General features: G+C 42.1%; 60 protein-coding genes (2 of these 60 only partly in view). 29 read left to right on the forward strand and 31 right to left on the reverse strand.

Annotated features, from left to right (window positions below):
- From M1L62_RS22825 to M1L62_RS22845, 5 genes are all read left to right on the forward strand, one after another.
- Positions 1-402: the 3' portion of a transketolase gene (locus M1L62_RS22825; RefSeq protein ID WP_254561943.1), read on the forward strand. It extends 456 nt beyond the left edge of the window; 402 of the gene's 858 nt are visible here — the last part of the coding sequence; its start codon lies off the left edge, out of view; its stop codon occupies positions 400-402.
- A gap of 67 nt (positions 403-469) precedes the next feature.
- Positions 470-1,426, forward strand: coding sequence for a transketolase family protein (locus tag M1L62_RS22830; protein WP_254561944.1), 957 nt, complete (start codon positions 470-472; stop codon positions 1,424-1,426).
- A gap of 238 nt (positions 1,427-1,664) precedes the next feature.
- Entirely contained in the window at positions 1,665-2,207 is a 543-nt protein-coding gene (locus M1L62_RS22835) for an RNA polymerase sigma factor (RefSeq protein ID WP_254561945.1), read from the forward strand.
- 55 nt (positions 2,208-2,262) lie between these two features.
- Positions 2,263-2,703 carry a hypothetical protein gene (locus M1L62_RS22840; RefSeq protein WP_254561946.1) on the forward strand — a complete coding sequence of 147 codons (441 nt, stop codon included), beginning with the start codon at positions 2,263-2,265 and terminating at the stop codon, positions 2,701-2,703.
- Between the two features lie 20 nt (positions 2,704-2,723).
- Complete coding sequence (locus M1L62_RS22845) at positions 2,724-3,203, forward strand: hypothetical protein (protein ID WP_254561947.1); 480 nt, start codon at positions 2,724-2,726, stop codon at positions 3,201-3,203.
- Between the two features lie 77 nt (positions 3,204-3,280).
- Here the strand turns inward: M1L62_RS22845 and M1L62_RS22850 are convergent, their stop codons facing one another.
- From M1L62_RS22850 to hisB, 4 genes are all read right to left on the reverse strand, one after another.
- Positions 3,281-4,858, reverse strand: coding sequence for a SulP family inorganic anion transporter (locus M1L62_RS22850; protein WP_254561948.1), 1,578 nt, complete (start codon positions 4,856-4,858; stop codon positions 3,281-3,283).
- Positions 4,859-4,904: 46 nt separating this feature from the next.
- Complete coding sequence (gene can, locus M1L62_RS22855) at positions 4,905-5,549, reverse strand: carbonate dehydratase (protein WP_254561949.1); 645 nt, start codon at positions 5,547-5,549, stop codon at positions 4,905-4,907.
- Positions 5,550-5,692: 143 nt separating this feature from the next.
- Entirely contained in the window at positions 5,693-5,968 is a 276-nt protein-coding gene (locus M1L62_RS22860; protein WP_254561950.1) for a hypothetical protein, read from the reverse strand.
- A gap of 377 nt (positions 5,969-6,345) precedes the next feature.
- Positions 6,346-7,470, reverse strand: coding sequence for a bifunctional histidinol-phosphatase/imidazoleglycerol-phosphate dehydratase HisB (gene hisB / locus M1L62_RS22865; protein WP_254561951.1), 1,125 nt, complete (start codon positions 7,468-7,470; stop codon positions 6,346-6,348).
- Positions 7,471-7,675: 205 nt separating this feature from the next.
- On the opposite strand from hisB, the gene M1L62_RS22870 reads away from it, so the two are divergent.
- The 4 genes from M1L62_RS22870 to M1L62_RS22885 all read left to right on the forward strand — a co-directional run bounded on the left by M1L62_RS22870 (position 7,676) and on the right by M1L62_RS22885 (position 11,333).
- Positions 7,676-8,269 carry a riboflavin synthase gene (locus M1L62_RS22870; protein ID WP_254561952.1) on the forward strand — a complete coding sequence of 198 codons (594 nt, stop codon included), beginning with the start codon at positions 7,676-7,678 and terminating at the stop codon, positions 8,267-8,269.
- Between the two features lie 70 nt (positions 8,270-8,339).
- Positions 8,340-9,137, forward strand: coding sequence for a PASTA domain-containing protein (locus M1L62_RS22875; RefSeq protein ID WP_254561953.1), 798 nt, complete (start codon positions 8,340-8,342; stop codon positions 9,135-9,137).
- Entirely contained in the window at positions 9,115-10,995 is a 1,881-nt protein-coding gene (locus M1L62_RS22880) for a T9SS type A sorting domain-containing protein (protein WP_254561954.1), read from the forward strand. The genes M1L62_RS22875 and M1L62_RS22880 overlap by 23 nt, the downstream gene beginning before the upstream one ends.
- Before the next feature lie 32 nt (positions 10,996-11,027).
- Positions 11,028-11,333 (forward strand): rhodanese-like domain-containing protein, encoded by a 306-nt coding sequence (locus M1L62_RS22885; protein ID WP_254561955.1) that lies wholly within the window; start codon positions 11,028-11,030, stop codon positions 11,331-11,333.
- Positions 11,334-11,377: 44 nt separating this feature from the next.
- On the opposite strand, the gene miaA is transcribed toward M1L62_RS22885, so the two are convergent.
- Positions 11,378-12,298, reverse strand: a complete 921-nt coding sequence (gene miaA / locus M1L62_RS22890; protein WP_254561956.1) for a tRNA (adenosine(37)-N6)-dimethylallyltransferase MiaA — start codon at positions 12,296-12,298, stop codon at positions 11,378-11,380.
- Between the two features lie 50 nt (positions 12,299-12,348).
- Here miaA and M1L62_RS22895 point away from each other — a divergent pair, with 50 nt between their 5' ends.
- Both M1L62_RS22895 and M1L62_RS22900 read left to right on the forward strand, forming a co-directional pair.
- Positions 12,349-13,014 (forward strand): DUF4230 domain-containing protein, encoded by a 666-nt coding sequence (locus tag M1L62_RS22895; protein WP_310589999.1) that lies wholly within the window; start codon positions 12,349-12,351, stop codon positions 13,012-13,014.
- A 123-nt stretch (positions 13,015-13,137) separates the two neighbouring features.
- Positions 13,138-13,740, forward strand: a complete 603-nt coding sequence (locus M1L62_RS22900) for a hypothetical protein (protein WP_254561958.1) — start codon at positions 13,138-13,140, stop codon at positions 13,738-13,740.
- A gap of 283 nt (positions 13,741-14,023) precedes the next feature.
- On the opposite strand, the gene porN is transcribed toward M1L62_RS22900, so the two are convergent.
- The 8 genes from porN to sucD all read right to left on the reverse strand — a co-directional run bounded on the left by porN (position 14,024) and on the right by sucD (position 23,230).
- Positions 14,024-15,064 carry a type IX secretion system ring subunit PorN/GldN gene (gene porN, locus M1L62_RS22905; protein WP_254562019.1) on the reverse strand — a complete coding sequence of 347 codons (1,041 nt, stop codon included), beginning with the start codon at positions 15,062-15,064 and terminating at the stop codon, positions 14,024-14,026.
- A gap of 54 nt (positions 15,065-15,118) precedes the next feature.
- Positions 15,119-16,711, reverse strand: coding sequence for a type IX secretion system motor protein PorM/GldM (gene porM, locus M1L62_RS22910; RefSeq protein ID WP_254561959.1), 1,593 nt, complete (start codon positions 16,709-16,711; stop codon positions 15,119-15,121).
- An 87-nt stretch (positions 16,712-16,798) separates the two neighbouring features.
- Complete coding sequence (porL, locus tag M1L62_RS22915; protein ID WP_254561960.1) at positions 16,799-17,614, reverse strand: type IX secretion system motor protein PorL/GldL; 816 nt, start codon at positions 17,612-17,614, stop codon at positions 16,799-16,801.
- Positions 17,615-17,730: 116 nt separating this feature from the next.
- A complete protein-coding gene (gene porK / locus M1L62_RS22920; protein WP_254561961.1) occupies positions 17,731-18,801 on the reverse strand; it encodes a T9SS ring complex lipoprotein PorK/GldK in 1,071 nt (356 codons plus the stop codon).
- A 375-nt stretch (positions 18,802-19,176) separates the two neighbouring features.
- Positions 19,177-20,151 carry a PorP/SprF family type IX secretion system membrane protein gene (locus M1L62_RS22925; RefSeq protein WP_254561962.1) on the reverse strand — a complete coding sequence of 325 codons (975 nt, stop codon included), beginning with the start codon at positions 20,149-20,151 and terminating at the stop codon, positions 19,177-19,179.
- Between the two features lie 135 nt (positions 20,152-20,286).
- Positions 20,287-21,069 (reverse strand): uroporphyrinogen-III synthase, encoded by a 783-nt coding sequence (locus M1L62_RS22930; protein WP_254561963.1) that lies wholly within the window; start codon positions 21,067-21,069, stop codon positions 20,287-20,289.
- Positions 21,070-21,111: 42 nt separating this feature from the next.
- Entirely contained in the window at positions 21,112-22,293 is a 1,182-nt protein-coding gene (locus tag M1L62_RS22935) for a DUF4271 domain-containing protein (protein WP_254561964.1), read from the reverse strand.
- Positions 22,294-22,351: 58 nt separating this feature from the next.
- Complete coding sequence (gene sucD / locus M1L62_RS22940) at positions 22,352-23,230, reverse strand: succinate--CoA ligase subunit alpha (protein WP_254561965.1); 879 nt, start codon at positions 23,228-23,230, stop codon at positions 22,352-22,354.
- Positions 23,231-23,334: 104 nt separating this feature from the next.
- Between sucD and M1L62_RS22945 the strand changes: the two genes are divergently transcribed.
- Together M1L62_RS22945 and azu are read left to right on the forward strand one after the other, a co-directional pair.
- On the forward strand, positions 23,335-23,937 hold the full coding sequence (locus M1L62_RS22945) for a hypothetical protein (protein ID WP_254561966.1): 603 nt from the start codon (positions 23,335-23,337) through the stop codon (positions 23,935-23,937).
- 24 nt (positions 23,938-23,961) lie between these two features.
- A complete protein-coding gene (gene azu, locus M1L62_RS22950; RefSeq protein WP_254561967.1) occupies positions 23,962-24,534 on the forward strand; it encodes an azurin in 573 nt (190 codons plus the stop codon).
- A gap of 73 nt (positions 24,535-24,607) precedes the next feature.
- Here the strand turns inward: azu and M1L62_RS22955 are convergent, their stop codons facing one another.
- The gene (locus M1L62_RS22955; protein WP_254561968.1) at positions 24,608-25,153 is read right to left on the reverse strand and encodes a TlpA family protein disulfide reductase; all 546 of its coding nucleotides are present in this window, start codon (positions 25,151-25,153) and stop codon (positions 24,608-24,610) included.
- A gap of 199 nt (positions 25,154-25,352) precedes the next feature.
- On the opposite strand from M1L62_RS22955, the gene M1L62_RS22960 reads away from it, so the two are divergent.
- Positions 25,353-26,699, forward strand: a complete 1,347-nt coding sequence (locus M1L62_RS22960; RefSeq protein ID WP_254561969.1) for a tetratricopeptide repeat protein — start codon at positions 25,353-25,355, stop codon at positions 26,697-26,699.
- Positions 26,700-26,780: 81 nt separating this feature from the next.
- Here M1L62_RS22960 and M1L62_RS22965 read toward each other — a convergent pair whose 3' ends face one another.
- The 3 genes from M1L62_RS22965 to M1L62_RS22975 are packed head-to-tail and all read right to left on the reverse strand — an operon-like array spanning position 26,781 to position 28,443.
- The gene (locus tag M1L62_RS22965) at positions 26,781-27,491 is read right to left on the reverse strand and encodes a superoxide dismutase (RefSeq protein WP_254561970.1); all 711 of its coding nucleotides are present in this window, start codon (positions 27,489-27,491) and stop codon (positions 26,781-26,783) included.
- A gap of 26 nt (positions 27,492-27,517) precedes the next feature.
- The gene (gene recR / locus M1L62_RS22970) at positions 27,518-28,132 is read right to left on the reverse strand and encodes a recombination mediator RecR (protein WP_254561971.1); all 615 of its coding nucleotides are present in this window, start codon (positions 28,130-28,132) and stop codon (positions 27,518-27,520) included.
- 35 nt (positions 28,133-28,167) lie between these two features.
- Positions 28,168-28,443, reverse strand: a complete 276-nt coding sequence (locus tag M1L62_RS22975) for an ATP-dependent Clp protease adaptor ClpS (protein ID WP_254561972.1) — start codon at positions 28,441-28,443, stop codon at positions 28,168-28,170.
- A gap of 107 nt (positions 28,444-28,550) precedes the next feature.
- On the opposite strand from M1L62_RS22975, the gene M1L62_RS22980 reads away from it, so the two are divergent.
- From M1L62_RS22980 to M1L62_RS22995, 4 genes are all read left to right on the forward strand, one after another.
- Positions 28,551-30,008: a sodium:solute symporter gene (locus M1L62_RS22980; protein WP_254561973.1), complete on the forward strand. Its 1,458-nt coding sequence runs from the start codon at positions 28,551-28,553 to the stop codon at positions 30,006-30,008.
- A 111-nt stretch (positions 30,009-30,119) separates the two neighbouring features.
- Entirely contained in the window at positions 30,120-30,608 is a 489-nt protein-coding gene (locus tag M1L62_RS22985; RefSeq protein WP_254561974.1) for a GtrA family protein, read from the forward strand.
- A 304-nt stretch (positions 30,609-30,912) separates the two neighbouring features.
- Positions 30,913-31,491, forward strand: coding sequence for a hypothetical protein (locus tag M1L62_RS22990; RefSeq protein WP_254561975.1), 579 nt, complete (start codon positions 30,913-30,915; stop codon positions 31,489-31,491).
- Positions 31,492-31,722: 231 nt separating this feature from the next.
- The gene (locus M1L62_RS22995) at positions 31,723-32,121 is read left to right on the forward strand and encodes a T9SS type A sorting domain-containing protein (RefSeq protein WP_254561976.1); all 399 of its coding nucleotides are present in this window, start codon (positions 31,723-31,725) and stop codon (positions 32,119-32,121) included.
- 69 nt (positions 32,122-32,190) lie between these two features.
- On the opposite strand, the gene M1L62_RS23000 is transcribed toward M1L62_RS22995, so the two are convergent.
- From M1L62_RS23000 to galE, 7 genes are all read right to left on the reverse strand, one after another.
- Positions 32,191-32,556 carry an MGMT family protein gene (locus M1L62_RS23000; protein WP_254561977.1) on the reverse strand — a complete coding sequence of 122 codons (366 nt, stop codon included), beginning with the start codon at positions 32,554-32,556 and terminating at the stop codon, positions 32,191-32,193.
- Positions 32,507-33,109 carry a DUF3109 family protein gene (locus tag M1L62_RS23005; RefSeq protein ID WP_254561978.1) on the reverse strand — a complete coding sequence of 201 codons (603 nt, stop codon included), beginning with the start codon at positions 33,107-33,109 and terminating at the stop codon, positions 32,507-32,509. Before M1L62_RS23005 ends, M1L62_RS23000 begins: the two co-directional genes overlap by 50 nt.
- A 12-nt stretch (positions 33,110-33,121) precedes the next feature.
- Complete coding sequence (locus M1L62_RS23010; protein WP_254561979.1) at positions 33,122-35,332, reverse strand: LysM peptidoglycan-binding domain-containing protein; 2,211 nt, start codon at positions 35,330-35,332, stop codon at positions 33,122-33,124.
- A gap of 35 nt (positions 35,333-35,367) precedes the next feature.
- Positions 35,368-36,012, reverse strand: coding sequence for an O-methyltransferase (locus tag M1L62_RS23015; RefSeq protein WP_254561980.1), 645 nt, complete (start codon positions 36,010-36,012; stop codon positions 35,368-35,370).
- Between the two features lie 106 nt (positions 36,013-36,118).
- Positions 36,119-36,985 (reverse strand): glucose-1-phosphate thymidylyltransferase RfbA, encoded by an 867-nt coding sequence (gene rfbA / locus M1L62_RS23020; RefSeq protein ID WP_254561981.1) that lies wholly within the window; start codon positions 36,983-36,985, stop codon positions 36,119-36,121.
- A gap of 121 nt (positions 36,986-37,106) precedes the next feature.
- Positions 37,107-38,162, reverse strand: a complete 1,056-nt coding sequence (gene rfbB, locus M1L62_RS23025; protein WP_254561982.1) for a dTDP-glucose 4,6-dehydratase — start codon at positions 38,160-38,162, stop codon at positions 37,107-37,109.
- Complete coding sequence (galE, locus tag M1L62_RS23030) at positions 38,159-39,178, reverse strand: UDP-glucose 4-epimerase GalE (protein ID WP_254561983.1); 1,020 nt, start codon at positions 39,176-39,178, stop codon at positions 38,159-38,161. Before galE ends, rfbB begins: the two co-directional genes overlap by 4 nt.
- Positions 39,179-39,392: 214 nt before the next feature.
- On the opposite strand from galE, the gene M1L62_RS23035 reads away from it, so the two are divergent.
- Entirely contained in the window at positions 39,393-40,247 is an 855-nt protein-coding gene (locus M1L62_RS23035) for a transglutaminase-like domain-containing protein (RefSeq protein WP_254561984.1), read from the forward strand.
- Here the strand turns inward: M1L62_RS23035 and M1L62_RS23040 are convergent.
- Positions 40,244-40,879 carry a 4'-phosphopantetheinyl transferase family protein gene (locus tag M1L62_RS23040; protein WP_254561985.1) on the reverse strand — a complete coding sequence of 212 codons (636 nt, stop codon included), beginning with the start codon at positions 40,877-40,879 and terminating at the stop codon, positions 40,244-40,246. The two genes, M1L62_RS23035 and M1L62_RS23040, sit on opposite strands and share 4 nt — an antisense overlap.
- A gap of 235 nt (positions 40,880-41,114) precedes the next feature.
- Here M1L62_RS23040 and M1L62_RS23045 point away from each other — a divergent pair, with 235 nt between their 5' ends.
- The 3 genes from M1L62_RS23045 (at position 41,115) to folB (ending at position 43,460) form a co-directional block, all read left to right on the forward strand.
- Positions 41,115-42,017: a WD40 repeat domain-containing protein gene (locus tag M1L62_RS23045; RefSeq protein WP_254561986.1), complete on the forward strand. Its 903-nt coding sequence runs from the start codon at positions 41,115-41,117 to the stop codon at positions 42,015-42,017.
- Positions 42,018-42,119: 102 nt separating this feature from the next.
- Positions 42,120-43,103, forward strand: coding sequence for a DivIVA domain-containing protein (locus tag M1L62_RS23050; protein ID WP_254561987.1), 984 nt, complete (start codon positions 42,120-42,122; stop codon positions 43,101-43,103).
- A gap of 6 nt (positions 43,104-43,109) precedes the next feature.
- The gene (gene folB, locus M1L62_RS23055; protein WP_194118788.1) at positions 43,110-43,460 is read left to right on the forward strand and encodes a dihydroneopterin aldolase; all 351 of its coding nucleotides are present in this window, start codon (positions 43,110-43,112) and stop codon (positions 43,458-43,460) included.
- Between the two features lie 162 nt (positions 43,461-43,622).
- Here folB and M1L62_RS23060 read toward each other — a convergent pair whose 3' ends face one another.
- Positions 43,623-44,840 carry a saccharopine dehydrogenase family protein gene (locus M1L62_RS23060; protein ID WP_254561988.1) on the reverse strand — a complete coding sequence of 406 codons (1,218 nt, stop codon included), beginning with the start codon at positions 44,838-44,840 and terminating at the stop codon, positions 43,623-43,625.
- 231 nt (positions 44,841-45,071) lie between these two features.
- Here M1L62_RS23060 and M1L62_RS23065 point away from each other — a divergent pair, with 231 nt between their 5' ends.
- Entirely contained in the window at positions 45,072-45,554 is a 483-nt protein-coding gene (locus M1L62_RS23065) for a DUF456 domain-containing protein (protein ID WP_254561989.1), read from the forward strand.
- A gap of 164 nt (positions 45,555-45,718) precedes the next feature.
- On the opposite strand, the gene M1L62_RS23070 is transcribed toward M1L62_RS23065, so the two are convergent.
- The 3 genes from M1L62_RS23070 to M1L62_RS23080 form a co-directional block, all read right to left on the reverse strand.
- Entirely contained in the window at positions 45,719-47,119 is a 1,401-nt protein-coding gene (locus M1L62_RS23070) for an efflux RND transporter periplasmic adaptor subunit (protein WP_254561990.1), read from the reverse strand.
- Positions 47,120-47,184: 65 nt separating this feature from the next.
- Positions 47,185-48,681, reverse strand: coding sequence for a TolC family protein (locus M1L62_RS23075; protein WP_254561991.1), 1,497 nt, complete (start codon positions 48,679-48,681; stop codon positions 47,185-47,187).
- A 112-nt stretch (positions 48,682-48,793) separates the two neighbouring features.
- Positions 48,794-50,029 (reverse strand): spore maturation protein, encoded by a 1,236-nt coding sequence (locus M1L62_RS23080; protein WP_254561992.1) that lies wholly within the window; start codon positions 50,027-50,029, stop codon positions 48,794-48,796.
- A 253-nt stretch (positions 50,030-50,282) separates the two neighbouring features.
- Here M1L62_RS23080 and M1L62_RS23085 point away from each other — a divergent pair, with 253 nt between their 5' ends.
- A complete protein-coding gene (locus M1L62_RS23085; RefSeq protein ID WP_254561993.1) occupies positions 50,283-50,756 on the forward strand; it encodes a hypothetical protein in 474 nt (157 codons plus the stop codon).
- Positions 50,757-50,762: 6 nt separating this feature from the next.
- Here the strand turns inward: M1L62_RS23085 and M1L62_RS23090 are convergent, their stop codons facing one another.
- Positions 50,763-51,116 carry a DsrE family protein gene (locus M1L62_RS23090; RefSeq protein ID WP_254561994.1) on the reverse strand — a complete coding sequence of 118 codons (354 nt, stop codon included), beginning with the start codon at positions 51,114-51,116 and terminating at the stop codon, positions 50,763-50,765.
- 210 nt (positions 51,117-51,326) lie between these two features.
- Between M1L62_RS23090 and M1L62_RS23095 the strand changes: the two genes are divergently transcribed.
- The 5 genes from M1L62_RS23095 to M1L62_RS23115 all read left to right on the forward strand — a co-directional run bounded on the left by M1L62_RS23095 (position 51,327) and on the right by M1L62_RS23115 (position 55,868).
- Complete coding sequence (locus M1L62_RS23095; RefSeq protein WP_254561995.1) at positions 51,327-52,136, forward strand: helix-turn-helix domain-containing protein; 810 nt, start codon at positions 51,327-51,329, stop codon at positions 52,134-52,136.
- Between the two features lie 85 nt (positions 52,137-52,221).
- Positions 52,222-52,677 (forward strand): DUF1569 domain-containing protein, encoded by a 456-nt coding sequence (locus M1L62_RS23100; RefSeq protein WP_254561996.1) that lies wholly within the window; start codon positions 52,222-52,224, stop codon positions 52,675-52,677.
- A gap of 114 nt (positions 52,678-52,791) precedes the next feature.
- The gene (locus tag M1L62_RS23105) at positions 52,792-53,229 is read left to right on the forward strand and encodes an RrF2 family transcriptional regulator (RefSeq protein WP_254561997.1); all 438 of its coding nucleotides are present in this window, start codon (positions 52,792-52,794) and stop codon (positions 53,227-53,229) included.
- Between the two features lie 573 nt (positions 53,230-53,802).
- A complete protein-coding gene (locus M1L62_RS23110; protein ID WP_254561998.1) occupies positions 53,803-54,045 on the forward strand; it encodes a hypothetical protein in 243 nt (80 codons plus the stop codon).
- A 362-nt stretch (positions 54,046-54,407) separates the two neighbouring features.
- Positions 54,408-55,868 (forward strand): TlpA family protein disulfide reductase, encoded by a 1,461-nt coding sequence (locus M1L62_RS23115; protein ID WP_254561999.1) that lies wholly within the window; start codon positions 54,408-54,410, stop codon positions 55,866-55,868.
- A gap of 104 nt (positions 55,869-55,972) precedes the next feature.
- Here the strand turns inward: M1L62_RS23115 and M1L62_RS23120 are convergent, their stop codons facing one another.
- Positions 55,973-56,577, reverse strand: the 3' portion of a protein-coding gene (locus tag M1L62_RS23120) for a BclA C-terminal domain-containing protein (RefSeq protein ID WP_254562000.1). 76 nt of this gene lie beyond the right edge of the window; only the last 605 of its 681 coding nucleotides appear in the window; the start codon falls outside the window, past its right edge; it ends in the stop codon at positions 55,973-55,975.

Genomic DNA, 56,577 nt, shown 5'->3' on the forward strand with positions numbered 1-56,577 from the left:
GATGGCGAGCAGCAGGAAGGTCAGGTTTGGGAAGCAGCAATGTTTGCACCTCACCACAAAGTGGATAACCTGATTGCGATCGTTGACTTAAACGGTCAGCAAATTGACGGGCCTACTGCGAAAGTAATGGACAACCGTGATCTTGCTGCGAAATATGAAGCGTTTGGATGGGAAGTAATGACTGTTGAAGAAGGTAACGATATGGCTTCGGTTGTAAAAGGACTTTACGAAGCGAAAAGCAAAGCAGGACATGCAAAGCCAGTGATGATCATCCTTCACACAGGCATGGGTTATGGCGTAGATTTCATGATGGGAAGCCACAAATGGCACGGTGTTGCGCCAAATGATGAGCAATTGGCAGCAGCATTGGCTCAGTTGGAAGAGTCGATGGGGGATTATTGATCCGATAATCACTGCATATTAACTTTTGACGCCCATAAATTAAGATAAATACTAGAAATTATTCATAATGAAAAAATACACCTTCACCGAAAAAAAAGATACCCGTTCAGGCTTTGGTGCCGGAATGCATGAACTTGGTCAGAAGAACCCTAACGTTGTTGCACTTTGTGCTGACCTTGTTGGTTCTTTGAAACTTGAACCTTTCATTAAAGAAAATCCTGAAAGATTTGTTCAGTGTGGTATCTCTGAGGCAAACATGATCAGCGTTTCAGCTGGTTTGACCATCGGTGGTAAAATTCCTTTTGCAACTACTTTTGCCAACTTCGCTACCGGCCGTGTTTATGACCAGATCCGTCAAAGCGTTGCATATTCAGGCAAAAACGTAAAAATATGTGCTTCTCACGCGGGTCTTACTTTGGGAGAAGATGGTGCAACACACCAAATCCTTGAAGATATCGGGATGATGAAAATGCTTCCGGGTATGACTGTAATCAACCCTTGCGATTACAACCAGACCAAAGCTGCGACGATCGCTATCGCTGATTACGAAGGACCGGTTTATCTTCGTTTTGGACGCCCTGTTATTCCAATTTTCACTGACGCTGATCAGAAATTCGAAATCGGAAAAGCATGGATGGTGAACGAAGGAACTGACGTAAGTATCTTCGCAACAGGCCACATGGTTTGGGAAGCAATCCAGGCTGGTGAGCAATTGGAAGCAGAAGGTATCAATGCTGAAATTATCAATATCCACACCATCAAACCACTTGATGAAGAAGCGATTCTTAAATCCATCGCAAAAACACGTTGTGCAGTTACGGCTGAGGAACACAACCGTCTGGGCGGATTGGGCGACAGCGTTGCGCAGGTAATTGTTAAAAATGACCTGGTTCCTCAGGAATATGTTGCTGTAAACGACAGCTTCGGTGAAAGTGGAACGCCGGCACAATTGATGGAAAAATACGGCCTGACTGCCGCTGACATCGTTGCTGCTGCAAAACGTGCAATTGCCCGTAAAAAATAATATGGACGGAATGGTAAATTAAAGTAACCATTGGAACCGGAATGCCTTTGAGTCTTGTATATAAGTAAGATAACCTCCTGCTTATGTACAAGACTCGAATTTTATTTGCCCTGAATGAAAAAATAAACTATTATTGATTCTTTAGAGTAGAATCAATAACCACCATTGTATTTTGAAAGGGAAAAATCTATTTCGATTTGGCCTTTTATGAATCAATCAGACTAGGACTGAGTATTAAATGTCTGACGAAGAATTATTAGCTTTATTTGAAAACCCCGAAACGCGGAGAAACGCTTTCAACCAACTGGTGCGCAAGTATCAGCAAAAAGTGTATTGGCTGGTGCGTAAGATGGTGGTGGACCATGACGACGCTAATGATATCACACAGGATGTGTTTATAAAGGCGTGGACGGCACTTGAAAATTTCAGAGGCGATTCCAAATTATATACCTGGTTATATCGCATTGCAAGTAACGAAGCGATTAACTTTTTGAATAAAAAACGCAGACGGTTTTTCGTACCGATTTATGATATTGAAAATGAATTAAGCGAAAAACTTGAAGCAGATCCTTTGGTAAGCGGTGATGCAATTCAATTGAAACTGCAAAAGGCATTATTGAAATTACCGGAAAAACAGCGGCTCGTGTTTAACCTTAAATACTATGAAGAGCTGCCTTATGAAGAGATATCAGAGATTACAGGCACATCGGTAGGAGCGTTGAAAGCGTCGTATCACTGGGCCGTAAAAAAAATAGAAGACTTTTTAAACGAAACAGATTAAACCATTTGTAAGTCATTAAGTCAAAGATTAGTAAGACAAAGAAACACGTATAGTCATGGACAAAAAGCACATACGGTTAGACGATCTAAAAAAGGAAACGCCTTTTGTAGTACCTGATGGCTATTTTGAAAATTTACCCCAACTCATTCAGTCAAGAATTCCTAATGAAGTTGTTCGCAGACCGCTGATCCGGTGGACCTGGCAAAGGTCGGTAGGATTGGTTGCCGCGATGAGTTTTTTACTTGTTATGGTTTGGGTAACATTTCCGGAACGTCAGGGATCTTTGGGGCAGGAGCCGCTTAGCAAAATCAGCGATGCCTCGATCATCAATTATCTGGAAGATCAGAACATCAGTTATTACGATTTAAGCGAGCATCAGGTGGTGCAAAAAGCTTTTGATACGGATTCAACTGTGTTGTATTATCTGGATGGCCTGGACGAAGATTTTATCCGTCAGCAAGTCCTTGAATCGGGTTCCGGCTCTGAGAAAATTTGACATTTAATGACCTAACAAAAATGAACCCATTACAGAATAAATCCAACGTTAAGAGAGTAAGTTTGATGTTGTTGTTCACGCTTATTACAACGGCAGCGGCATGGGCACAACGTCCGTCCGGTGAAGAAATGCAGCGTATTCAGGATGCGAAAATAGCCATTATTACAAACAGGCTTAACCTGACACCTGAACAGTCGACTGGTTTCTGGCCGGTTTACAACGAATATTCCCAGAAGAGGAGAGAAATTCATCGTGCCCAGCGCAAGATTATCAATGATAAAAAAGCCGAGGGCAAAACAGATGACCAGGTATTGAACAACCTTAAGGAGGTTCAGGAACTGAAACAAAAAGAACTGGATCTTGAAAAGGAATATCAAACCCGTTTTCTAAAAGTCATTTCAGCCAGCCAGGTTATCGAATTGTATAAAGCAGAACGGACATTCAACGACATGCTTATTCAACGCCTGAAACAACGGAAGGAGCAAAAACCTAACGAATAACAGGTTTTAACGGAAAAAAGAATCCCCGCAAAGAATAACTTCTTGCGGGGATTTTTGATTTGTAGGGAATGCTGGTTTTAATGTCCGCCGACAGATGAAACGGATCTGATACCTTTTGTCTCCACTGTGATATTCTTCATCGGAGCAGAATGCTCTTTAAATTCCTGGATAATTTCCAGCACATCGTAGTCGATATTCAAAGATTTGGAACCATCGATAATCACTTTTGAATTTTCCGGTAAGTGATCCAGCGTAAGCCCGATACTTCCTTTGTTCAAAAACGTTACCTCTTCTGATAGGACCAGCGTAATAACTTCGCCGTCTTTGTGTTCTTCCTTTTTATAATGATAAGAATGTTTGTAGTTCTTTCTCAGGATAAAATAAATCGCCACAACCATACCAATCGCAATTCCTTTTAGCAAGTCGGTACTTAAAATGGCTACTACTGTAACGAAAAACGGAATAAACTGCTCTCTTCCCAACTGGTACATGCCGCGGTAAAGCGAGAATTTGGAAAGCTTGTAACCAACCATTAAAAGAATGGCGGCAAGCGAAGCCAACGGGATAAAGTTCAGAAACCGCGGAATCAGCATCGCAGACAGCAGTAGGATAGATCCATGAACCATTGTGGCCATCTTCGTCCTTCCGCCAGATGCAATATTTGCCGAACTCCGTACAATAACCTGGGTAATCGGGAGTCCGCCGATCAGTCCTGAAAGCATATTACCAACACCCTGTGCTTTTAACTCACGGCTGGTTGGTGTGCTTCTTTTGTAAGGATCAAGCTTATCAGTTGCTTCTACTGATAACAGCGTCTCCAAACTCGCCACAATGGCCAGTGTGAAAGCCACCGTATATACTTCTACTTTGCCAATGGCGCTAAAATCCGGAGTTTTAAAGAAACTCAGAAACTCGGATGGATTGGAAGCCACCGGCAGCTGAACAAGATGTTCGCCGCTCATGGCAATTTCCGGATAAAATGCACCGAAAAACAGATTCAGTGCGATGCCTATCAACACCACAAACAACGCGCCCGGCAAGAATTTAAACAATTCGATTCTTTTCATGAACGGCTTGTCAAATAGAATGATCAGGCCGAGTGAAATTGTCGAAATGATGATAGCGCCGGTGCTGCTGTACCTTACCGAGTTATATATTTCTGTTAAAGTATTCTGGCCGTCCTTTTGTGTGAATGCTTCATCGCCCATAAAATCTGCATCATAACCGAATGCATGAGGAATTTCCTTTAAAATTAAAGTGATACCAATGGCGGCCAGCATTCCCTTAATCACCGAGGAGGGAAAGTAATAACCGATAATTCCCGCATTCAAGAACCCTGCAATGACTTGTATCAATCCGGCAATAACGACGGCAAGCAAAAATGCTTCAAAACTGCCAAGCGTTTCAATTGCGGTAAGTACAATAACCACCAATCCGGCGGCAGGGCCCGCTACGCCAAGGGCCGATCCGCTGAGAAAACCAACCACGATTCCGCCGATCACACCGGCGATGATACCGGAGAAAAGAAGGTCGGGCCGACCGGTCGAGGCCAGTGCAACGCCAAGGCATAACGGCAAGGCAACAAGATATACGACAAGCCCGGCAGGAAAGTCGTACTTAAGATTTGAAAATAGATTGTTCTTATTGTCTGACATAGGAATTATTCAAAAGAATAAATTACGGTTACTTAATATTTTAGAATTATACGTCCACCGTTTCCAACTTGTATACGCCTTCGATTTCGTGCGTATCTTCAACTGTAATGTCGAGATCTTTAAGAATACCGTTTGCGATGTCATATACAAGTCCGTGAACCTGAAGAGGCTTTCCATTTGCCCAGGCATTCTGAACAATTGAGGTTTTGGTTAAATCATGAACCTGCTCCTGCACGTTCAATTCTACCAGCCTGTTGCTTCTTTTTGCAGGATCTTCAATTGCGTTCAACTCAGTCTGATGCAGGCGGTATACGTCTTTGATATGGCGCAGCCAGTTATCGATAAGACCAACCTGCTTATTTCCCATCGCTGTATTAACACCGCCACAGCCATAATGACCACAAACAATGATATGTTTCACTTGCAGCACATTAACCGCATAATCGAGTACGCTAAGCATACTGATGTCGGTATGGATCACCATGTTGGCAATGTTGCGGTGCACAAATATGTCTCCGGGCATAGTCCCCGTAATTTCATTGGCAGGAACACGACTGTCGGAGCAGCCGATCCATAGAAACTGAGGTGATTGCCCCGCAGCAAGATTCTTGAAGAAATCAGGATTTTGGTTTGTTGTTTCCTCTACCCATTTTTTGTTGTTGCTGAAAAGCTCTCTATATGAATTAATCATGATGGTCTAAATTATATTTATCGGTTGAAAAAATTTAACAGCATGTACGCTGAAATCAAAAGGAATAGTGCCAGTTCGTGACGAAATGGGACATAATCCTGCCTGGCATAAAAAATGTCAGTTCAAAAAATCGATAAGATAACTTAGGCTAGTTCGGGTGGGGGTGATACGAGATTTCTGTATATCTCGTTTTCATAAACTACGGTGTAGGAAAACGCAGTTTTTAGAATGACTGAAACCGTTATTTTACTGAAAGAAAGATGTGGTACGATCATGAGCTGATCATCGATCATCTTTTCGGTTTCTTCGGTATTTTCATTATCGCAAGTGCCGGAGTCGCAAACAACCTTTGCTTTATCCTTAGCCAACAGAAGACTTGCAACATCTGTGGCTTTACAGATGAGGAAGGTCGTTAGCAATATCAGGCAAAGAGTTTTAAACAAAACGCAAAAGATAATGGTTAGTGTTAGGATAAACAGAGAACACAGCCAAAACGTTCGGCACTTCTCTATTGGTATATCAAAATTATAGAATTGATATTTTTTTACAAAACCTTACTTGATGAACGGTTCAAAAAAAAGAGGAGTGTAAAACTCCTCTTTTTATATTCAAGGTTTGTAACTTTTCTCGTGGTTCTCTAACCAACGTCCTACCAAAAAAGCAGAAGTTAAAAGAACAACGTAAAAAGCTATCATAACGATTGTCATAAACATGATGATATCTGATTAGGTCCTGATTGAATGTGGGCAAAAATAAAGAAAAAAAGCTAACGCCTTACCCGCTCACTATAAAAAAATTATAAAACCCCTTTCGTAGAAGGCATAAAATCAAGTGCTTTAAGGTCACGGCGAACCGCCATTTTTATCGCTTTTGCAAAACCTTTGAAGATCGATTCAATTTTATGGTGTTCGTTTTGTCCTTCAACTTTGATGTTCAGGTTTGATAACGATGTGTCAGAAAAAGATTTGAAGAAATGGTAGAACATTTCTGTCGGCATTTCGCCAATTTTCTCTCTTTTAAATTCTGCATCCCATACCAGCCACGGACGGCCCGAGAAATCGATCGCAACCTGTGCGAGCGCTTCATCCATCGGAAGCAGGAATCCATAACGGCTGATACCGCGTTTGTCGCCGATAGCAATCCGGTAGGCTTCGCCCAGTGCCAGAGCCGTGTCTTCAATGGTATGGTGTTCGTCGATATGCAAATCTCCTTCGACATGAATCGTAAGGTCGGCTCCTGAATGGCGCGCAAGCTGGTCAAGCATATGATCATAAAATCCAAGTCCGGTGTGAATGTCAGATCTTCCGCTTCCGTCCAGGTTTAGTTCAATTTTGATCTGCGTTTCCTTGGTATTTCTTTCGACAGAGGCTTTTCGTGCCGGTAATTTCAGATGTTCATAAATAGCATCCCAGTCTTGTGAAACAAAAGAAACGGCTGCGCTCATAGCATCGGAAACACCGTCTTTGGCAAGTTCTGAACCAATGAAAATGGCTTTTGAACCCAGGTTGACGGCCAGCTGGACATCCGTAAGGCGGTCTCCGATTACATAACTGTTTGCCAGGTCATATTCATCCGAAAAGTAGGACTGCAATAATCCGGTTCCAGGTTTTCTGGTAGGAAGGTTATCTTCCGGAAAACTTCTGTCTACGTGAATTGCTGCAAATTCAATGTTTTCTCCTTTTAATGTCTGAAGCATTTTATTTTGCGCCGGCCAGAAAGTATCCTCAGGGAAAGAACTTGTTCCAAGTCCGTCCTGGTTGGTTACCATTACCAATTCGTAATCCGTTTCTTCCGCTATTTTGCGAAGATTGGAAATGGCTTTTGGTAAAAACTCTAATTTTTCAAGAGAATCAACCTGAAAATCTGTTGGTGGCTCGACGATAATCGTTCCGTCGCGATCAATAAATAATACTTTTTTCATTAAAATAGGATACTAAGGCTCAAACTGTTTAAACAAACTTGGGTACAGGGAAAGGCGAATGCCCGTTAACCGGCACAAAGTTCGTAAACTATATGGGATTGAAAAGCTATAAGGGAAGTAAATAATAGGAATAGGGCTTGCCGCAACAAAAAGGTGTGCAAAGAAGTTGTACATTTACGGGAGAAATCAATTCATTTTTTGCAGGATGTTTACAGGTATTGTAGAAACAATAGGAGAGGTTATTAAAGTTGAAACAGAAGGTACGAACAAAACTTTCACATTACGTTCGACGCTGACCCCGGAACTGAAAATTGATCAGAGTCTGAACCACAATGGTGTTTGCCTTACCGTTGTATCAATCAGGGAAGATACTTATCAGGTTACGGCTGTGGAGGAAACTTTGAAAAAGACCAATCTTGGCAAGCTGGCAGAAGGCAGTAAAGTAAATCTGGAACGTTGTATGCCGGCAAACGGTCGCTTCGACGGGCATATTGTACAAGGGCATGTAGACCAGGTAGGTACGTGTACGCGCGTGGAGGAAAGAGACGGAAGCTGGTTATATGATTTCGAATATGACGCTTCACTGGGTAATGTGACGGTCGAAAAAGGCTCGATCTGTATCAATGGGGTAAGTCTTACCGTTTTTAATTCAGAAAAAAATGCCTTCCGGGTTACCATTATACCGTACACGCATTCGTTTACAAATTTTCACCAGTTACAGGAAGGCGATACCATAAACCTCGAATTCGATATTCTGGGGAAATATATACAGAGGATTCTTGGCGCACATACCGCATAGGTTATTTGCATCTTGAAATATTCCTTCTATTTTTACCGTTTTTAAGAAATTACCCGCATCATGTATTTCCATGGCAAAAATTAGCACACAATCCCGTAAGGATCTTTTCATACATATAGGCATTGTAGTATCACTCATACTGGTATTTTTTCTAGGCTTTTTCTTTATCTATTTACCGTTTACGACCAATCACGGGGAGGCGATCACCGTGCCTGATTTGCGTAAGAAAAATCTGAGTGAACTGGAAGATTTCCTGGACGCGAGAGATTTGCGTTACGAGGTCGATTCGGCATATGTAGCCAATATGCCTCCTTTGACGGTGATTCAGCAATATCCAAAACCTGGTGCAAAGGTTAAAGAAGGTAGAAAAATATACGTGACCGTTGTTTCTCTAACAGCGCCGCTTATCAAAATGCCGAAGCTGACCGACATGACGTATAGAAGTGCGCAGATGCAGCTTAAGAGCCTTGGACTTGAAGAAGGGACCATTTCTTATGTTCCGGATATGGCACAAAATGCTGTTTTGCGACAAATGTATAAAGGTGCTGAAATATTGCCCGGACAACCGATTGCCAAAGGATCAAAAATTGATCTTGAATTGGGTGAGGGATTGGGAACGGCACAGTTTGAGTTACCTTCTGTTATTGGAATGCCCCTGGATGAAGCCAAAATCCAGATTGTCGGTGCAGGGTTAAAGGTTGGTCAGGTGATGGAAGTTGCGGCTGAGGAAGGCCAGGCTCCCGGCAGCGTGGTGCGACAAAATCCTGAATCAGGCAATAAAGTTCGTATCGGCGATGTAATTGACCTGTGGGTTGTACCCGCGGGCGCGGAACCAAATGCCTCAAATGAAGACAGCACACAACCTTAAATCAGACATTGAAAAGAATTTTAAATTTTGGACGACAACCTTATTACTGCTGACCGTTTTTCAGTTTGGTAAGGCTTATGGGCAAATTAAACTTGTTCCCATAGGTACTAATTCGTATGCCGAAAGCCCGGATCTGCAATCAGCCAGAATCCAGGCATCACGAAGTCTGCCGTTTTTTGACGATTTTTCTACAACCACGACCCGATATCCCGATGCAACTTTGTGGATGCCGGGTGGCGGTGTTTATGTTAACAATACGATGGCAACCACGCAGCCATCTGTGAACATGGTAACGTTCGACGGCTTAAATGCCAGTGGAACACCCTATGAATATTTAAATCAGCTGTCCTCAGGCTTGGCGGATACACTAACGTCGGTACCTATCAATCTGGCGGGATTATCGCCCGCTGATTCGGTTTATCTGAGCTTTCACTGGCTTGCCAAAGGGTTGGGAGAATTACCGGATAGTGACGACAGTTTAACGCTTGAATTTCTGGATAAAAACAACCAGTGGACCTTCATGTGGGCGCAGAAAGGCTTGGTGTACGATACATTGTTTACGCAGAAACTGATCGCGGTAAAGAAGCCTGATTTTTTTTACGATGGTTTTCAATTTCGTTTCAGAGCCTATGGCAAACGTTCAGGGGGTTACGATACCTGGCATCTGGACTATATTTATCTGAACAAAGGGCGATCTGCCAATGACCGGTATGTGGTGGATCTTGCTGTAAGAACGCCGCTCACTTCCTTTTTGAAAAAATATACGTCCATGCCATTGAAACAGTATTGGGTTAATCCAGCACTGGCAACGGCTGCGCAGGTAGAGACGAATATTTACAATTTCTCAAATAAGCTAAACCTGACAACGTATAGCCTTAGAATTGAAGATGATTTGACCAGGGAAGTGTACCAAACGTTCAAATCAGACAGTACGGAAGTTATTGGCGGGAATGTGGTGCAGACGAAAAGGGTAGCGCTTTCTCCGAAAATCCCACAAAATACTGCCCTTAAGGAATTAAAGCTTAAACTTACATTTTGGCTGAACACATCAGATCAGAACACGACAACAATTCCGTCTGTTGATTTAAGAAGAAATGACACAGTGCGCGCCCGGACTGTTTTGAGTGATTATTATGCTTATGATGACGGTACTGCCGAGTATGGTGTGCAGATCAGTCAGAGACTGGCGCGCGTCGTACAGCGTTTTGTACTTGCAAAACCCGATACACTGGCCGGTCTGAATATGTCGATTGTACCTTTCAACAAGGATATTTCAGGACAGGCTTTTACCATTCAGGTGTGGAATAACAAAAACGGGAAACCTGATCAGGTACTCGTTCAAAAGTCGGTTGCGGCCCGGTATCCGGAGCAAAGAGATGGTTTTATTCAGTATGCGTTCGATAGCCCGGTTGCCGTTACCGATACCTTTTACGTAGGATGGATCCAGATTAATGAGCAGCCATTGAGTATAGGATTTGACAGGAATTCTTTACTTGGAAAGGAAAACGTATTTTTCAATCTGAGTAATGAATGGGTGAAGGAAACAAGTTTAAAAGGCAGCATCATGATCCGTCCGTACATGGGAGGGAAAGCGACCGGTGTGGTTACCGGCAATGAGCCGGCGATTGATAACAACGCTTATTTCTTCCCAAATCCTAACAAGGGCGTAATTAACTGGAAAAGCAGTTACGTTAAAAAAATAGAAATTTATGCTTTGCAGGGGAATCTGGTAAAAACAATAACGCCTGAAACCGGGAGTCAGTCAGCCTCTGTAAGTGATCTTGTCGATGGCATGTATATATTTAAAGCATCGGATGGGAAACGTTCTTTCGCGCAAAAAATGTTGATAGTAAAATAGACCTTAAAACCGAATTATATAACTTAATAATCATGGATATTACAGTAGAAGAATTGAAAGAACGTCTGGACAACGGTGAAGAATTGAATTTCTATGACGTACGTGAAGAACATGAATTTGAAGAAGATAATCTGGGTGCAATCCTGATTCCACTTGCAGAGTTACCGGATCACGTAGCGGAGCTTGAACCGTTGAAAGATTCTGAAATAATCATCCATTGCCGTTCAGGTGCAAGAAGCGGAAAGGCTCAAAAATATCTTGAATCATTGGGCTTTACCAATGTTCGTAATGTTTTGGGTGGAATTCTTGCTTACAGAGAACTGGAAGAAGAAGCTTAGGCTGCCGATATTGAAACCGGATCTCATTAGTTATCACACCGATACTAGTGAGATCCGGTTTCTTCTTTTATATAGGAAAGGATTTGGTCAAATTCATTTGCCTGAAACCACTTGAAATCTCCCTGATGCCGGAACCAGGTTAACTGACGTTTGGCATACCTTCTGGAATTTTGCTTTAAGAGCCGCACCATTTCCTGCTCGTGATAGAGTCCGTCAAGGAATCCATACACCTCTTTATAACCCACCGTTTGCAGCGCGTGACAATCGCGGTATGCAATCACACTTTTGGCTTCGTCAACCAAGCCCTGGTTAAGCATGCTGTCCATACGGGAATCGATCCGGTGGTACAAAGAAGCACGATCCCGGTCCAGTGCAATCAGTATTTGCCTGAAAGGCCTTTTCTGGATATTTTTTTGCTGATATTGGGAAATCGGGATACCTGTTGTCTGAAAGACTTCCAGCGCACGTACAACCCGTTGCGGATTGTGAATTTCTTTTGTTGCCGAAAAATCCAGATCAATTTTCCTGATCTCATCCTGCAAGGTTAATAATCCTTCATTTAAAAGGCGATCGGTTAATAGTTGCCGAAGACCTTCCTTTGGAGCAGGAAGAGCATCCAGTCCCTCACAAACAGCCTTAATGTACAAGCCAGACCCACCAGTCATGATTACTTGGTCGTGCTCTTTAAAAAGAACTTCGAGCAGAGAAAGGGCGTCACGCTCAAAATCTCCTGCACTGTAAGATTCAGTTATGGAATGCGAATTGATAAAGTGATGTTTGGCCTGTTGCAATTCATTTTCATCCGGTTTCGCGGTGCCGATTGATAATTCACGGAAGATCTGCCGGGAATCGGCCGAGATAATTTCTGTATTAAAAGCCTGGGCAAGCCGTATAGCAAGTTCAGTTTTTCCGACGGCCGTTGGGCCGGCGATGGTAATCAGGTATTTTGCCTGGCTGTTTGGCATTCTGGACTTTTTATGTGATTTTAGTAAACACAAAAATACACATCATGGACATGAGCACACTACTTTTTTTTATTTTATCATTGCTGCTGGGAGGAAGCCTGGGCGCAGGCGCATATTATTTTTTAGCGGGCCGGCATTTGACACGCTCTGAACCGGAAAGGGAAGCGACTGTTTTACTGGAAAGAATCGAAAAGGTTTTCAAGGTCGTGATGGCGGAAGGTTACTTCACCGAAATTTATAATTATCAGCACGACAAAAACATCTGGAATTTAATCAAGGATAAAAAGAAAGCACTGGTCATCGCGAAGGCGAAAGTTTTGGTAGGATATGATTTCGGGAAACTGCGCTATCACATGGAGGGCGCTGAGCGGAAGATGGTGATTGATTTTTTTCCCGAGCCGGAAGTCCTTTCCATGGATACCGATTATAAATTTTACGATATAGAGCAGGGGTGGCTAAACCGCTTTCAGAGCGACGACTATACTTCGATCCTGAATGAAGCGAAACAAACCATGAATGAAAAGGCGCTTCAAAGTGATTTGCCCAGGATTGCAACCAACCAGGTACAGCTAATGATGTTCCAGCTGGCGGCTACGATGAACTGGAAGGTAGATATGCGTCTGCCGGAAGCCAACAAGGATTTATTGGAAGAATATGCAACCTACAAACCCATTGATGCCGGCATAGAATCTCTGAATAAAAAGTTGGATAGTTAGTTTTTTCGACTGTTTTTAAAATAATATGCCGCCAGTTCATCATTTTCCCGGTTTACGGCGTATACCATATAAATTCAATCTTTTTACTTTATATCTATTTCTCATTCTTAAACTTTTACAGTCATGTTAAAAAAACTATTATTTGGAATATGTGTATGCTTTGTGGCATTGTTGGTAAGTTGTAAAGGTGACGATGGGGCAGTAGGACCGGTCGGTGCAAAAGGTGATACAGGAGCAACTGGGGCGACGGGACCGGCAGGAGAGGATGCGACTGGCGGGTCTTCGGCCATCATTTTGACAACCGGAGCCGTAACTGGCGCTGGTACAAACGGGGACTTATCCTTCGGGCTTGTGGATAGCTTAACGACCGACGAAGCGTCATTTTATGATAGTGGCGTTGCCGTTTTAGTGTATGCCAAATCGTTAGGTGTATGGTGGCCACTTCCTGGCAGTGTTCAATTTACAGGTAATAAAGCAAGTGGATTTACCTTTGTTCATGGAGTCGATAGTGGTGTATTTTTTGTAGATATTTTTACAACAGGTAATTCGGAGGGGTTAGCAACTGCACCGGTAAGAAGTTTTGATGATATCCGAGTGGTTTTACTTCCAGACCTGGGAGCGAGGAGATCGTCTGAAATTAACTGGAACAACTATGAAGAAACGATTAAGGCTTTGGGCTTGACGGCTGCTGATGTTAAAAAAGCAGCGGTATTTAAGAAGAAGTAATAGGGGATAAAAGCTTTATTAATAGTCCTGAAATCATTAAATCCAGATCGGTTTGATGGTTTCAGGACTTTTTAATTGTAAACTGTGTTGTATCGTACCTTCTCTATAAACCCGTTAAAATTCTGGTTTTGGAGGGAATATATTTTTGAACCTTATTATAGATTTCCTTACAAAGATGCGCCGACAGGACGAAAGTGAGGGGCTAATAATGTAAAAGAGAAATGGCCAAGATTTATTTCCCATAGGAATAATCTTGGCCATTTCTCTTTACACTATATCTTTTTTAATACTCCCAAAGACCGTGTTCAAGCTCCATTAACTCCTGCTCGTAGTTGAGCGATTTAATAAGGGCTTCTTTGTCTCCTTTGTAAATATCTAAAAATGACTTATCCGATGCGTTTGAGTACTTGGTGATACGTCCGTAAAACAATCGTAAATCAAAGGCGTCTGCAAGATTTTTGTTTTGCGCTGTGTTATGCGAGTTATACCAGATATATTTCTTTGGATCACTGCGGAACAAACGCTCAACATCTTTGTATCGGAATGACGCAACCGGCATTTCTATCCCTGTTGCAGCATTTTGATCCGAAGGAATCAGAAGTGTTAAAGTTTGGATATCCATGTACAAACGTGAACGCTTTTTATCGAATGTCCAGTCTTCTTTTACTTCCATCAGACTGATCTGATCCGGGAAATATTCTTCCTCGATGGCAGAAGTTGCAGCTAGCTGGAAAGTATCAACCGGTATTGCTTCAACTACCGGTGGCTCTTCCTTCACAGGTTTTGCTCCTTTTTTAGTTGATTTTTTTGGTTTCGGAGCTCCCCATCCGTCATCTTCTGCGGCAGCTGTTTTTTTCGAAGGAGCACCCCATCCATCATCAGCAGTTACCTTCTCAGATTTTTTCGCAGGATCAACTTTTGGTTTATCTGCAAATCCGTCACCGGCAGCAGGTGTACCAAATCCGGCAGCAATTTCTTCTGCGGAAAAGCCAGCTGTCTGGTTTGGAATAAGCATTTTCTTGTGGATCTGATCTCCTGTCAGTTTCGTCGTACAAGAGTCATTTGCATAAGCCTCAATCAAACCGGCTTTTGCAGCTTCCAAAAGGTATCTCGTGATCTCATTATTTTTTGAGAACATTGCAGTATTCTGTTTCTCTTTAAGATCCACTCTTCTCCACAAGGTTCTTTTCATCATCACATCACCATCACTGATTGGATGTGACGAAAATTGATTGGCGGTAGAGTCTTCCTTCTCCTGAGCAAATACCATGGTAGTGCCCATCGTAAGGGACAATATTGACCATGCAATTGTTTTTCCGTTCATTCTTCTCATTGCTTATATTTTTATCTTATCCAATCAGCAATTGTAAAGTCTTGATTAGTTTAGAGATATAGATCTGATCTGCTGACCCATCTCTACTTCGTTAACATTTCCTTTGAAATTTTGACGCTCTACTTTCAAGACTTCGATCACATAACGATCACCTGGCTGCGCTTGTTGTGCAAGTGAAGAAATTGATCCTCCACCACCCAAAGTGATCGGATTTCCGATACGTCTCGGGCCTCTCGCCAGTGAAACCTGGATTTGTGAAACACGGAATCTTGCATCTTCAGGAGAGAAAGTTTTGAAGCTTTCGTCTGATACCGCAACAACCTGTACACTTCTTGCCGCTGTGGCTGCAATACCTCTGCGTTCATCAACAGGTGTTCCGTTTACACGGATTTCGATCGATGGCTTTGGCACAAGTCTCACGCGGAAAGGCTCAGTTCCCAAAACGTTACCCTGGTTGCTTACCGTCAGGTTTAACTGTGCTCTGTTAGGTACAATGGTAAATTTACCTTTCTGGCCACTATTAATGATCTCGCCGCCATCTGTTGAAAAGCTAGGAGCCCAAAGAGCGCCCAGCGCAGGGCTTTGAATACTTAACTTATTCGCGCAACCCAGGTACAATGGAGGTAAAGTTCCTGTTTCAATCTGATAAGTAGGTTTAACTACAAAATATTCCTGTTTCAGGTTAACTGTGGTGTCACGTCCCGATGGAGTAGGGAAGGAGATAGATCCTGACAATTCACGACGTACAATACCTTCTGCATTGTAACCTCCGCCTTGTGCAGTGAATTCTATTTTACCAACACCATTTTCAACTTTTACGCCTGCGCCGTTAAGGCTCATGCGTGGTGTGATACCGCTGGCAGATGCCGCGATAAACATATCTCCTTTGAATTTAGTACCCGCAACAACTGTTTTTGCATCAGCACTGATCATCGCAAGAATTCTGTCAAATTTAATATCGGCTGCACCTACTTTACTTGCAAGGTAGCTCAATACTTCACTTTCCATTCTGCGGATGTCTGTTTGCTTCTGGCTTAAAACGGCCAGGGCAGCGGCAACCGGAGTTTGCGCAAAATTCAACTCGGCAAAATCCTTATTTTTTTGATCCACACTCGTTTTAGTGATCGGATCATCTTTTCCGTCCAAAGCAAGAGACTGGAATTTAGTTGGGGTAACCTGGCTCAATTGATCCGTATAGCTGTTCAGACTTTGTTTCAGTTTGTAAGCTTTTCCGTTCTTTTGACCACCGATCATCAACTCCGCAACCTTTCCTTCTTCCTGTGGATTTTTAATTCCTCCCTGCTCATTTAATCCTCCACCAGCATTGGTGACGATTTCCTGTTTGAGAGCATTGATTTCATTGATTATAGTAGCCGAATTTTTCCGTACTTCATCAGCTTGTTTTAATACCGCTACGTCCGCAGCACGGCTTCCCGATTTTTCAACAGCAGCTTTAATTTTAAGTACGGTTTCCTGGTTTATTTTATTGGCTGCTCCTTGTGAAAGTTCCAAGGAATTGTTCAGTAGCATGAATTTTTCTATAATGGCTGAACTTACCTGCAATGCGAGCATCGCTGTAAGAACCAGATACATCATTCCAATCATCTTCTGACGGGGTGTTTCTTTTCCACCTGCCATATTGTTCAGTAATCAGTTATCAGTGATTAATTTGTTTAGATAACAAGCTTGAATCGCCTGCTGGGTTTATAACTCCGTTCGTCTGGATTATGCATTACCACGCATTGCGCTCAGCATGTTACCATAAATACCGTTTAGAGAAGAGATGTTGGTTGTAAGTTTCGACATCTCAGTTTTAAACACCTGTGATTCTTTGGTAGCGTCAGCCATGTTTTCCATAGCAGCAGTAAGGTTACCGTAGAATGCGTTCATTGCTTTAAGGTGTTTTGTCGTGTCCTGAAGTTCAAGTTCATAAACAGCATTCAAAGCACCCATGTTTTTAGTAATCTGCTGAAACTGGTCACGGTACGACTGCGCATCTTTGGTAGCGTCAGCCATAGAGCTCATTGCTGTGATCGCAACACCATAAGACTTGTTCATATCCGTCATAGCAACCGATGCTGATTTCACGTTTTTCGCGTAATCATTTGTTGCTACTGTTGCGTCTGTCAAGTCTGTGATTTTACCAACTGTGTCAGAAAGCGTTTTAAAACCTTTTCCTAAGCTGTCAAATACATCCGGAGAAATTTTTGCGTTGTCCAGCATGTTATCCAATTTGGCAGTGATGCCACTTCCTGATGCAGAAACGCCACGGTTGATAGCAGGACCGTTATAGTCGTCAGCTAGTTCCGGATAAACGCGTGTCCAATCCGGGTCAGAATTGGTAGATTGTGTAATAGTTTGTAGTGCATATAATAAGAAAATACCAACTTCTGTTCCAAGACCCAACGTAAGCATTTCACTTCCTCCGTCCCAGTGCTGGATTTTAAATAAAGCTCCTAAAATAACAACTGCAGCACCCGCGCTGTATATTGTTGGTACTAGTTTATCCCATAAAAAACTAGATCCGTTACTCTTAGCCATACGAATTGAAATCGGTTATAGTGAATAGTGATTAATAAAAATTTGTTGAATTGTTAAAATGATGACGCAAAGAAGGCGCAGCGAATTGGTACTGCATCTTCTTTGCGTAAGATTTTTTAGCGACGGGCACGTCCACCGGCGCGGCCGTTAACATTGTCCATCACACAACGGAAGCCGATAAAAGCTCTGCGTTCTGTTTCGTATTCGAAGGTACGTGTTCCTGTTTGAAGGAAGTAAGCAACATCTTTCCATGATCCGCCTTTCACAACTTTCCGAGGCTCGTCCGGATTATCATATCTTGGGTTCATATCCCAAACAATGGCAGTTGCATTGTCGGTGAAGGCATCCAATGTCCATTCTGCTACGTTTCCTGCCATGTTGTATAAACCAAAGTCATTCGGGTTATAGGCATTGGCCGGGCCAGTGTAAGGATAGCCGTCGGCATCGTAGTTACCACGTTGTGGTTTAAAGTTGGCAAGGAAACATCCTTTTGTATTCATCGTGTAAGGATTACCCCATGGATATTTTGCTACTGCACGTCCGCCACGGGCTGCCCATTCCCACTCAGCTTCGCTAGGAAGACGGAAGGCTGTTGAGTTGAACATACCTTCTTTGTTCTGATAGTCGTGGTAAAGGTTTGTACGCCATTTTGCGAAATACTGAGCGCCTAACCAGCTTACTCCTACCACAGGATAAGTATCAAAGCCAGGGTGCTGATAGTAATATTCAACAAACGGATCTCCGTTGGAATAAGCGAAGTCTTTTTTCCAGGCAGTTGTGTCAGGATAATATTTTGTCATAATTTCTTCCTCACCCAGCACTGAAACCGAGTCCACAAGAAGTGCATTGACAAATTGACGATATTCATTATTCGTGATCTCGGTGTCATCCATAAAGAAGGAACTGATCGTCACGCGTCTGTTCATGTTATTCATGGACGAAGCAATATCTTCATCCGCCTGCCCCATGGTAAAAGATCCAGAAGGTATCATCACCATTCCGGCAGGTGTGGTTTGTTTAAAACCTTTACGCGCAGTCGCCGTAATTTCCCCGTTCGAAATACCGACGTCTTCTTTTCCTCCCTTGCCAAATTTATTTTTGATAAACCCGCAACTTTGCATCAGCATAAGAGCAGCTATCAAAAGCAAACTTTTGACTCCATCCCGATAGATCACTTTAACATTCATAGTGGTTTTTGATATTTGAAAGAATAAATGTTAGCCTAAAAACGTCAATCGATTAATATATAGTATACTTAAAATAAAAACAAAAGTAACGGCAACCAAAAATGAATTCCACAGCGAGTTTCGGCAGACTTAAAAGAAGCCTGAGTTAACCTTATTCATTTTATTCGACTTAACGTAAGAATGATGGTTGTTGGTATAGCACTCGAAAATTTTACAAATATAAATCAAAGTTTTGCAAACTGAACGACATGTGACTAACCGTATTTTTAAAAAAATGAGAAAATAAATGCCGATTATTTGATCAAATAGCAATGTTTCGCTTTTTGATTGGATATAATGGTGATACGTTGAGTGGCTAACTTTTTAGTTTACGGCTCAAAATCTGAACCTTGGAGTACGGATAATCGTTTTCTTTCCAAATTTTGGTGAAGGCAGTGCGTAAGACAACATAACTTCGAAAGAAGACGGTGATTTAGCCTTATTTCCCCCGATAACCATATCATAAGCGCCTGATAAACGTAACGATTGGTCGGGGAGTAAATATATACCACCCATGATGATAAAGTAGGTGTCTTGCTGTCTGTATGTGGCGCCAGCCCAATAACGCTTGTTGTAAGTTACTGTTGCACCTCCTTCAACAGAAACGGTCGATATGTCAGACTTTACGAGAACAATAGGTTGTACGTCAAGTAGATAACCCAGTTCAATGTTCACTCCGGCATTCAGGTATACTGTTTTTGGCAATGGATTAGAGGCGGTTTCTGAACCCAGTTTATATTTAGGTTCAAGCAGGTGATTTAATGATGCGCCAACGTAGAAGGCATCGGCAACATAACGCACACCCACTGTAAAATCAGGATTTATTTCCGAGATTGTTCCGGTTTGAATCAAAGGATCGTCCGGGTCACGCGCGCGGAGTTTTCCATAATCAAGCGACTGTCTGAAAAGGCCTGCACTGGCTCCGATATGCAGATTTCCTCCGGCTAACGGGAAGTGATAAGAGGCAGATAATTTGAAATCCTGGTCATTACGCGGGCCGCTTTTGTCGTTCAGGGCATAAAAACCTATCCCGAAATTTTTAACCGGCATACTGAAAGAAAACATTTGCGTCGAAAGTGCGCCGCCTTCATCTTCATTTGTCGACTGATAGCCAACATATTGTGAACGGTGTGTAAGCTGGAATTTGGTAAGTCCGTCCGCACCGGCAGCAGCCGGGTTAAGATAAAGTTGGTTTAAGGAAAATAAACTGAATTGCGCATCTTTTTGAGCGGACGCACTATGAGATATAAATAATATTATACCTACTAAACAGCTCCATGGTGTGTTACGGTAGATAAACGTCAAGGTCATGCGTATAGATTTTGTTTAAAGAACACTTGAGTGCTTCAGAGGTTTATTTCAATAACGCATATTCACGAAAAAAATTGACATAATAATAAAAAAGGCCGGGAAAATTTCTCGGCCTTTTTAGTAAGTAAGATTATGCTAAATATTATTCGCCTTGCGGATGTATAACTCCAGTGCACCGGTCATGGAAGGTGCATTCGGCAAAGGTGCCTGAATGTCAAGAATTAAACCTGCATCCTCTACTGCTTTGGCTGTTGTTGGCCCAAAAGCAGCTATACGCGTGACGTTTTGTTTGAAATCAGGGAAGTTGTCAAACAGTGATTTTATTCCCGAAGGACTAAAAAAGGCTATGATATCATAATACACATCTTCAAGATCGGAAAGATCTGAGGAAACTGTCTGATACATAGTGGCTTCTGTAAACTGAAATTCTTCTGTATCCGCAAATTCAGGAATTTCGTTTTTACGGACATCCGAACAAGGATATAAGAATTTTTCTTTCTTGTGTTTGCGGATCAGTTCAATCAGCTCAACAGCTGTTTTTGTACCGTTAAAAATTTTGCGTTTACGAATCACAATATATTTCTGCAGATAGTTGGCTGTCTGCTCTGATATACAGAAATATTTCATAGTAGCCGGAACTTCTATGCGTCCTTCAGCACAAATTCTGAAGAAATGGTCAATGGCATTACGACTTGTGAAAATCACTGCCGTGTGATCCAGGATATTAATCTTTTGTTTACGAAACTCTTTGTAAGAGACTCCGTCTATCTGGATAAATGGCCGAAAATCCACTTTAATACCATACTTCTTAGCTATCTCAAAATAAGGTGAATTTTCGTCGGCCGGCCTGGATTGGCTTACCAGAATACTGGTAACCTTTTTGAGCCGATCCTGATCAAATTTGATGGTCTCACTCATGTATAATTCTCATTAGTTTAATTTCAAAATGATCCCTGAAACTTAAATAGCGAACTTTATGCCGATAATCAACGGGATTATTTCGATGACGCAAAGGTACGAAAATAAATAGAGATTAATAAATGATGCGGGAGGCTTAGTCACAACATAAAGCGTAACGAACCGGATCACATAGAAAATCAGGAAGGGAAACATTATGTAAGGACGCAGCGGAACGAGCCACATTGCATTGTTCGTACTTAGCATAAAAACAAGAAGAAACAAGGCAACATAAAAGAAGTACGAAGATTGTATTATTTTTAGGAACAGCGTATCGACTAGCTTGTCAAGATTGAGCATTTGGCCGACCAAAACCATGAAAACGTACTTCCCGTAAGTCAGGAGAAAAAAGATCGTGGAAAGAATAAAAAAATCTGCAAGAAACTCCAAAACGTTAGATTCTTCGGACAAAATGGAGGAGACTGAAAACAGATTTAGCTTATTATGTGCAAAAAATATCAGGGTAAAACCCATCAGCATGGATACAATGATGACCAGAAATATGACATTGTTGCTGTATGGTTTATTTAATTTTGAAAGTTGCTCCCGGGGATCATTATTGAAAAATTCCAACGGGTTGATCACTCTCGAAAAAGCAAGCGGATTAAGGTTAAATATCCATACATTTAGTATGAGAATAATTAACATGGCAATGACTGAAAAATTACCAAATGGTGAAAAATTAATTGGTTTTATATTGATCAGTGTGGAAGCGGCCTTCTCAAGAATGCCTACGGCGTCGGCCTGTTTCTTATGACAGATCAGTGCGGTTTTATCTTCAATCCCCGAATTTCCGTAGATTGAAAGCAATAATTCTTCTTTTTTGTATATCCTGAAAAGACTGTCAACGCTCAGTTCGAGCCACTCACCTTTGTTTATTTTTTTCTGAAGCGCACCTTCCAGAAAAAGATAACTTTCATTTTCGGCCTTTAAGAGAAGAAAATACCGGCGGTTTTTAAGCAAATCGACGTACAAACTTACTGAACGGGTGCCTTCATTAATTCCTTTGGAGAAAGGGACATAGTTTTTATACTGGCCGCTGTAAACAAGCCAGTCATTCTGATAGTCATAAACAGGGAAAAATTGCCCGGGTGGCAATGCCTTGTCGGCGCCCCGTGCAACTGTGCCGGCGAAAAGGGATGCCGTAATAACGACTAAAAAAAGCAGTGAATGAATTGACTTCATTGCTACAAGAAAGGGCGGGGTTTCCCCAGCCCTTTCATAAGATATTAAAATATTGTAATTATTTTCTTCCTAATGCCTTAAGCATGGTTTCGCCGATCAATGCAGGAGATTCTGCAACGAAGATACCGGATTCTTCCATGATACGGATTTTAGCTTCTGCTGTATCGTCAGCGCCACCGATGATTGCACCAGCGTGACCCATACGACGACCTTTCGGAGCCGTTTTACCAGCGATAAAACCTACAACAGGTTTAAGGTTACCGCTTTCTTTGATATAGTTTGCAGCGTCAGCTTCCATGCTTCCACCGATTTCACCGATCATTACAATCGCCTCTGTTTCAGGGTCGTTCATAAGTAATTCAACAGCTTCTTTCGTTGTTGTTCCGATGATCGGGTCACCACCGATACCGATCGCTGTTGTTTGTCCAAGACCTGCACGTGAAAGCTGATCTACGGCTTCGTAAGTTAATGTTCCGGATTTTGAAACGATACCCACAGTTCCTTTTTTGAAGATAAAGCCTGGCATGATACCTACTTTACACTCTTCGGCAGTAATAATACCCGGACAGTTTGGGCCGATCAGGCGGGTGTTTTTACCTTTAATATATTGCTTTGCCTGCATCATATCTTTGGTAGGAATGCCCTCGGTAATACAAACGATTACGCCAATACCTGCGTCAGCAGCTTCCATAATAGCATCAGCAGCAAAAGCTGGTGGTACAAATATAATCGCTACATCAGCTCCTGTATTACGGACAGCCTGATCTACTGTATTGAATACAGGTCTGTCAAGGTGGTAAAGTCCTCCTTTGCCTGGCGTTACACCGCCAACTACATTAGTTCCGTATTCGATCATTTGCTGGGCATGAAAAGAACCCTCAGAACCCGTAAATCCCTGAACTATAATCTTAGAATTTTTATTAACTAAAACGCTCATGTTGGTAAATCAGTTTTTTTGGTAAAAGTAGGACGAAAAGCACGAAGTAGCAAAATGAAACTATAATTTGTAAATTGCTTTATCGATAATGTTTAAAATTGCCCATGAATATACTGACGAATTCCCATATCTTTTCCAATCTTGTTTTATGCACAGCAGGTGTCTTTGTCTTTTTGAAGTATTTCAAGTCTCAGAACTTGCAGAGTCGTTTATTATGGGGCATTTTTTTGTTGAGTATATCATTGAATGCCGGTATTGAATTGCTGGTATTTGCAGGGTGGGAAAGTCTCGGATTCGTAAATACAGTTACAACCGTTGCTGAGACCACTTTAGGTGCGGTTTGCCTGGTCGTTGCCTCTTACAGTCTGATCATGCGATATCAGGTAAGCAATATCCTGTTGGGATCTACACTGTTGTTTGGTTTTGTACTTTTTCTCAGTATCCTTTTTTATAAAGTAGAATATGTCGGCTGGATCATCCAGCCGTTTTGCATTGTCGTCACGCTTTGTACGTCCTGCCTTGGACTTGCTTACCGTCAGAAGAGCGCCTTGTGGGTGGTATTGGCAATGACACTTCTGGCGTTGTCTGCCAAGTCTCAAAAGATCCCTTTACCGATGCACCCGCTTGATCTCAATCATTATATCGTCGTTTTGTCGATAATTTGTGTTGGTAAAGCCGTGCGTGATCAGTATAAAATCCTTTTCTGACATTTTATATTCAAACATTTGTTAATGGATTGTTTTTTTATAAATCCATATACTAACTTGCGCCAGTTAATTTTCAACAATAAAGTTTATCCATATCCTAATATGAAAATGATTAAGTCCAGCGCATTGCTTCTTGCCGCAGTTATGGCTTTCGGAGCGGTATCTGTTAGCCCTTTACAGGCAAAATCACTTGGTACTTCTGAAGTACGCGATGTTAAGCAAGCAAAAGCTATCGTGATTAAAGGTAGTGATGCGATGCAGTTTGATGTAAAAGAAATTAAGGTAAAGGCAGGACAAAAAGTGAAACTTACACTTACGCACTCTGGTAAACTTGCCAAAACTGCAATGGGCCATAACTTCGTATTGCTTAAAACCGGTACTGACATTGCTGCATTTGCAGGAAAAGCAGCTGCTGCAAGAGAAACTGAATATATTCCTAAGTCTGAAGAAGCGAGCATCATCGCACATACCAAATTGGTAGGTGGTGGCGAAAGCGATACTATTGAGTTTACAGCTCCTAAAAAAGGAACGTATACATATATTTGCAGCTTCCCAGGTCACTATGCGTTGATGAAAGGTACTTTCATCGTAGAATAGTCGATATCAAAACATAAAAAAAATGCGATCCGGAATTTCCGGATCGCATTTTTTTTATGTTTTGATGGCAGGTTTATATCTCAGCCAATTGCTTTTCGATCAGCTCAACAACCTCCGGTCGGTCCCACTGCGAAGCGCCGGTTTCCTGTGCTATAATTTTACCCTTATATATGATGTAAGTTCTCGGGATGGCATTGCCGTCCAGCGCAGGCGGGTAGGGGCCGGTAAATTGGTAAAACGGAAGCTGATAACCTTTCCTCGCAATGAACGGGTTCACAGTTTCGGCATCTTCATCGGATACAATATAAAAGTCAACCTTTTTGTGATCCTTATACTGGTTATATAACTTTTGAATTCCCGGCATTTCCATATTGCAGGGCCCGCACCAGGTAGCCCAGACATTCAGAAAAATCAATTTATTTTCATCCATCGTTACGGCTTTCCCTTCAAGATCAGTCAGGGCGGAAAGGTAGACAGAAGAATTGGACGGCAGATCGGATACGGTATTTTCAGCTGTTTCCGGCGAATCTGTTTTGGGTGCAAACAATGCGAAGTAAACAGCAATAAATGCAAGAATCGATAAACCGAAAATCAATATTTTTTTTGGAGTACTTCCCATGGCGAAAATTGTAATAGTTTAAAATTGGGGTAGTTAGAAATTTTTCTATCTATAAAAGTAGGAATTTTATCCAAGATATTAATTCTGTATCAAGACTTCAAAAAATACATCTGCTGTTTGCTGTGCTCAACCGGAATTTGAATACTTTTATGCAAAATTTGAATATTTTAAATCCTTCGTATTGAAAAACTATACATTCATGAAACTAAGACAATCTCTGTTTTTACTCCTGGTTGCTGTTTTATTTCTACCACACCTATCCATTGGACAACGTTCCGCAGCAGAATATTTTGAAGAAGGAAACAACAAGGCCAGAGCCAGTGATTTCGCCGGCGCACTTCAGGCTTACAGTGTCGTTGTTTCAATTAACGCTGATCACGCCCCAAGTTATTTTAACAGAGGGTTGGCCAAGGCAAACCTGAAAGATCATCGTGGTGCGATCCTGGATTATGACCGCGCGATTGAAATTAACCCAAAGGAAGCGCTTTATTATCAAAGTCGTGGTGTAAGTAAAAGTATGCAGGACGATTACCGCGCAGCTATTCAGGATTATACAAGATCTATCGAGCTTAGCCCTGAGGATGCAAAATCTTACTACAACCGTGGCGTAAGTTATGCCAAACTCGAAAATCACCGGAGTGCAATGACTGACCTTGATAAAGCGCTGACGCTGGATCCGGGAGATGTAGCGGCATTGTACGCAAGAGGAAATTGCAAGCAGCATTTGCATGAGTATGCCGGAAGTCTGGCGGATTTTTCACGCGTGATTGAAATCAGTCCGAAACGGGCAGGTGCTTATGCGGGAAGAGGAACAGCTAAAATTGAGCTGAATGATTTTCAGGGAGCATCGGCTGATTTTACAAAAGCTATCGAACTTAGTCCGAATGAAGGCAGCTACTATGATAAAAGAGGTTTTGCGAAAAATAAAGTGGAGGATTATCAGGGTGCTATTTCCGACTACGATAAAACATTACAACTTGCACCTGAAAACTATGAAGCGTACTATGGTCGCGGGTTTTCTAAAAGCAAGTTAAACGACCAACGTGGTGCGATCGCTGATTTGACAAAAGCGATCGAGCTGAAAAATACCTATGTTTCCGATCCTAAGAAAATCCAGTATACCGGTCCGATTAATAAAGGAATCTTGGACGAATTACGGAACCAGGTCAAAGAACACATTAAAATTGATGATCTGACTTCTGAGCGTTCGGAGGCTTATTACATCCGTGGCGTGAGTAAATCAAAAAGCGGCGATAGCAAGGGAGCTTTGCTGGATATCAGTACGGCTGTGGAATTGAACCCGACCTATTCGGATGCTTACTTTTCAAGAGGATTGATTAAGTCGTCGATTGGAGACCAGATGGGCGCGGTGCTGGATTTTAGCAGCTCTATCAAATTGAAATCGAACTTTCCGGAAGCGTATTACATCAGGGGAATTATCAAACATAGCCTTGGTGAGGTGAATGAAGGCTGCCTGGATCTGTCGAAATCAGGCGAACTGGGCTATATGGCGTCTTACAAAGTGATCAGTACTTATTGTAATTAAGAATGAAAAATTAAGAATGAAGAATAAGGTAAGATTAGGGACAGTATTCTTAATTTTCAATTCTTCATTCTTAATTAAATTTTACGCTTTCTTCAGATTCTCCGCTACCTTATCCCAGTTTACTACATTCCAGAATGCTGTGATATAGTCGGCGCGTTTGTTTTGGTAATGCAGGTAATAAGCATGCTCCCAGACATCCAGTCCTAAAACAGGCGTTCCTTTCAATTCTGCAATATCCATCAATGGATTATCCTGATTGGGCGTAGAGCTCACAGTAAGTTTCCCGTCTTTCGCAGTAAGCCATGCCCAACCCGAGCCGAACCGCGTGGTAGCAGCCTTGCCAAATGTTTCTTTAAATTTATCGAACGAACCGAACTGCGCGTTGATGGCGTCAGCTACGGCACCTTTTGGTGCACCGCCTTTGCCCGGAGCCATGATGTCCCAGAAGAAAGTATGGTTCCAGTGTCCGCCTCCGTTGTTGCGGATTGCAGCCGGAGCCTTTCCTGCTGATTTTACGATCTCTTCAAGCGTTTTTTTCTCGAATTCAGTTCCTTTTACGGCGTCATTCAGGTTTTTTACATAAGCAGCATGATGTTTGCCGTAATGTATTTCCATCGTCAATTTATCTATGCTAGGTTCCAGCGCACCGAAATCGTACGATAGAGGTGTTTGTTTGAAAGGCGCGCTTTCGAGCAATATTCCGGATGAAGTTTCTGCGAATGCGTAATCAGCAATTGCACCAACGGCCAAAGTACTGCCAGCCAGGGTGCGCAAAAAATCTGTTCTATTCATCGTTACTGTGATTTTTAAATAAACAATCAATCGTAAGCCACCCGGCTAACGATACTGCGTCCAAGTGTTATTTCATCAGCATATTCAAGGTCTCCGCCGATAGGAATCCCACGGGCGATCGTACTTACCCTGACTTCGCTTGGTTTTAGTTTTTTTTGTAAATAAAAAGCGGTGGTGTCTCCTTCCATCGTCGGGCTAAGTGCGAGAATAATTTCCTGCACGCGTTCGTCTGCCGGTGCTTCCTCAATCCTTTTCAGTAAAGAATCAATATTTAAATCCGATGGGCCGATTCCTTCGAGTGGTGAAATAATACCTCCCAAAACATGATACAAACCTTTGAACTGGCTTGTCGCTTCAATGGCCAGCACGTCGCGGGTATCTACAACAACGCAAATGATTGAAGAATCACGCTTGGGATTCTTACAAATATTGCAAAGTGCTTCGTCCGAGATATTGTGGCATTGGCTGCAATAACAGGTCTGGGTCCGCATTTTGATCAGCGCCTCGGAAAGTCCGCGGGTTTGCTGCTCATCACGTTTCAGCAAATGTAATGCCAGACGCAACGCTGTCTTCTTACCGATTCCCGGAAGTCGGGAAATTTCACTGACTGCATCCTCAATAAGACGGGACGGATAATTCATGTGTAGCAATAAAGTAAGTAACCGACGGTTAGTAATTAATGAATTTCTGCTGAAATACCTCTTCTGCAAATTTCATTCCTCATGCCGACCAGTTCATCAAATTCACCTTCTTTGACAGAGCATTTTCCTTTGTAGTGTATGATAATCGTGCACTGCTCTGCTTGTTCGCTTGTATGTTTGCAAACATCTACCAAAGTGTCTATAACCCAATCGAATGTATTAACGTCATCGTTATAAACGACCAGTTTTTTTAGCTCGGTTTCGACCGTTTTTTCCAGAATTTCTGTTTCTGTATCTATAAGCACTTGCATAACAACCAAATTTCTGTTTGTTTAGCAAATCTAATCAAAAGTGGAGATTATTCGAAGCCTTTTATTACCTCTTTTAATATTCTACTATTCTTAAAACCCGCTGGTGAATGAATCCATACGTTTCTTTAATTATCCTAATTGTATATTTTGCAATGCTGATCACCGTGTCAGTCTACACATCACGTGGGGCCGACACGAACACTTTTTTTACTGCTAACCGCCAGTCTCCCTGGTATTTGGTTGCTTTCGGGATGATTGGTACTTCGTTATCCGGGGTAACGTTTATATCAGTGCCCGGCGCAGTTACCAATATCCAGTTCTCCTATTTTCAGGTTGTTATCGGTTACATTTTAGGTTATCTGATCATCGGAACCGTACTGATGCCGCTGTACTACCGGCTTAACCTGATCTCGATTTATTCATATCTCGAACAACGTTTTGGTTTTTGGTCATACAAGACCGGCTCGGCCTTTTTTCTTTTGTCGAGAACGGTTGGTTCTGCGGTCCGTTTATATGTTGCCGCGCAGGTTTTACAGATCGCATTATTCAAACCGCTGGGTGTTCCTTTTGAAATTGCGGTTGCAATAACCATTTTACTGATCTGGATTTACACATTTAAAGGTGGTGTGAAAACGATCATTGTAACGGATACCTTACAGACTTTCTTCCTGATAACGGCTGTAATTCTGACGATTATACTGGTTTCAAGAGAGCTGAACCTGCACGGGATTTCTGATGTCTGGAATACGGTTCAGGATAGTGGCTATTCAAAGATTTTTTATTGGGATATTGATGACCCGAAATATTTCTGGAAGCAGTTTTTTGCCGGTGTTTTCATTGCAATCGTGATGACGGGCATGGATCAGGATCTTATGCAGAAAAACCTTACCTGTAAGAATATCGGTGAAGCACAAAAGAATATGTTCTGGTTTACGGTTGTTTTGGTGATCGTGAATTTCATGTTTTTATCACTGGGTGCTTTGCTTTACGTATATGCATCTGCGAAAGGAATTCCAACGCCTGTAAAAACGGATGAGTTCTACCCATTGCTGGCGTTGAACCATCTGGGACTAGCCGTGGGGATTACGTTCCTTTTAGGGATCACCGCTGCCACTTATGCAAGTTCGGATTCGGCCCTTACGGCGCTTACCACAGCATTTTGTATCGATTTTATGGAGATTGAAAAGAAACCTGAAGGTAAAAGATCAAGTATTAAGTTCTGGGTTCACATTGGATTTTCGGTATTGTTTTATCTTGTAATCCTTCTGTTTAACAGGATGAATAATAAGGAAGTGATCACAGCTATTTTCGACCTTGCCGGATACACTTATGGCCCTTTGCTTGGATTGTTTACATTCGGCTTGTTCCTGAAACGGCCTGTTATCGATCGCTGGGTGCCGCTGGTTTGTATTGTGGCGCCGGTTGTTACCTACGTTATTAATGAACATTCCGTGGAATGGTTCAACGGTTATAAATTCGGTTTTGAGAGGTTAATTATCAATGGCCTGATCACCTTTATCGGCCTTTGGCTTCTTACAGACTCTAAGGCGAAAAAAATCGCCTGAAAATAAACTGACCGTATTTGTCTGAGGTTATTTGATGATCTCAGACAAATACGATTTCAGACTGTTACCTTTACAATCACATTGCCACCATAAAGTACGCTTGCACACGCCATGGAAAATGAGTTATTAAACAAACGGGATATCTTCGCCTATTTCCTTGTCGCCGCTACCGGCGCATTGATACAGCTGATCATCGGTACGTTGGCGCAGGACTGGTTTTCGATCAGTTATCGCGAATCGTTGACCCTGGGTTATCTGGCGGCATCTGTTGCAGGCTTTTTCCTGGCAAAAATATTTGCCTTCAACTCAAAAAATAAATCGAAGAACCACAGAGAAAAGGTGAAGTTTTTCCTGGTTACTGTCCTTTCATTTTGCATCACGGTTTACGGCTCTGACGCGTTGTACCAGTTAACGTTGCTGCTGGTTGGAGAATTGAAATTCGTCATCCCGTTTTCTGTAAAAGTGGTTGATATTAACAAGCTTTTCAGTCAGCTGACGTGCATGACGCTGAGTTTTATCAGTAATTACGTGCTGCATAAAAGATTTACTTTCAAAGACACCGGTTTTTACGACAGGCTGAAAAGTTTATTGAGTAAATAAAACAACTCCCCTCAGGTTTATTTCTTAAAAAATGACAAAAGCGACATCAAAAATACTGATGGTTGGTGTTGTCGTGATTTTTATGTCTTTTCTGCATATTTTCTTTAAAAATTAGTCAGATATAGACTGTTTTTCAGATTAAAATAAGCGCTTTTTATCTTGTTTTAGTTCTATATATATTGTAACTTTCTTTTGTTAAACGGTTATAAAAAAGGCCGTATTTTATTAAAAATACATTGAATTTATAATGAAGCGAATAAGAGAACCGTAGTTTTTACAATCTATCAAACTAAATATCAAGACAATGAAATCACTATCATTATTTCTTATCGGCAGTTTGCTCTGCGTGTCCTGTGCAAAAAATGAAAAACAGGATGAAGCAACTCAGAGTGTAAATATTGAAAAGGAAAAAAAAGCCATCAACGCCACCATAGAAAAGGAAACGCAGTCCTTTTTTGCCAGAGATTATGAAGCATGGAAATCAAACTATGCGCAAACAGATTATGCATTTCAGGCATGGAGCAATGATGATGGTACCTTTGATTCGAATGTAGGCTGGGATGATATCAACAAACAAATCGGAAAATATATAACAGACAATCCGGAACCCGTATCCAGTCACCCAAAAGTGGAACGGAAGAATATGCTTTATAAATTTTACGGCGATAACGTTGCGTACCTTACCTGGGACCAGTTTAACAGCGATAAACCCGAAAAAAACTTTCACCATAGCAAAGAAGTCAGGCTCATGGAGAAAATCAACGGCGAGTGGAAAATCGTCTGTGTATCGGCATTTTGGGACTATAAAAACCTGATTCCGGCAAGTAAACTTCCAATGATCCAGAAAATAGCCAACGAGAGCCGCGGCAAAAACAAAATATAAATAGCTATGAATCAGTGTCCGGTATGTTCGCTATCGAAAAATAATGTTCGGTATTGAACACAGGAACCGGACACTGGTCTTTAAATGTAATTTGATTAAAATGTTGAAAATAAATTAGTTATAGGTTGATTCTCCATTTGTTTTAAACACGTTTCTGATTTGGCACAGGCTTTTTTAGTAAGATGATATCCATGTAATATGGAATGTTCAATCTTATAAAAATATATAGCCATGAAAATTTCAAACGTTTCAAAATTAGTTTTGTCCCTTGGACTAGCCTTGTCAACTTTATCTTTTAGCTACGCGAAAGAAGAAGGAACCGAAAAAAAAGAAGCCAAAGCAGCCATGGCCTTTGACGCTTCGTTGTACAAAGTTGCCAACACCAATAAGGTTAAGCTGGCGATCGATAAAATTCCGGATGCTAACGTGACCATTCTTTTGAGAGATAATCACGGCAAGGTTATTTATCACGAAGTACTTAGAAAAAACAGTGAAGACCTTTACCGCCGTGTTTTTGATCTTGAAGGTGTAGAAGACGGGGCTTATTATTTCGTCATGATGGGGAAAAATACGAAAATCACTAAGAAGGTAGAAATATCTTCGTCGAGCACAAAAGTGATTCTTTTATAAGAATCAACGATAATAAAAGGAGCTCTGTCATCAATTATGGCAGAGCTCCTTTTTGTATTTTAAGTCGGTTTACAACAATTCTTTTTCCGGATCCCAGAAACGATTTGCCCAATCCTGGACCACATCATCTTTCACAACTACCCCCTCATGCTCTAATCTTTCCTGCATGGTGGTTGGTGTTTCAAAAAGATGCCGGGCGCTTAACAGACCGTCTCTGTTGACCACTCGGTGCGCCGGGATATCGTGATGGGTATAACTGCTTCCCATTGCCCATCCAACCATGCGTGCGCCACGTTTTGAGCCCAGATATGCAGCAATCGCTCCATAGGACGTGACGCGCCCTTTGGGAATCAGGCGAACGACCTGATAAACATCCTCAAAAAAATCATTTTTCGGTTTTTGATCCTGAATTTTTTCTGGCTTCTTTACGCTCATCGATTTCCTGAGTTAATTCTCCATACCATTTCGGACCGTATGCGCGGATCAGCGGTTCTTTCAGAAACTGGTATAGCGGCACACCTAATTCCTGGCCAAAACTGCAAGCCGGACTGCATATTTCCCAACGATCATAATTGAGTGCCTGATATTGTTCATATTTCGTAACGCGGATCGGATACAAATGGCAGGAAATTGGTTTTTTGTAGTCAATTTTTCCGTCATTGTAAGCTTGTTCTATCCCGCATTTCAGAATTTTGCGTTCGTCATAAATGGCATAGGCACACTCTCTTCCGTTGATAACCGGCGTCACATAGTCGCCTTCAAAGTCTGTTGTGTACGTACCTTCTGCTGCAATAACTTTTTTCCCCTCTTCGGTCAGATACGGTTCCACATGTTTGTAGATGCTATCCAGTATCGGCAGTTCTTCAGCGTCAAGCGGAGCACCTGAATCTCCTTCTACACAGCACGCACCCATACATTTATCAAGGTTACAGACGAAAAGCTGGTCCTCGATATCATCGCTGATGCATGTATTATCAATCAGTATCACAGTGAATTTTATTTATTGTTGTGGTATTTTTAGCTTTTGGCCAACTTTTACGGTGTTACCCGACAAATTATTCAGCTTTTGAATATCTTCTACGCTAACCTGATAATTTTGAGAAATACGGAAAAGTGTTTCCCCTGTTGCAACCGTGTGTGTTTTGGCACCTGATCCTTGAGACGTTTTCTGGCCCGAAGCAGTTTTTGTATCAACAGCACCGCCGGCCTGTTTCTGAACAATCAGTTTTTGACCAACACTTAATTTAACAATATCATTCAAATTATTCAGCGCAAGCAATTCTTTCACACTCAGACTATACAGTCTGGAAATGCTGTAAAAAGTCTGGCCCTGCTCAACGGTATGGAATGTATTGGATGCTTTAACAGCCGTAACGGCCGGTTTTTCCTTCACTGGCGGAAGCGGATTGTCAAAAGCAGTTGGTTGCGTATTTGCAGGTGTTCTTGACGCGTTTTCCGATGGCGTTGAAAATAAATTACTGTCAGACTTGCGGGCTACCGGTTTCTGAGCCGGTTTTGCAGTGGTTGCTGGTTTGCTTACTGCCGCCTTTGGCTCTTCCGATGGCTTGAAAGAAGTATCATCATTATCCTGTGTAATGATCACAACCCGGTCGTTTGTATTTTCAGTAGATGGTTTCGCTGCAACAACAGGAATTTCTACGTTTGCCGGTGCGGCAACAGTCGGTGTAACGCCAGGCTGGAATGCCTGATTTTCTTTCGCTATGCTGCTTTGGCTTTTGTCAACCAAAACCGGTGTGTATTTTTTGCGGCCCGATGCATTGGAAGGAATGTCATTCGAAGAAGCCGTTTGCGGCTGAGTCGGAACAGAAGCGATCAATGGATCCGTAACCTTATCCTGCGGTTTCGGCGTGATAATTTCGATCGGCTGGTTTCTCGGACGTTTCTTATTAAGCCACACAACCTGTCCTGTTTGCAAAGGATAATTGCGGCTGATTGTACGGTTAAATTTCAAAAGGCTCACCAAACGAATACCATATTGCTGAGAAATGCTCTGCCAGCTGTCTCCTGTTTGAGCAGTGTGAAATGGCGTCGCCGCCTTTTTATTCTTTTTCGCCAGATAGTAGATATTTCCCGGAATGACCGGCATTTCAGCCGTCAGGTCATTGTATCTGCGGAACCGTGTGCTTCTGAGATTTCCGGCAGATGCGACAGACTTGGCGTCGTCACCCGCGCGGGCTTCAATACCCGGAAGACCATTTATTTCGTAAAACGTATTGCCATTTTTACCAGCTGGCTTGCTGTTCGATTTCTTTAATATTGGGAATCCTGTTTCGTCTGGTGCATTATTGGATGAAGCAAGAACAGGCTGATCCTGCACGGGTAACGATAACTTGGAGCGTACCGAAGCAACCTGATTTGTCGGTACGGGCAGGGTGATAAGATACTCGCGGTCGGTTGGAACACGGTTATCGTTTACCCAGCGGTTATAACTTTTTACATCAGCTTCTGAAATACCCAGTTCGCGGGAAATATCTGAAAACGATTTTCCTTTACCATATTCAGATTCAATAAGTACCAGGTTATTGCTGGTGCGGTATCTTTCTATACCCGCTTCCAATGCGATTTTGTGTGCAAAAAAGCGAAGCATATAACGGTCGGTTTTACCATTTAATACCACTTCACGGGCGTACGACCAGTTGGCCGGAACAAGTTTTTTTACCCCGCCTACACCCTGATAGTAAGAATACAATGCAGAAACCCAGTTGTTCAGCTGCTGATTGTTTTTCTTCAGATACCAGGCGGCAGCATGGGTTGAAGAACTGATATTTTTTCTTTCGTCAACATCTTTGTCCACGCGGAGGTTAAGTTCCATCGCTGTTTCCGGTTTAAACTGCCAGAAACCAACCGCATTGGAACTTGAAACCACGTCCGGTTTGAACGAGCTTTCCTGAACAGCGAGGTACTTGAAATCGATAGGCACCTCTTCATCCATCAGAATACTTTCAACGATCGGAAAATACAGTATCGCCCGGTCCATTTTTTCTTCCCAGAATTTCCTGTTTGACATCAGGCTTTTTATATCTTCTTCAATAAGATTTTGAGCCGATCTGTCAAATTTTACCGTAATACCTCCAAAAAGGACACTAGCCGGAATTTCCGGAGTACCCTGTGCTTTTGCCAGATTTACCTGAACAAAAAACAAAATTACGATTGAGGTAAATTTTAAGTATTTGCTGGAAATTTTGTTCATAAATAATAAAAGCTTGGCTTGTTTGATGTTGTGAATTACAATTTTTGGAGAATCATCAGTCCATCCCGGATTGGCAAAAGCAGATTGGAAACCCGGCTATCCTCATGTACTATTCTGTTGAAATCCATCAGTGCTTGTGTATCCTTATCGATTTTCTTCAATTCCTTATCGAAAACTTTTCCGCTCCACAATACATTATCGGCAAGGATAAATCCTCCCGGCCGGACCTTGTCAAGACAAAGATTGAAGTATGAAATGTAGTTAATTTTATCTGCATCCATAAATACAATGTCAAAAGTATCCTGTAAAGTAGGAATAATATCCAAAGCATTTCCTATTCTGTAATCAATTTGATCAACAAAATCTGATTGGCTGAAATATCGTTGGGTGAGGGTTTCGAGTTCTTCGTTGATATCAATGGTGATCAGTTTGCCACTGGGCTGTAAGCCTTCGCACAGACAAAGTGCGGAATATCCGGTGTAGGTGCCGATTTCTAAAATTTTCTCCGGACGCAGCATGCGGGAGATCATGGACAGAAACCGCCCTTGCAAATGGCCCGAAAGCATACGTGGATTGAGAACATTTGCGTGCGTTTCCCGGTTAAGGGATTTCAGTAATTCGTTCTCGTTCTCGGTGTGCGCTTCGGAATACGCTTCTATTTCTTCCGCCAGAAACTTCATTAAGCAAAATGAATCGTTAGTATTATGAATTGTAAAGCAGTTGGTATTGAACCGCGCGGCGGCCGCTATTTACGCTTTCACAATACCAACCGCTCATTTCAAAAAATTACAGATGGGCAACAAGTCCCTCCAGATATTTGCCATAACCGCTTTTAACCAACGGTTTAGCGATTTCTTTTAACTGTTCTGCTGTGATGAAACCCATCCGGTAGGCGATCTCTTCGATACAGCCCACTTTCAGTCCCTGGCGTTCTTCGATCACCTGAACGAATTGTCCGGCCTGCATCAGAGACTGGAATGTTCCTGTGTCTAACCAGGCAGTTCCACGGTTCAGTACGCCCACTTTCAACTGGCCTTTTTCCAGGTAAACGCGGTTCACGTCCGTGATCTCCAATTCGCCGCGCGGCGATGGCGGGATATTTTTTGCAATTTCAACAACCTGATTATCGTAGAAATACAATCCGGGAACAGCGTAGTTTGACTTCGGTTTTTCCGGTTTTTCCTCGATTGACATGGCATTGAAATCTTTATCGAAATCAACGACACCATAACGTTCCGGGTCATGAACCTGATAGGCGAAAATAACACCGCCGTCAGGATCATTGTTGGACTGAAGCAATTGTGAAAGACCTGATCCGTAGAAAATATTATCGCCCAGGATCAATGCTACTTTATCTTTACCAATAAATTCTTCACCAATGATAAATGCCTGTGCAAGCCCGTCCGGACTTGGCTGAACGGCATAACTGATGGCACAGCCCAAACGGCTTCCATCACCCAGCAATTTTTCAAAATGAGGCAGGTCGTGAGGTGTGGAAATGATAAGAATTTCACGAATCCCGGCCAGCATTAATATCGACAAAGGGTAATAAATCATTGGCTTGTCATAAACAGGCATAAGTTGCTTGCTAACGGCCAATGTAAGCGGATGAAGCCTTGTGCCGGATCCACCAGCTAAAATAATTCCTTTCATATTGTAGCTTTCGGCTTTCAGCTGTCGGCTGTCGGCTCTTTTGATATTTAAATATTGTTAAATTAGTTAACATATCGTCGGACGGCTTTTTCGGCCGTCCAACGGGTAAAAAGGAAAATCGTTATCTGGTGGCGTACATTCCTTCGTAATACTTCTGGTATTCGCCGGATGTAACATTGTTTAACCAATCCTGATTTTCAAGATACCAGGTCACTGTTCTTTCCAATCCTTCTTCAAACTGAAGTGATGGTTTCCAGCCCAGTTCTTCCGAAAGTTTCGTTGCATCGATCGCATAACGCAAATCGTGTCCCGCGCGGTCTGTCACATAAGTGATCAGTTTTTCTGTTTCACCTTCTGCACGGTTTAGTTTTTTGTCCATCACGCGGCACAAAAGCAGAACCAGATCAAGGTTTTTCCACTCGTTATGTCCGCCGATGTTATAAGTTTCGCCGTTTTTACCTTTATGGAAAATCGTGTCGATTGCAATGGCGTGATCTTCCACGAAAAGCCAGTCACGAACATTTTCCCCTTTTCCGTAAACAGGAAGCGGTTTGCTTTGCAAAATGTTGTGGATCATCAACGGAATAAGTTTTTCCGGGAAATGATTTGGTCCGTAGTTATTCGAACAGTTGGAAATAACCACCGGAAGATTATAAGTATTCTGATAAGCTCTTACAAAGTGATCAGAAGAAGCTTTGGACGCCGAATACGGAGAACGCGGGTCATAACTGGTTGTTTCGGTAAAGAAAGTTCCCGGATCATGTAGCTCGCCATATACCTCATCCGTAGAAACATGATAGAATCTGTGATCGGCCAAATTGTCTTTCCATGCCTTACGCGCCGCGTTCAGCAAATTGACAGTTCCTACCACGTTGGTCATTACAAATGACATCGGGTCAGAAATGGAACGGTCCACGTGACTTTCTGCCGCCAGGTGAACAATTCCGTGAAAATCGTTTTCAGAAATCAGCTTGTCGATAAATGCTGCGTCAACGATATCGCCTTTTACAAAAGTGTAGTTTGGCGCGTTTTCAACATCACGAAGGTTTTCAAGATTACCTGCATAAGTCAGGGCATCGAGATTATAGATGTGGTATTCAGGATGGTGTACAACAAACCTGCGAACGACGTGTGAACCTATGAAACCGGCACCACCGGTAATTAATATCTTTTTCATTTTTTTGGAGTAATTTTTAGTTGCCAATTCCATGCATCAAGAAGTGCATCTGCCATTGTTTTTTCTGCTTTCCATTTCATGATGGAATTTACCTTGTCCGACTGCGCGTAAATTTTTTCAACATCACCTTCCCTGCGCGGTCCGATTGAATAGTTAAGCTTTTCGCCGGTAACTTTTTCAAACGTATTGATCAGTTCAAGCACAGTGTATCCTTCGCCGGTCCCTACATTAAATATATCGTAATAATCTTTGTCTGTTTGTCCATCAAGCAGAATAAGTGCTTTCAGGTGAGCCTTTGCCAAATCGACCACGTGGATGAAGTCACGTACACAGGTTCCGTCCGGCGTGTTATAGTCATCGCCAAAAACAGTCAGTGATTTACGGAGACCAGCAGCCGTTTGGGTGATGAAAGGCACCAGATTGCTCGGTACGCCATTAGGTAATTCACCGATTAATGAGGTTTTATGTGCCCCGATCGGGTTGAAATAACGCAGTGAGATTGCTTTGATACCCGGTGCCGCATGCACGTGGTCCCGGATAATATCTTCTGCCATCGCTTTGGTATTTCCGTATGGAGACGTAGCCGGTTTGCGCGGTGTGCTCTCGGTAACGGGAAGCGCATCTGGCTGTCCGTAAACGGTACATGAAGACGAGAAAACAAATTTGTCAACATTATATTCCTTCATTACCTTTAATAAGATAACCAGAGAGAAAATGTTGTTCTCGTAATAATCGAGTGGTTTTTCAACGGATTCTCCAACGGCCTTGTAGGCAGCAAAGTGAATAACACCATCGAATTTTTCTTTTGCAAAAACAGCTCTTACTTTTTCAATATCATTGCAGTCAATCTCATAAAAGGGGAATTCTTTTCCCGTAATGCCTTTAATTCCGTTGAGTACTTCGCGATTTGAATTGTAGAGATTATCAAGAATAACAGGTTCGAATCCGGCTTCATGCAGTTCTACAACGGTATGTGAACCTATAAAACCGGCTCCTCCGGTAACAAGAATTTTCATAGGAATGATCTTAAAAAGAATATGTGGTAAGTATGTGAATTGTTTTGAAAAGTTTCATTTTACACTTTCAAAAATTGAATTTTAAAGCGATATTTATTATAAAACCAAGCTTCAAAACACAAATTTTTTCCGGGCAAAAGTAGAAAATTTGACGTCCATAAAAAAAAAATGTTTTTATTTATCCGTTGGTTGTTAAAAGCTGATTCGACAGAAAATGAACAAGAGAGAAATAAAAGCGCTGATATCCTTACTTGATGACGAAGATCATGAAGTAACTCAGCACGTTGAGGGGAAGATCTTATCATTAGGAGGAAACGTGATCCCTTTTCTGGAAACGGAATGGGAGGAAAGCTTTAACCCAATCCTTCAGCGTAAACTGGAAGAGCTGATTCATGAGCTCCAGCTGAATATCATGAATGAGAGATTGCAGGCCTGGAAAAACGGCGGCGGTCTGGATTTACTGGAAGGTATGTGGATATTGTCGACGTATCATTATCCCGAACTTTCGCTGGAAAACCTGAAAACCACGGTTGAGCAGCTTTATTACGATATCTGGATACAGTTTCAGGAAGAAATGAATCCGATAGACCAGATCAAACGGATTAACAGCATATTTTTTGGGTCGATGAATTTTGCGGCTAATACCAAAAGCTTCCATTCACCATCGAACTCGATGATCAATGTGGTGCTTGAAAATCGTCGCGGGAATCCTATCACCTTATGTGTGATTTATCTGTTGATTGCCAGGAAGTTAGGGTTGCCTGTTTATGGTGTTAATCTACCCAATCTGTTCGTACTGACCTATAAAAGCCATAATACGCAGTTTTACATCAATGTATTTAACCGCGGAATTATTTTTTCCAAAACCGATATTGATCACTATATCGCCCAGTTGAATATCAAACCGAAAGAGATTTTTTATCACCCTTGCACGAACCTGGAAATTATCCAGCGCGTATTGCGTAACCTGATTTTATCTTACGAAAAAACAGGAGAGCAGGAAAAAATCAAGGAGGTGGAGGATATTCTCAGGTCTACACTGGAAAGTTACGGCGAGGACAATATCTAAACAGAAACGGCTAGGCAGTAATCTTCAAACCACCGGATATGGATCGGGGAATTGATCTGAAGGTCTTCCTCGTCGTCTGTTAAAATACCTTTTATAAGGGATTGCGACTTATTAAACGGTTGGATATAAATTGAATTTTTGAAGCTGATTTTCTTTTTTCCGTATAATTTATAGATAGCCTCCTTTGCGCACCAGTAGATACAAAGTGCGGCAAGTTCGTTTTCTGCGTGGGTAAATTCAGGATCTGAAAGATATTTTCTGGAAGTTCTCTGAAGTTTAGGGTCAGACTTTTCCATATCGATACCAACGGGCGCGGACGGGTTTATGACGGCGGCCACATAGTCGAATGTGTGTGTGATAGAAATGTGGGAGGCATTATTAACCAAAAATGCTTTGCCGTGCTCGTCTTTGTGCGTACCCTCATAATGAAGCCCGAATTGTTCAACCAGGATTTTTATTAGCAGACGGCTGGCCAGCCATTCACGTTTTTTTTGTGGATGGGAAATGGTTTCAAGATCCTCCGAATTGTAGGAAGAACCCAAACTCGTGTGAAGTTCATCTTCGGTTTCTGTCAGTTTCCAGAGTAGCAGGGTACTAGTCTCTTCAATCTTTTCGGAATGAACGAGGGGCATAATTATTCTGTTTAAGACTAGGTTCAGGGCTTTTGCTGTCGGCGTTTGGCTTTTAGTTTTACTCTGACCAGTTATCGTTATTAAACGGGTTTGATTTCCAGCGACCTGTTTTATCGCAAAATAACGTCCCGATATTTACATAAATTTACAAAGGCAATTTAATGGTTTATTTACCAGTAATTTTTAATTGCCAGATACTAACCGCTAATAGCTAGCTGCTAAAAGCTATCCAAAAATGATTATTCGCAAAGTAGACACTTTTTCCGGTCATCGTGACAGCGTTTATACAATTATTTCTAATAATTCGTCCCATGGCTTTTATTCTGCCGGTGGCGATGGTTTTGTGATTGAATGGGATTTGAAAAAGCCTGACCTTGGCAAACTGGTTGCGCGTGCGGGTGTTTCTGTGTATGCTTTATGTTTTGACGAGGTTAGCAAATTTCTTTGGATAGGGCAAAATTTTGAGGGTATTCAGGTACTGGATACTGTGAACAATAAAATAGAATATTCGTCAAAAGTGACGGCATCGCAGATTTTTGACATCAAGATCTGGCAGAACAAGGCATTGCTCGCCTTGGGTGATGGCGTCATCGCGGTGATGGATGTTCCATCACTGGCCATTCAAAAACATATCAAGGTTGCGAATAACAGTGTGAGGTCCATCGCCGTAAATCCTGCAACGGGAGAATTTGCAGTGGGCGACAGCGATTTTAATGTTCATATCTTTGATTTTGACGGTTTCAAATTAAAAAAGACAATTTCTGCACACACAAATTCTGTTTTTTCCGTTCAATATTCTCCGGACGGAAATTATCTTTTCACAACGGGGCGTGATGCGCACGTGAAAATCTGGGATGTAAACAGCGGTTATGAGCCCGTAACGGACATAGCGGCACATATGTATGCGGTGAATCATGTGACGTTCAGCCCGGATGGGAAATTCTTTGCAACATGCAGCATGGATAAGTCCATTAAGTTGTGGGAGACGGAGACCTTCAGGCTGAAAAAAATTATTGACCGGTCGAGGCTGGCGGGACATGGTACTTCGGTGAATAAATTGCTTTGGACGGACTATGAAAACCAGCTGGTATCGTGCAGTGACGACAGGATGATTTCCGTTTGGGAAGTAGCCATATAATATGGTTTAAAAGTGTAATTGTACCAAATACTTTGAAATGTACAGGATATGTCTTTATCTTAGACGACTGTTACGAATTAAAAATTAAAGCATATATCCATCATGAAAATTTCGGCAATAGACATACGTAAACATACGTTTGAAAAAATTTTCAGAGGTTACAATCCTGACGAAGTTGATGCATTTCTTAACTCTTTGTCGCAGGAATGGGAGCGCTTTTCGAGTGAGAACAGCATGCTGAAAATGCAGTTGGAATATGCAGAAAAGGAACTTAGTAAGTTAAAAGATATCGAATCAACACTTTTTCGTACGCTGAAATCCGCTGAGGATGCCAGCCGACAGATTGAAAAAGAGGCGATCGAATCGGCTGAGAAAAGGGTTGAGGAGTCGAAGGTAAAAGCCGACAGTATGATTGAGGAGGCGGAGCAAAGAACGAATCAGATCATCCTGGAAACGGAGAACCGCCTGAAGAAGTTTAAAGAGGATTTTGCACTGGAAATTAAAAATCAGGAGCGCGATTTTCGTGCCATTGAAAATTTCAGGGATAACCTCGTTGTGCAGCTTTCATCACTGGCCAATAACACAATTGAAACGGTTGAGCGTTTCGAAAATAAATACGACAAGGAGTCTGTGCTGAATAAGATGGAAGAGATCAAACAGCACGTTACTGAGATTGAAATTCCTAAAAAGGGAACTCCTGTTTCGCAGTATATTGCACCGGAGGCCGTAGAAGAAGAGCTTTCGGAAATTGAAGAGGAAGAAACTCCTGATGTGGATCTGGAAATTGTTTCAGCACCGGAAGTGGAAGAGAAAATAGTACCGGAGCCTGTTTTAGAGGAGATCGTGCCGGTTGAAGAGGAAATTTTGCCGGTGGTTGAAGCCGTAGAAGAAGAGCCGGAACCGGTTGCGAAAAAAGAAGAACTGAGTGCGGCGGATGCGGCTACGGAAGCTTTGGCAGAAATGCATAAATCTGCTGAAAGAGCGCGTGAAACAACTCCCCGTGAAGCTCAGAATACGTTTAAAGAAAAATCTCAGGAACCGGTTCTGCCAAAAAGTACAGGCGGATCGTTCTTTGACCAAATATAATTTACATTGGGTACGATCTCATTAGAAGGATTAGAGTTTTTTGCTTACCACGGTTATTACCCCGAAGAGCAGAGAATAGGTAATAAATATGCACTCGATATAACAATAAATACCGATTTTATAGAGGCCGCAGTAAAGGATAAGTTAAGTGCCACGGTCAACTATGAAACATTATATCAGATCGCGGCAAAGGTGATGCAGGAGCCGGCCAAATTGTTGGAACATATCGGTTTTAAGGTGATTGCCAGCGTCAGGGAGCATTATCCGGATGTACAGAAAGTAACCGTGAGAGTATCCAAGTTTAACCCGCCGATAGGAGGGGTTTGTACCCGGGCCACCATTACGATGGAAGGATGATTTTTAATTATTAATGGTTAAGGGTTAATGATTGCGTTTAACGGTGATTATATTTATTAACAGATATTTGGCTTTGGAAGCCTGAAGAAAAAAGAGGAGTCAACTTTTCAAAAGTTGACTCCTCTGGCTTTAGAGCATTTGCTCTTTATCTATTATTTTCCCTTATGCAGGATATTCGTGAGGAAGCGAAACGTTGATTCTTTCGTTCCATGGCAAACCCTGCGTATTCAAATGCGCCATGAATGGATCCGGATTTAGTTCTTCGCAGTTCCAAACACCTGGTTTCATCCACTCTTCGTTAGTCAGCATAAGCATGGCACCGATCATCGCCGGAACACCTGTTGTATAACTTACAGCCTGTGCCTTCACTTCTTTGTAACAAGCGGCGTGGTCGCAGTTATTCCAAACGTAATAAGTTGTTTCTTCACCGTCTTTAATCCCTTTGATCTGGCAGCCGATTGAAGTCTGTCCCGAATAATTTTCGCCCAGCGAATCAGGAGCAGGAAGAACAGCTTTCAGGAATTCAAGAGGAACGATATCAATACCGTTGAATTTAATAGGTTTGATGCTCGTCATGCCCACGTTTTCAAGCACATTTAAGTGCGTGATGTAAGCTTGTCCGAAAGTCATCCAGAAACGTGCACGTTTCAAAGTAGGGAAGTTTTTTACCAAAGATTCAAGTTCTTCGTGGTAAAGCACATAACTTTCTTTGGGTCCGATTCCGGGATATTCGATTGGTTTATGGATCGACATGGCTGGTATTTCCACCCACTCTCCGTTTTCCCAGTAACGACCTGGCTGAGTGATCTCGCGGATATTGATTTCCGGGTTGAAATTGGTAGCAAATGCTTTTCCATGATCGCCGGCGTTACAGTCGATGATGTCCAGATAGTGCATTTCATCGAAATAATGTTTGTTGGCATAGGCAGTGAAAACCTGGGTAACACCCGGGTCAAAACCACAGCCAAGCAAAGCCATCAAACCAGCATCTTTAAAGCGTTGCTGATATGCCCATTGCCAGCTATATTCAAATTTGGCAACATCTTTTGGTTCGTAATTGGCCGTATCCAAATAATGTACTCCTGTTTCCAGACAAGCCTCCATGATCGTAAGATCCTGATAAGGAAGAGCAACATTGATTAACAATTTTGGCTGGAAGCGCTTGATAAGCAAAACAGTTTCAGCAACGATATCAGCATCAACCTGTGCTGTTTCGATGTCAACGCCGTGCATTTCCTTGATTTCAGCAGCTATTTTGTCGCACTTTGATTTTGTACGGCTGGCTAGCATGATGCTCGTAAATACATTGCTGTTCAATGCACATTTATGCGCCACCACACTTCCGACGCCGCCGGCACCAATAATAAGAACTTTGGACATGTGTTTTTTTAATGAATAATTGGGTGAATGTTTGAATAAGTGAGTCAGTTGCTTCGGCAACGATCCTGAAAGATTCGTGCCGGATCAATACTTCCTCCCAAATTTCTAACGATAAGCCTCAGATCGGTTTATGCCAGAGCACAACATTTCGGACTAATCGCCTTTTCAACCGCAAAGATAGGACGACCAAATGTTTTTTTGTTAATTCATTATTAATTTAACCGATCAGCCATGGATATTTTGCTTTTTGTTGCCGGTATTGCCTGTCTCTTAACCGGATTGGCCGGTGCCATCCTGCCACTTCCCGGACCGCCCCTGAGTTTTGCCGGACTTATTCTTTTGCACATCAGCAAATTTGCAGAGTTCAGCAATACGGTCTTATATAGTCTGGGTTTTGTAACCGTTGTAATTGCCGTGCTGGATTATTATATACCGATCTGGGGTACGAAGAAATTTGGTGGAACCCGGTATGGAGCCATTGGCGCAACGCTTGGATTATTGGTCGGATTCTTTTTTATCCCTGCTATCGGAATGTTTGTCGGGACATTTTTAGGAGCGTTGCTGGGAGAGCTTATCGGCGGTTCACAAATCAAAAGCGCGTTAAAATCTGCGGTCGGTTCCTTTGTTGGATTTCTGACCGGCATTGTGATGAAGGTAATCCTTTGTCTGATTATGATCGGGTACGCCGTGGTAGAGGTATGGGGAAATATTTAACAGTCTAGTTTGTAGTGAGTTATGTGAATATTTCCCGGTATGATCCCTTTCTTTTTTTAGAAAATCAATTGTTGAAAAATAAAAAATCCTTGCAGCAAAGCCGCAAGGATTTCTTTTTAACCTAAACTAAATCGAACTTATTACATAGTTGTAACGTAACCGTTCTAGTTTTCATTTGATTTTTTTTCGTCTTTTTTCACTTCTTTTTTCTTTAGCTCGACTAAGTCGCCGCTTTTCAGTGTTTTAGACACAACAATATATGGACCAGAGATAATTTCGTCGCCGTTTTTCAGGCCGGATAAAATCTCGATGTTTTCGAAGTCACTGATACCTGTTTTAACCTCACGCATTTCTGCCTTTCCGTTCACTCTTACGAAAACAACCTCCTTGATTGCTTCCTCTTTCTTTGGTTTTTCAGGCTCCGCGCTTTCCGGTTTTTTGTCCTTATCATCCGGAGCCGGTGTATTGTTACGCGTTGTTACCGCAGCGATCGGAACAGAGACAACCTTATTTTTTCTTTCTGTCGTAATTTCCACCGAAGCAGTCATACCTGGTTTGAATGGGTAAGATTTTTTATTCTTGGTAGCCATCAAATCGCTGAACGATTCGTTAAGGATTTTAACCTTTACTTCAAATTCGGTTACGGCATCAGAAGAAGCACTGCTCAGTGCCGTGGATGACGAAGAGGCCAATCCCGCGGCTGTATTGGCAATCTCTTTTACAACTCCTTTAAACTTACGTCCTGACGAGCTGTAAGCATCCACATCAATTTCAGCCGTATCACCCAGCGTTACGCGCACAATGTCGTTTTCATTCACGTTTACCCGTACTTCCATGTTGCTCAGGTTGGCAATACGCATCATTTCTGTTCCTGCCATTTGTGTTGTACCTACCACACGTTCACCTACCTCCACATTAAGCAAAGAAACAATGCCGCTAACCGGCGCGAAAATGGTTGTTTTACGCAGGTTTTCAGCCGCATCACGAAGACTGGCTTCCGCGCTTCTGATATTGAACAATGCAGCGGCAACATTCGCCTGAGAAGAAGAAAGGTCTTGCTTGGCTATATCGTAGTTAGAACTGAACTGCTCAAAATCTGATGCTGAGATAACTTTATCGTTATACAGTTTTTTATTCCGCTCAAAAATCAGCTTTGATTGCGTCAAACGTGCTTCTGCCTGCAAAACCAGCGCTTTCGTTTGCTCGTGATTTGCTTTGCTGGAATTAACAGCTGCCTGGGCGCGGGCCATTAACGACTCGTAGTTATCAGGACGGATTTTTAAAAGAAGCTGGCCTTTTACAACCGAGTCTCCTTCGGCAACGTATAAGTTGGTGATCTCCCCCGAAACGTCAGGGCTTAATTTAACTTCCACTTCCGGCTGTACTTTTCCGGATGCACTCACGCGCTCAATGATGTCAGCCTCCTTGACCTTTGTAAATTCTACTTCGGTGGCTTTTGGCTGCCCGATCCACCCGGCTTGTTTTGCACCGACTAACCCGGCAATAAGAAGTACAACAACACCTCCTACAATCCACCATATTCCTTTTGAAGATTTACGCGCCATAATTCATTATTTGGTTTACGGTTGTTTTATTTTTTATGATATCAGAAACTCTGTATCAATTAAATTTAGAAATCAGACAGGGGACGGTTCATATAAAAATCGAGGATTTTTGTTCTGAACACATAATCGTATTTTGTCTGGATCAGGTTGCTGTTGGCACGGTCCAGATTCGCTTTTGCAATGTTATATTCAACAGAATTGATCGCACCTACATCGAAACGTACCTGCGCCACACGGTGGGCTTCCGTTAAAGCCCGCACCTGATTGGCTGTTGCTGAATAACGTTTGGCCGAATTGTTCATGTCAATATAAGCCTGTTCCACATTTTTACGAATGGTCAGCTGAACCTGCTGTGCCTGATACTCCGTGTTCTTTTGCTGAATTTTGGCATTGGCCACATTATACTTTACCTGGAAATTGGTGAAAATAGGAATACGCAAACTTAGGCTGACAGAAGGGTTTCTGTTAAAGTTCAGCTGGTCGAGGTATCCAAAATGCTGAATTCCACCATTGGGTGTAGTAATTTTCTCGATAATCGGAACCGTTACACCGCCGTAACTTACATAAGAAGTGGTCGACGGAACGTCATACGTTGTGCTTCCTGTTCCGTTGGCAACAAATCGTTCCTTGGGAGCAGCACTTGAAAAAGCCGTACTGAATCCTCCGTTCAGTGATAAAGTTGGCATGGCTACACCACGAGCAATTTCAATTGATTTTTTAGCAGATTCAATACGCAGGTTTGCAGCTTTCATCTGGGGCAGGTTAGTCATAGCCGTTTCATATATTTCCTGAATCGTCGCGTCATAAGCCTGAAGTGTCGGGTCTGCAACCGTGATCTTTACCACATTAATCTGATTTGCACCCGGAAGGTTCATGTATTGTTTCAGATTCAGTTTTGCAGTTTCGAGGTTGTTTTCAGCATTAACAAGAGAAAGCTCATCGTTTGCCAGCTGAGCACGGAGGTCAAGCAGGTTACTTTCTGCGAGCGTACCGGCCGCCACCAGTTTAGCAGTACGTTCCACTTGCAGGTTCGAAGCATCTACCTGGCGTCGGGCAACTTCAATAAGTTCTTCGTTGCTGATCACCTGAAGGTAAGATAATGCGACATTCAGCATCAGATCGTTACGTGCCGCATCCAGATCCTTCTGGCTGGCTTTTAGATTGATATCATTTCTGACAATGTTGTTTTTAATCTGGAATCCGTTAAAAAGAACTACACTCGCACCAAGCTGAAAGCTGTTCTGGCTGATACTCTGCTGGACAAACTGGTTGGTAAAAGGGTCAATGTTACGACCGAAACTGAATCCCTGTCCGGCACTGAAATTCAGGCTGGGCCAACGCTGCCAGCGCGACTGCTCGTAGGTGTTTCCGTTGGTCTGAACTTGTAATTCAGACTGTTTTAGCTGAGGATTTGATTCCAGAGCGATTCGGATACAGTCTTCAAGCGAATAAGTGTTTTCTGCTTTGGGGGGAGTAGTCGTTTGTCCATAAGCGGACTGAAACAAAACCAATCCACAAACCATCATGGCTATAAGTGCAGATTTCTGTAACGAATTTATCATATGTCCATACTGTGTTAGATATTCAATATTACATGATGCTATAAAAAACAACCATCCATTTAGTACGGACGGTTGCATAAGTAGGTAAATGGGTATTTTACAATATTTTGATTTAATGGAAAAATAAATATCCGAGCCAGATCCCGGCCAGCACACCGATTAGGTCAGCAATAAGGCCAACTACAATGGCATAACGGGAGTTTTTGATACCCACGGATCCGAAGTAAAGCGCTACGATATACAGTGTAGTGTCCGCTGATCCCTGAAAAATGCAACCCAGCCTTCCAACGAAGGAATCAGGGCCGAATTTTGTCATGCCTTCAATCATCAATGCACGTGCTCCGCTGCCACTCAACGGTTTCATCAGGGCCACCGGCAAGGCATCGGTAAAATCACTGTTGATGCCTGAACTTATGATCACATACCGAAGACCATTCAGCAAATAATCCATAGCACCGCAGGTACGGAAAGCGCTGATTGCAACCAGCATTCCAACGAGATAGGGCATGATTTTTACGGAAGTTTCAAAACCCATTTTAGCACCGTCTATAAATACATCGAAGACATTTATTTTTTTGTAAAGTGCGCCCAATAAAAAAGAAGTAATAATAAAGAGCAGCAATGAATTCCCGACAACGATGGAGATCGTCTCAATTTGTTCTTTTGGCAAACCCGTGAGGTACCAAAGCAAAAGGGCCAGAACGGCCGTAACACCGCCAAGACCGAGTACGACGGTACGGTTAAAGAGGTTTATTTTTTGCCATGCCGCGGTGATCATCAAACTGACGACCGTAGTAATATAAGTTCCAATTACGCAGGGAATGAAAACATCGGACGGGTCGGTAGCGCCCAGGATAGCACGTTGTGCAATAATGCTCAGCGGAATGATCTGAAGGCCGGACGTATGCAAAACCAGAAACATGATTTGGGCATTGGAGGCGGTGTCTTTGCTCGGGTTAAGTTCCTGGAGACTTTGCATGGCCTTTAACCCAAAAGGCGTGGCCGCGTTGTCAAGTCCCAACATATTGGCTCCGAAATTCATGATCATCTGGCCATTTGCCGGATGATTTTTAGGGATTTCGGGAAAAAGTTTGCTAAAAAAAGGCCCGATAATTCTGGCAAGAATATTGATGGCTCCTGCTTTTTCACCCACATTTAATATCCCCAGGAAAAAAGTCATAACCCCGGCGAGTGGCAAGGCAATATCCATCACAGCAACCTTGGAGGAATTTAGGATTCCCTCCACAACGAGCTTCAAGGTTTCCGTATCGCCGAAAAGGATAAATTTAGTCAGGGCAACGAAGAAGGCAATTGCAAAAAAGGCAATGAAAATATAATTAAGGGCCATTAGATGAGGTAGTAGTTTATCAAAATGAAAACCAAAAGCGGGTCGGAATATTTATGAGGTCGAAAATAAATTAAATTCCTGAGAAAGCAGTAATCGCGTAACCGGCACGATTCTGATTTATAGGACATGTGTAAATCATTTACGGATTTATTCAAATTTTGAGGATAATGTAATCTTAATCTTGTTTTGAGATGATTTTCGAGATTCATTCCCTATCTTCCATTTCCAATATTCCTGTATTTAATTCTTAGCTATGAAAAAGTATTGTTACCTGTTATCACTTGTTTTATTATTTTCCTGCAACAAAAAGAAGGAGTCGGAAGGAACGAAGGAATCTTCCATGACCGTATTAAATGATACGATTCCAACGGTGAGAAAGGTGGTCAGTAAAACAGCCGTTGCCAGTTACAGTGAAGTTGTAAAGGATAAGGACAATCTGAATGACTGGAAGTTTGCCGTAGATGTGTTTGAAACCGAGGAGACTTTCCAATATAAAGTTAAGATAAAATACAAGGAGCTGGACGCCGACGATAACCTGACGGTGCCGAATTTTGGTATACAGCCAAAGGTGAAAATTGAAAAAGGAGAAGAGGCGCTTTCCTGTGTTATTGGTTTTCTGGATAAGGACGGAGCGTTTAAAGAATTTAAAAGGGTTGAGGTAATTGGTGATCAGCTGAAAATCAGACAAACCAAAGGATATGGACGCAGCGTGGTGCGGGCTAAATAGTTTGATTTAAAATCCTGCCTTGATATAACTCCATCCTTCCTGCTGCCTGATCACCAGTTCGGCAATGCCGGAAGGTATAATCTTAATTCCCGGTATCAGATCGTCTGGCAGGATATTGTTTGAATCCAGCATGTTTTTGCAAACTTCAATTTTGACCTGTTTTTGCAGCAGGGTGCGTATGTCTTCGGAAAAGGGATTCTGATCTGTTACACAAAACGGCCATGACGCGCCGTGGCAGACGATTTTTACTTCTACCTGCTGATTGAAATGGTCAAGCAGGTTTAAAATCTGCCTGATTGTACTTTTGTATACTTTGGGTTCGGGAGAAGTTAACTGGATTATTGCTTTGTAAGAATTCATAAAAATGTTGTCGCTTATTTAATTAAGATAGAAGAATTTTTTGATAATCCGGGGGTGGGAGCGGGGATTATTTGTCTGCGGAAACATTCATCTCTGGTAAGCGCATGTCGGTCCGCCGATTATGGCCTTTTATCCTTTTCGGTGGAAAATTCGAAATACTATTAGTAATTTTAATTGACCATTCCGTATTGACTTTATCGGCAATCAGTTATGAAATACAGCGAAATCGCGCCACCGGCTTTTTTGAAAAATCAGGTCAGGTATTTCTGGACCCTCGAAAGTGACGGCTCAGGTGACTCGCCGGTTATTTTCAGACCACTGGCTGACGGCTGTCCTGGACTTATGTACCACCGCTCGACGGATGGATCACTATCACAATTTGACAAAAAACTGCCTGAAATCTTTGTTTACGGACAAACAACCGGCCCGACAGAAGTCCGGTCATCGTCCAGTTTTCGAACAACCGGCGTCGTATTTTTTCCTCAGGCTTTAAAAACTATTTTCGGACTGGATGCCGATATGCTTACCAATTCATGCGCAGATGTGAGCTGGCTGGCTGAAAAACATCATCCGCTTTCCGAACAATTGTTTGACGCGAAATCTGCACAGGATGAGATTTCCATGCTTGCTTCAGGGTTGTTTTCTTTTCAAAAACGGAATAATGTTTCTGATAATGCGGTCATCAGTTATGCGGTGTCTGAAATCATTAAATCAAAAGGAGTACTCTCGTTTAAGGATTTGCTCAAAAATATGCAACTTTCAGAAAGGACATTTGAGCGCAGATTCAGGCAATGGATTGGCGTATCTCCCAAATTGTTCGCCAGAATCTGCCAGTTTCAGTCTGCCTTAAACCAGATGAAAAATAACGATTTCAGCAAGTTATCGGATATTGCTTTTGAAAACGATTACGCGGACCAGTCGCACTTCATTCGTTCGTTCAAAGAATTTTCCGGATTTTCTCCTTTTCAATACCAGAAGCAGTCCGGAGATGTTGCGAAAAATTTTCTTGCTATTTTGTAAATAATTTGCGATATTTTTGAACAAATAGGTGCTGAAAGGCGCCTGGAATAACCTAACAGAATGTTACACTTTCAATAAGAGAAAAATGCTTCCTGATATTTTTTGTAAGGCAGTTTCCCGCGAAGTGATCAACCGGATCGAAAAACTGAACAGCCAGACCCAACCGGTTTGGGGGAAAATGAATGTGGCTCAAATGCTTGCACACTGCTGCGTTTCGTATGAATACGTCTACGAAAACAAGTATAAACCACCAGGATTTTTGATGAAGCTGATTCTTAAAAATATGGTTAAAAAGATTGTTGTAAACGAAACTCCTTATAAAAGGAACAATCGTACCGCGGCAGATTTTTTGATTACGGATGAACGGGATTTTGAGACTGAAAAGGAAAGGCTGATTGCCTACATTCTGAAAACGCAGGAGCTTGGCAAGAGCTATTTTAAAGGTAAGGAATCACATTCTTTTGGGAAATTGAGCTGTACCGAATGGAATAACATGTTTTATAAACATCTGGACCATCACCTGACCCAGTTTGGAGTTTAAGCGCTGAAAATGTAAACCAGCTGGGCAAGAAATATTTAGCAGTCTTGTAAAAGATAAAAAACTCTTTTATTTAATTCATAGAATTGCTAAGTTTGTACAAAAATTGTAGCGAGAATGGTTTTTTCAAAAACGTGTGAGTACGCAATCAGAGCGGTGATTTATGTTGCCCAGAAGTCGGAAGATGGGGCAAAGGTGGGCATCAAGGAAATTGCGGCCGGCATTGACTCGCCCGTTCATTTTATTGCAAAAATTCTTCAGGATCTAAGCAAGCGTGAAATCGTGCAATCGACGAAAGGACCTAACGGCGGATTTTACATCGATAAAGATTCCCGCAAAAAGTCCCTGGCGGATATTGTGACCGCGATTGATGGTGACAGGATATTTACCGGGTGTGGTCTGGGTCTGAAAAACTGTTCGGAAAGTAAACCATGTCCGCTGCACTCGGAATTCAAAATCATTCGTGACAAAATAAAACTGACGCTTCACTCAGCGACAATCGGTGATTTCAATGCAAGTCTCAATGCAGGATTGAGTTTTATCAAAGAAAGATAAATGGCGGATCGGTCCGATCTTTTGCTCCGAACTTCAAAATAACAATTTCAAGAAATTACTTTCCCTAACAGGCTTATAAACAGTACTATATTTTGTTCGTGTCAGATTGGTTTTTGGACAAAATCGTTAATTTAGTAAAAACTAAAATAGCTCCACCTTTAACGTATAGGGGATTGGGTTTCGAACTGAGCTGGTAATCGTATATTTAGAGATAAATGAGGGAAAGAGTTATGTGAAAAAATATTTTAAAAAGATATTCTTGATGTTGTTTATGTAAATTGTAAGAAATTTTAGGATATTTATAGAAAATAATACGAATAAAAAGTGTTTTTGTTTGAAACTGGCATAATACAGTTAGGAGCCAAAGACAATATGATGAGACTTTAAGACGAGGGAAATTCCATAGATCAAGACCATTATCAGTAGTTGCAGAGGATAGATTTTGTGAATCAATCTTCTGAACGCATTGAGGCAAAGTGTGTTGATTAACCCGGTGAATCAGGGATTTTACTTTTGGCAGGATTACATTTCTAAACGTTATTGTAAAAATAAAAAATTGATAATCTGATAGTTATGGGAAAAGGAAAAGACTTGTTCGGTAAGTACAACGATTTGGCGAAGGAAAAAGGAGTTGGGAGTGAGGAGTATAGTTATGCCTGCGTCCTGTTTCAGGCGCTGTTGATGCTTGGCGAACGCCGGGTTTTTGAGCTGCTGGAAGAAGCGGATGTTACCGGGAAAAAACTGGCACTGGAATATGCCGTCCATGCTGGCGGAGATGATGGGGACGCTGTGCCCAGTGATGTGATATTGGTATGAAAGTTATCCGCGGTTTGTGACGAACATGCGGTAATCGTGCAGTAATTTCAAGATTTTTATAAAGCCCGTGTATCGGAGATGTGAAATTATTTTCATGTTCCCGGTTCACGGGCTTTTTATAGTCTAAGCAAAATCTAAAAATAGATAGGCAATCGATTTGTTCGATTGGGAAGTATCCTTGCCTGGTTGGGAAATATTGTAAGCGAAATAAAAAAAAGAGGTGTTCGTTCAGAAGAAAAAGAAACCGATCGGTGACTTTTTTGAAACACAGAAAGTTTTTCAAAAAAGCGTCAGATAAGCGGCAGAACCATAAAATTGAGCAAATAATTCTTTTGAAACCTTTAAACTTATCAGTATCAGCCATGCTTAGAAAACTCCATGTAAACCTCCTCTTTGTCTCACTTTTTTTCCTTTTAACAAATTTTAAGAATAAAGATGGTCAAGTTAAGATCAAAATCAATGCGCCGGGTTCAAAGCAGGTGAAAGCAGGTGTTGTCGTAACTGATATGCTTGATATTGATGCAATAAACCTGGCCGAAGCTACCACCGATGACAAGGGTAAGGCGCTTCTCGACTTTTCCCTTACAAAACCGGTATTTGCTTTCATTACATTGGCAGACAGAAGTTATCCCGTTTACCTCAATCCGTTTGATGAGCTGGAAATTACGATCAACGAACAAAACACCGGACACGAGGTTACTTATAAGGGCAGCGGTGCCAAAACCAATGCGTATTTACTTCAAGTAAACGCGACAAAACAAAAGTATGAAAATGTCGACGGCAAAATCTATTTTCAGGTGGCGTTGGATAAGTATATGATTGCCAGGGATTCGCGTGAGAAGACGCTCGCTGGTCTATTAAGTGAATTGGTCAGCCGATCGACATTATCAGCGGAAACGAAGGAGCTATTGGCGGCAAAAAATAAGATGGCTATGTTGCTTTACGACCAGAACTATGTGTTTTCGAAATTTGGTCCAGACAATCTTCCGGCTGATTTGCCTGAATCTGTTAAATCCAATGTCTTGAATGTTCCTCTGGATCCGGGGCTTTTGAAAGTTCATTTGGGAGAATATGCCCAGGTGATGTCTTTTTATTTCAATCGTAACTATTACGCCCGCTTATATGGACTGCACAATGCCAAAGATTCTCTAAGGAGCTTTCCAATTTTCGGAGAGATGGAAATACGTAAAGCGAAGTATTCTGACGAAATGGAGAAATATTTTTTGGCTAAAAATATTAGCCACTGGCTGGCCCATGAAGGTATTACGCCTGAGATAGAAATGGTTTATAAAAACTGGCTTAAAGAGCCCCAGCATGTAGAGTTTGTAAGTTCGCTAGAGAAAAAGTTTGACAACTGGCAGGTATTGGCACCTGGAAAACCAGCTCCGGTTATCACAGGTATTAACAAGGATGGTAAGATCATTTCGTCTCGTGATTTGAAAGGGAAAATTATATACGTCGATGTTTGGGCGACCTGGTGCAAACCATGTCGGGAGAGCTTTCCGGACGTAAAAAAAGTAATCGAGAACTTCGCAGGCAATGATAAAATCGTATTTCTTTTTGCTTCAGTAGATCGTAATGTACAGGCCTGGCAAAAATTGTTAGAGGAGGGTAATATTCCCAAAGGCATTCATATAAATCAGGATGATGACGATAACCCGCAAAATATTTGGAAATCATATAAAGTCCAGGGAATTCCCAGATATATCCTCATCAATGGGGATGGGAATATTGTGCAGTCGAATGCTACAAGCCCCTCTTCCGGAAAACTTGTTGCTGAGCTTGAAGCTTTATTAGCCTCAAATAAGCCGCAGGGGAAATGATCCATTTCAAGCTGTAATTCCGCTTGGTTTATGTCATTCAGCGCTATCGTTTGTCAGACGATAGCGCTGAACCGCTTTTGTGAGTTCGTTTTTTACAAAATGAATTATTGAAGTCTTACGATGGAAACATAGGCATCCCCGGCAAGTACTGCGGCACCCAAAAGTCCGTAGAACTGAAGGCTGATCGTTGATCCGGCTGCGACGTTTGTGATTACACTGGACTGAAAGGTATTTATTGACACAGTTGGTGAAACAACAGAGCCTGGAAGGGACGATCCATTCAACAAAATTCTACTGGAAACAAGTAAACTGGCTGTTGTGTTGAGCCTGTAAGATATCTGATAACGACCGGCATTGGTAATGGTAAAGATGCTGTTGCTGCCATTGATGGTGATACCGGAAGTGAAATTCTGCGCATTTGGAAGGGGAACGTTGCTGCCTCCAAGGAGTACGGCAATCGTTGATCCGGAAGTGTTGGCTGCATATCCACTGGTAAGCGCCGGGGTGATCACATCAGAGGTACTGACCAGACGGGTCCAGGTACTGCCATTATAAAAGTAAAAACCGATGGGCGCATCGCTTTGATAAATCAGAAGGCCTTCTGCCGGTGAAGGAATACTCACGCGTTGTATGGCAGTCAGACGAGGTATTAGAATACCTTTTTCATTTGACACAATGTCGAGTTGAGCGGAACCGTCCGGTGAGGTGG

Origin of the sequence: Dyadobacter diqingensis (assembly GCF_024220585.1) — a bacterium.
Lineage (GTDB): Bacteria > Bacteroidota > Bacteroidia > Cytophagales > Spirosomataceae > Dyadobacter > Dyadobacter diqingensis.

What these genes read in the sequence shown, in the direction of transcription:
- M1L62_RS23110 (WP_254561998.1), top strand. Translation starts at nt 53,803, where the DNA reads ATGGGAAAAGGAAAAGACTTGTTCGGTAAGTACAACGATTTGGCGAAG.
- porK (WP_254561961.1), bottom strand. Translation starts at nt 18,801, where the DNA reads ATGAATGTTAAAGTGATCTATCGGGATGGAGTCAAAAGTTTGCTTTTG.
- galE (WP_254561983.1), bottom strand. Translation starts at nt 39,178, where the DNA reads ATGAAAATTCTTGTTACCGGAGGAGCCGGTTTTATAGGTTCACATACC.
- rfbB (WP_254561982.1), bottom strand. Translation starts at nt 38,162, where the DNA reads ATGAAAAAGATATTAATTACCGGTGGTGCCGGTTTCATAGGTTCACAC.
- azu (WP_254561967.1), top strand. Translation starts at nt 23,962, where the DNA reads ATGGATTGTTTTTTTATAAATCCATATACTAACTTGCGCCAGTTAATT.
- M1L62_RS22980 (WP_254561973.1), top strand. Translation starts at nt 28,551, where the DNA reads ATGAATCCATACGTTTCTTTAATTATCCTAATTGTATATTTTGCAATG.
- can (WP_254561949.1), bottom strand. Translation starts at nt 5,549, where the DNA reads ATGATTAATTCATATAGAGAGCTTTTCAGCAACAACAAAAAATGGGTA.
- M1L62_RS22895 (WP_310589999.1), top strand. Translation starts at nt 12,349, where the DNA reads ATGAGCACACTACTTTTTTTTATTTTATCATTGCTGCTGGGAGGAAGC.
- porN (WP_254562019.1), bottom strand. Translation starts at nt 15,064, where the DNA reads ATGAACGGAAAAACAATTGCATGGTCAATATTGTCCCTTACGATGGGC.
- hisB (WP_254561951.1), bottom strand. Translation starts at nt 7,470, where the DNA reads ATGAAAAAAGTATTATTTATTGATCGCGACGGAACGATTATCGTCGAG.
- M1L62_RS23080 (WP_254561992.1), bottom strand. Translation starts at nt 50,029, where the DNA reads ATGGCCCTTAATTATATTTTCATTGCCTTTTTTGCAATTGCCTTCTTC.
- M1L62_RS22975 (WP_254561972.1), bottom strand. Translation starts at nt 28,443, where the DNA reads ATGCAAGTGCTTATAGATACAGAAACAGAAATTCTGGAAAAAACGGTC.
- M1L62_RS23115 (WP_254561999.1), top strand. Translation starts at nt 54,408, where the DNA reads ATGCTTAGAAAACTCCATGTAAACCTCCTCTTTGTCTCACTTTTTTTC.
- M1L62_RS23070 (WP_254561990.1), bottom strand. Translation starts at nt 47,119, where the DNA reads ATGGCGCGTAAATCTTCAAAAGGAATATGGTGGATTGTAGGAGGTGTT.
- porM (WP_254561959.1), bottom strand. Translation starts at nt 16,711, where the DNA reads ATGGCAGGTGGAAAAGAAACACCCCGTCAGAAGATGATTGGAATGATG.
- M1L62_RS22850 (WP_254561948.1), bottom strand. Translation starts at nt 4,858, where the DNA reads ATGTCAGACAATAAGAACAATCTATTTTCAAATCTTAAGTACGACTTT.
- M1L62_RS22930 (WP_254561963.1), bottom strand. Translation starts at nt 21,069, where the DNA reads ATGAGTGAGACCATCAAATTTGATCAGGATCGGCTCAAAAAGGTTACC.
- M1L62_RS22830 (WP_254561944.1), top strand. Translation starts at nt 470, where the DNA reads ATGAAAAAATACACCTTCACCGAAAAAAAAGATACCCGTTCAGGCTTT.
- M1L62_RS22835 (WP_254561945.1), top strand. Translation starts at nt 1,665, where the DNA reads ATGTCTGACGAAGAATTATTAGCTTTATTTGAAAACCCCGAAACGCGG.
- M1L62_RS22870 (WP_254561952.1), top strand. Translation starts at nt 7,676, where the DNA reads ATGTTTACAGGTATTGTAGAAACAATAGGAGAGGTTATTAAAGTTGAA.
- M1L62_RS22965 (WP_254561970.1), bottom strand. Translation starts at nt 27,491, where the DNA reads ATGAATAGAACAGATTTTTTGCGCACCCTGGCTGGCAGTACTTTGGCC.
- M1L62_RS22945 (WP_254561966.1), top strand. Translation starts at nt 23,335, where the DNA reads ATGAATATACTGACGAATTCCCATATCTTTTCCAATCTTGTTTTATGC.
- porL (WP_254561960.1), bottom strand. Translation starts at nt 17,614, where the DNA reads ATGGCTAAGAGTAACGGATCTAGTTTTTTATGGGATAAACTAGTACCA.
- miaA (WP_254561956.1), bottom strand. Translation starts at nt 12,298, where the DNA reads ATGCCAAACAGCCAGGCAAAATACCTGATTACCATCGCCGGCCCAACG.
- M1L62_RS23015 (WP_254561980.1), bottom strand. Translation starts at nt 36,012, where the DNA reads ATGAAGTTTCTGGCGGAAGAAATAGAAGCGTATTCCGAAGCGCACACC.
- M1L62_RS23095 (WP_254561995.1), top strand. Translation starts at nt 51,327, where the DNA reads ATGAAATACAGCGAAATCGCGCCACCGGCTTTTTTGAAAAATCAGGTC.
- M1L62_RS22875 (WP_254561953.1), top strand. Translation starts at nt 8,340, where the DNA reads ATGGCAAAAATTAGCACACAATCCCGTAAGGATCTTTTCATACATATA.
- M1L62_RS23060 (WP_254561988.1), bottom strand. Translation starts at nt 44,840, where the DNA reads ATGTCCAAAGTTCTTATTATTGGTGCCGGCGGCGTCGGAAGTGTGGTG.
- M1L62_RS22995 (WP_254561976.1), top strand. Translation starts at nt 31,723, where the DNA reads ATGAAAATTTCAAACGTTTCAAAATTAGTTTTGTCCCTTGGACTAGCC.
- M1L62_RS22880 (WP_254561954.1), top strand. Translation starts at nt 9,115, where the DNA reads ATGAAGACAGCACACAACCTTAAATCAGACATTGAAAAGAATTTTAAA.
- M1L62_RS22840 (WP_254561946.1), top strand. Translation starts at nt 2,263, where the DNA reads ATGGACAAAAAGCACATACGGTTAGACGATCTAAAAAAGGAAACGCCT.
- sucD (WP_254561965.1), bottom strand. Translation starts at nt 23,230, where the DNA reads ATGAGCGTTTTAGTTAATAAAAATTCTAAGATTATAGTTCAGGGATTT.
- M1L62_RS22900 (WP_254561958.1), top strand. Translation starts at nt 13,138, where the DNA reads ATGTTAAAAAAACTATTATTTGGAATATGTGTATGCTTTGTGGCATTG.
- M1L62_RS23100 (WP_254561996.1), top strand. Translation starts at nt 52,222, where the DNA reads ATGCTTCCTGATATTTTTTGTAAGGCAGTTTCCCGCGAAGTGATCAAC.
- M1L62_RS23090 (WP_254561994.1), bottom strand. Translation starts at nt 51,116, where the DNA reads ATGAATTCTTACAAAGCAATAATCCAGTTAACTTCTCCCGAACCCAAA.
- M1L62_RS23035 (WP_254561984.1), top strand. Translation starts at nt 39,393, where the DNA reads ATGAACAAGAGAGAAATAAAAGCGCTGATATCCTTACTTGATGACGAA.
- M1L62_RS23075 (WP_254561991.1), bottom strand. Translation starts at nt 48,681, where the DNA reads ATGATAAATTCGTTACAGAAATCTGCACTTATAGCCATGATGGTTTGT.
- M1L62_RS22990 (WP_254561975.1), top strand. Translation starts at nt 30,913, where the DNA reads ATGAAATCACTATCATTATTTCTTATCGGCAGTTTGCTCTGCGTGTCC.
- M1L62_RS23040 (WP_254561985.1), bottom strand. Translation starts at nt 40,879, where the DNA reads ATGCCCCTCGTTCATTCCGAAAAGATTGAAGAGACTAGTACCCTGCTA.
- M1L62_RS22925 (WP_254561962.1), bottom strand. Translation starts at nt 20,151, where the DNA reads ATGACCTTGACGTTTATCTACCGTAACACACCATGGAGCTGTTTAGTA.
- M1L62_RS23045 (WP_254561986.1), top strand. Translation starts at nt 41,115, where the DNA reads ATGATTATTCGCAAAGTAGACACTTTTTCCGGTCATCGTGACAGCGTT.
- M1L62_RS22935 (WP_254561964.1), bottom strand. Translation starts at nt 22,293, where the DNA reads ATGAAGTCAATTCATTCACTGCTTTTTTTAGTCGTTATTACGGCATCC.
- M1L62_RS22955 (WP_254561968.1), bottom strand. Translation starts at nt 25,153, where the DNA reads ATGGGAAGTACTCCAAAAAAAATATTGATTTTCGGTTTATCGATTCTT.
- M1L62_RS23000 (WP_254561977.1), bottom strand. Translation starts at nt 32,556, where the DNA reads ATGAGCGTAAAGAAGCCAGAAAAAATTCAGGATCAAAAACCGAAAAAT.
- M1L62_RS22845 (WP_254561947.1), top strand. Translation starts at nt 2,724, where the DNA reads ATGAACCCATTACAGAATAAATCCAACGTTAAGAGAGTAAGTTTGATG.
- M1L62_RS22960 (WP_254561969.1), top strand. Translation starts at nt 25,353, where the DNA reads ATGAAACTAAGACAATCTCTGTTTTTACTCCTGGTTGCTGTTTTATTT.
- M1L62_RS23050 (WP_254561987.1), top strand. Translation starts at nt 42,120, where the DNA reads ATGAAAATTTCGGCAATAGACATACGTAAACATACGTTTGAAAAAATT.
- rfbA (WP_254561981.1), bottom strand. Translation starts at nt 36,985, where the DNA reads ATGAAAGGAATTATTTTAGCTGGTGGATCCGGCACAAGGCTTCATCCG.
- M1L62_RS23065 (WP_254561989.1), top strand. Translation starts at nt 45,072, where the DNA reads ATGGATATTTTGCTTTTTGTTGCCGGTATTGCCTGTCTCTTAACCGGA.
- M1L62_RS22985 (WP_254561974.1), top strand. Translation starts at nt 30,120, where the DNA reads ATGGAAAATGAGTTATTAAACAAACGGGATATCTTCGCCTATTTCCTT.
- recR (WP_254561971.1), bottom strand. Translation starts at nt 28,132, where the DNA reads ATGAATTATCCGTCCCGTCTTATTGAGGATGCAGTCAGTGAAATTTCC.
- M1L62_RS23010 (WP_254561979.1), bottom strand. Translation starts at nt 35,332, where the DNA reads ATGAACAAAATTTCCAGCAAATACTTAAAATTTACCTCAATCGTAATT.
- M1L62_RS22885 (WP_254561955.1), top strand. Translation starts at nt 11,028, where the DNA reads ATGGATATTACAGTAGAAGAATTGAAAGAACGTCTGGACAACGGTGAA.
- M1L62_RS23105 (WP_254561997.1), top strand. Translation starts at nt 52,792, where the DNA reads ATGGTTTTTTCAAAAACGTGTGAGTACGCAATCAGAGCGGTGATTTAT.
- M1L62_RS23085 (WP_254561993.1), top strand. Translation starts at nt 50,283, where the DNA reads ATGAAAAAGTATTGTTACCTGTTATCACTTGTTTTATTATTTTCCTGC.